The sequence below is a fragment of the Kumtagia sp. genome (assembly GCF_059502445.1).
On the sequence record NZ_JCACER010000053.1, the window covers coordinates 1 to 46,094 of the forward strand.

The 46,094-nt window shown below is 65.8% G+C and carries 46 protein-coding genes and 1 pseudogene; 20 read left to right on the plus strand and 27 right to left on the minus strand.

Features of this window, described 5'->3' with window-relative positions:
- Nucleotides 1–151 precede the first annotated feature (151 nt).
- Complete coding sequence (locus tag AC5JDC_RS16695; RefSeq protein ID WP_495842880.1) at nt 152–1,753, minus strand: trimethylamine methyltransferase family protein; 1,602 nt, start codon at nt 1,751–1,753, stop codon at nt 152–154.
- A gap of 352 nt (nt 1,754–2,105) precedes the next feature.
- Between AC5JDC_RS16695 and AC5JDC_RS16700 the strand changes: the two genes are divergently transcribed.
- Complete coding sequence (locus AC5JDC_RS16700; RefSeq protein WP_495842882.1) at nt 2,106–3,017, plus strand: acetamidase/formamidase family protein; 912 nt, start codon at nt 2,106–2,108, stop codon at nt 3,015–3,017.
- Between the two features lie 56 nt (nt 3,018–3,073).
- Here AC5JDC_RS16700 and pdxR read toward each other — a convergent pair whose 3' ends face one another.
- On the minus strand, nt 3,074–4,567 hold the full coding sequence (gene pdxR, locus AC5JDC_RS16705; protein ID WP_495842884.1) for a MocR-like pyridoxine biosynthesis transcription factor PdxR: 1,494 nt from the start codon (nt 4,565–4,567) through the stop codon (nt 3,074–3,076).
- A gap of 252 nt (nt 4,568–4,819) precedes the next feature.
- On the opposite strand from pdxR, the gene pgi reads away from it, so the two are divergent.
- The 3 genes from pgi to AC5JDC_RS16720 all read left to right on the plus strand — a co-directional run bounded on the left by pgi (nt 4,820) and on the right by AC5JDC_RS16720 (nt 7,942).
- Nucleotides 4,820–6,460 (plus strand): glucose-6-phosphate isomerase, encoded by a 1,641-nt coding sequence (gene pgi / locus AC5JDC_RS16710; protein ID WP_495842886.1) that lies wholly within the window; start codon nt 4,820–4,822, stop codon nt 6,458–6,460.
- Nucleotides 6,461–6,679: 219 nt separating this feature from the next.
- Entirely contained in the window at nt 6,680–7,399 is a 720-nt protein-coding gene (locus AC5JDC_RS16715) for an HAD family hydrolase (protein ID WP_106774379.1), read from the plus strand.
- Nucleotides 7,400–7,489: 90 nt separating this feature from the next.
- The gene (locus AC5JDC_RS16720) at nt 7,490–7,942 is read left to right on the plus strand and encodes an SRPBCC family protein (protein ID WP_106774380.1); all 453 of its coding nucleotides are present in this window, start codon (nt 7,490–7,492) and stop codon (nt 7,940–7,942) included.
- An 85-nt stretch (nt 7,943–8,027) separates the two neighbouring features.
- Here AC5JDC_RS16720 and AC5JDC_RS16725 read toward each other — a convergent pair whose 3' ends face one another.
- Nucleotides 8,028–9,038, minus strand: a complete 1,011-nt coding sequence (locus tag AC5JDC_RS16725) for a serine hydrolase domain-containing protein (protein WP_495842946.1) — start codon at nt 9,036–9,038, stop codon at nt 8,028–8,030.
- A 125-nt stretch (nt 9,039–9,163) separates the two neighbouring features.
- Nucleotides 9,164–10,045 (minus strand): phosphotransferase, encoded by an 882-nt coding sequence (locus tag AC5JDC_RS16730; RefSeq protein ID WP_495842889.1) that lies wholly within the window; start codon nt 10,043–10,045, stop codon nt 9,164–9,166.
- A 170-nt stretch (nt 10,046–10,215) separates the two neighbouring features.
- On the opposite strand from AC5JDC_RS16730, the gene AC5JDC_RS16735 reads away from it, so the two are divergent.
- Nucleotides 10,216–10,980 carry a DeoR/GlpR family DNA-binding transcription regulator gene (locus tag AC5JDC_RS16735; protein WP_106774382.1) on the plus strand — a complete coding sequence of 255 codons (765 nt, stop codon included), beginning with the start codon at nt 10,216–10,218 and terminating at the stop codon, nt 10,978–10,980.
- Between the two features lies 1 nt (nt 10,981).
- Here the strand turns inward: AC5JDC_RS16735 and AC5JDC_RS16740 are convergent, their stop codons facing one another.
- Together AC5JDC_RS16740 and AC5JDC_RS16745 are read right to left on the minus strand one after the other, a co-directional pair.
- A complete protein-coding gene (locus AC5JDC_RS16740; protein ID WP_495842892.1) occupies nt 10,982–11,869 on the minus strand; it encodes an NAD(P)/FAD-dependent oxidoreductase in 888 nt (295 codons plus the stop codon).
- Nucleotides 11,859–12,308 carry an RrF2 family transcriptional regulator gene (locus AC5JDC_RS16745; protein ID WP_495842894.1) on the minus strand — a complete coding sequence of 150 codons (450 nt, stop codon included), beginning with the start codon at nt 12,306–12,308 and terminating at the stop codon, nt 11,859–11,861. Before AC5JDC_RS16745 ends, AC5JDC_RS16740 begins: the two co-directional genes overlap by 11 nt.
- Before the next feature lie 85 nt (nt 12,309–12,393).
- Between AC5JDC_RS16745 and AC5JDC_RS16750 the strand changes: the two genes are divergently transcribed.
- From AC5JDC_RS16750 to zwf, 3 genes are read left to right on the plus strand one after another with little or no spacing between them, the layout of a single operon-like run.
- Nucleotides 12,394–13,305: a LysR family transcriptional regulator gene (locus AC5JDC_RS16750; protein ID WP_495842948.1), complete on the plus strand. Its 912-nt coding sequence runs from the start codon at nt 12,394–12,396 to the stop codon at nt 13,303–13,305.
- Between the two features lie 40 nt (nt 13,306–13,345).
- The gene (gene gnd, locus AC5JDC_RS16755) at nt 13,346–14,353 is read left to right on the plus strand and encodes a phosphogluconate dehydrogenase (NAD(+)-dependent, decarboxylating) (protein ID WP_106774386.1); all 1,008 of its coding nucleotides are present in this window, start codon (nt 13,346–13,348) and stop codon (nt 14,351–14,353) included.
- A 16-nt stretch (nt 14,354–14,369) separates the two neighbouring features.
- A complete protein-coding gene (gene zwf / locus AC5JDC_RS16760; RefSeq protein ID WP_495842896.1) occupies nt 14,370–15,746 on the plus strand; it encodes a glucose-6-phosphate dehydrogenase in 1,377 nt (458 codons plus the stop codon).
- A gap of 130 nt (nt 15,747–15,876) precedes the next feature.
- Here the strand turns inward: zwf and AC5JDC_RS16765 are convergent, their stop codons facing one another.
- Nucleotides 15,877–16,365: a helix-turn-helix domain-containing protein gene (locus AC5JDC_RS16765; protein ID WP_495842899.1), complete on the minus strand. Its 489-nt coding sequence runs from the start codon at nt 16,363–16,365 to the stop codon at nt 15,877–15,879.
- 75 nt (nt 16,366–16,440) lie between these two features.
- Between AC5JDC_RS16765 and AC5JDC_RS16770 the strand changes: the two genes are divergently transcribed.
- From AC5JDC_RS16770 to AC5JDC_RS16785, 4 genes are all read left to right on the plus strand, one after another.
- Complete coding sequence (locus tag AC5JDC_RS16770) at nt 16,441–17,283, plus strand: class I SAM-dependent methyltransferase (RefSeq protein ID WP_495842901.1); 843 nt, start codon at nt 16,441–16,443, stop codon at nt 17,281–17,283.
- A 127-nt stretch (nt 17,284–17,410) separates the two neighbouring features.
- On the plus strand, nt 17,411–18,010 hold the full coding sequence (locus AC5JDC_RS16775; RefSeq protein ID WP_495842903.1) for a Uma2 family endonuclease: 600 nt from the start codon (nt 17,411–17,413) through the stop codon (nt 18,008–18,010).
- Nucleotides 18,011–18,153: 143 nt separating this feature from the next.
- Nucleotides 18,154–19,311 (plus strand): ABC transporter substrate-binding protein, encoded by a 1,158-nt coding sequence (locus AC5JDC_RS16780; protein ID WP_106774389.1) that lies wholly within the window; start codon nt 18,154–18,156, stop codon nt 19,309–19,311.
- Between the two features lie 209 nt (nt 19,312–19,520).
- Nucleotides 19,521–20,516, plus strand: a complete 996-nt coding sequence (locus AC5JDC_RS16785) for an ABC transporter ATP-binding protein (RefSeq protein ID WP_495842905.1) — start codon at nt 19,521–19,523, stop codon at nt 20,514–20,516.
- Nucleotides 20,517–20,548: 32 nt separating this feature from the next.
- On the opposite strand, the gene AC5JDC_RS16790 is transcribed toward AC5JDC_RS16785, so the two are convergent.
- On the minus strand, nt 20,549–20,953 hold the full coding sequence (locus AC5JDC_RS16790) for a type II toxin-antitoxin system HicB family antitoxin (protein ID WP_106773764.1): 405 nt from the start codon (nt 20,951–20,953) through the stop codon (nt 20,549–20,551).
- Nucleotides 20,954–20,974: 21 nt separating this feature from the next.
- Nucleotides 20,975–21,181: a type II toxin-antitoxin system HicA family toxin gene (locus tag AC5JDC_RS16795; RefSeq protein ID WP_495842908.1), complete on the minus strand. Its 207-nt coding sequence runs from the start codon at nt 21,179–21,181 to the stop codon at nt 20,975–20,977.
- A gap of 107 nt (nt 21,182–21,288) precedes the next feature.
- Here AC5JDC_RS16795 and AC5JDC_RS16800 point away from each other — a divergent pair, with 107 nt between their 5' ends.
- The 5 genes from AC5JDC_RS16800 (at nt 21,289) to AC5JDC_RS16820 (ending at nt 28,351) form a co-directional block, all read left to right on the plus strand.
- On the plus strand, nt 21,289–22,260 hold the full coding sequence (locus AC5JDC_RS16800) for an ABC transporter permease (RefSeq protein ID WP_495842910.1): 972 nt from the start codon (nt 21,289–21,291) through the stop codon (nt 22,258–22,260).
- 191 nt (nt 22,261–22,451) lie between these two features.
- Nucleotides 22,452–23,267: an ABC transporter permease gene (locus AC5JDC_RS16805; protein WP_106773767.1), complete on the plus strand. Its 816-nt coding sequence runs from the start codon at nt 22,452–22,454 to the stop codon at nt 23,265–23,267.
- A gap of 128 nt (nt 23,268–23,395) precedes the next feature.
- Nucleotides 23,396–24,823: a gamma-aminobutyraldehyde dehydrogenase gene (locus AC5JDC_RS16810; protein WP_495842912.1), complete on the plus strand. Its 1,428-nt coding sequence runs from the start codon at nt 23,396–23,398 to the stop codon at nt 24,821–24,823.
- A 591-nt stretch (nt 24,824–25,414) separates the two neighbouring features.
- A complete protein-coding gene (locus AC5JDC_RS16815) occupies nt 25,415–27,373 on the plus strand; it encodes a calcium-binding protein (protein ID WP_495842914.1) in 1,959 nt (652 codons plus the stop codon).
- A gap of 126 nt (nt 27,374–27,499) precedes the next feature.
- Nucleotides 27,500–28,351 (plus strand): sugar phosphate isomerase/epimerase family protein, encoded by an 852-nt coding sequence (locus AC5JDC_RS16820; protein ID WP_495842916.1) that lies wholly within the window; start codon nt 27,500–27,502, stop codon nt 28,349–28,351.
- A gap of 276 nt (nt 28,352–28,627) precedes the next feature.
- Here AC5JDC_RS16820 and AC5JDC_RS16825 read toward each other — a convergent pair whose 3' ends face one another.
- From AC5JDC_RS16825 to AC5JDC_RS16855, 7 genes and pseudogenes are all read right to left on the minus strand, one after another.
- Nucleotides 28,628–28,924 (minus strand): formate dehydrogenase subunit delta, encoded by a 297-nt coding sequence (locus tag AC5JDC_RS16825; protein WP_106773771.1) that lies wholly within the window; start codon nt 28,922–28,924, stop codon nt 28,628–28,630.
- Nucleotides 28,914–29,666, minus strand: coding sequence for a formate dehydrogenase accessory sulfurtransferase FdhD (fdhD, locus tag AC5JDC_RS16830; RefSeq protein ID WP_495842950.1), 753 nt, complete (start codon nt 29,664–29,666; stop codon nt 28,914–28,916). The genes AC5JDC_RS16825 and fdhD overlap by 11 nt, the downstream gene beginning before the upstream one ends.
- Nucleotides 29,667–29,987: 321 nt before the next feature.
- Nucleotides 29,988–30,476, minus strand: a pseudogene (locus tag AC5JDC_RS16835) (endonuclease domain-containing protein); the annotation flags it as partial.
- Nucleotides 30,418–33,297 (minus strand): formate dehydrogenase subunit alpha, encoded by a 2,880-nt coding sequence (gene fdhF, locus AC5JDC_RS16840; RefSeq protein ID WP_495842918.1) that lies wholly within the window; start codon nt 33,295–33,297, stop codon nt 30,418–30,420. The pseudogene AC5JDC_RS16835 and the gene fdhF, both read right to left, overlap by 59 nt.
- Before the next feature lie 213 nt (nt 33,298–33,510).
- Nucleotides 33,511–35,067: a formate dehydrogenase beta subunit gene (locus tag AC5JDC_RS16845; RefSeq protein WP_495842920.1), complete on the minus strand. Its 1,557-nt coding sequence runs from the start codon at nt 35,065–35,067 to the stop codon at nt 33,511–33,513.
- Nucleotides 35,068–35,197: 130 nt separating this feature from the next.
- Nucleotides 35,198–35,689, minus strand: coding sequence for a formate dehydrogenase subunit gamma (locus AC5JDC_RS16850; protein WP_495842952.1), 492 nt, complete (start codon nt 35,687–35,689; stop codon nt 35,198–35,200).
- A gap of 257 nt (nt 35,690–35,946) precedes the next feature.
- On the minus strand, nt 35,947–36,189 hold the full coding sequence (locus tag AC5JDC_RS16855) for a hypothetical protein (protein WP_106773776.1): 243 nt from the start codon (nt 36,187–36,189) through the stop codon (nt 35,947–35,949).
- Nucleotides 36,190–36,478: 289 nt separating this feature from the next.
- On the opposite strand from AC5JDC_RS16855, the gene AC5JDC_RS16860 reads away from it, so the two are divergent.
- Nucleotides 36,479–36,748 (plus strand): hypothetical protein, encoded by a 270-nt coding sequence (locus tag AC5JDC_RS16860; RefSeq protein ID WP_106773777.1) that lies wholly within the window; start codon nt 36,479–36,481, stop codon nt 36,746–36,748.
- A gap of 23 nt (nt 36,749–36,771) precedes the next feature.
- On the opposite strand, the gene AC5JDC_RS16865 is transcribed toward AC5JDC_RS16860, so the two are convergent.
- The 5 genes from AC5JDC_RS16865 to AC5JDC_RS16885 all read right to left on the minus strand — a co-directional run bounded on the left by AC5JDC_RS16865 (nt 36,772) and on the right by AC5JDC_RS16885 (nt 39,579).
- Complete coding sequence (locus tag AC5JDC_RS16865) at nt 36,772–37,671, minus strand: LysR family transcriptional regulator (RefSeq protein ID WP_495842923.1); 900 nt, start codon at nt 37,669–37,671, stop codon at nt 36,772–36,774.
- Nucleotides 37,672–37,908: 237 nt separating this feature from the next.
- On the minus strand, nt 37,909–38,217 hold the full coding sequence (locus AC5JDC_RS16870; protein ID WP_495842925.1) for a hypothetical protein: 309 nt from the start codon (nt 38,215–38,217) through the stop codon (nt 37,909–37,911).
- Nucleotides 38,218–38,336: 119 nt separating this feature from the next.
- On the minus strand, nt 38,337–38,564 hold the full coding sequence (locus AC5JDC_RS16875; protein WP_133170120.1) for a hypothetical protein: 228 nt from the start codon (nt 38,562–38,564) through the stop codon (nt 38,337–38,339).
- A gap of 94 nt (nt 38,565–38,658) precedes the next feature.
- Complete coding sequence (locus AC5JDC_RS16880; protein ID WP_495842927.1) at nt 38,659–39,144, minus strand: VOC family protein; 486 nt, start codon at nt 39,142–39,144, stop codon at nt 38,659–38,661.
- 18 nt (nt 39,145–39,162) lie between these two features.
- Nucleotides 39,163–39,579 (minus strand): VOC family protein, encoded by a 417-nt coding sequence (locus AC5JDC_RS16885; protein WP_495842929.1) that lies wholly within the window; start codon nt 39,577–39,579, stop codon nt 39,163–39,165.
- A 204-nt stretch (nt 39,580–39,783) separates the two neighbouring features.
- Here AC5JDC_RS16885 and AC5JDC_RS16890 point away from each other — a divergent pair, with 204 nt between their 5' ends.
- Nucleotides 39,784–40,953: an Mrp/NBP35 family ATP-binding protein gene (locus AC5JDC_RS16890; protein WP_495842931.1), complete on the plus strand. Its 1,170-nt coding sequence runs from the start codon at nt 39,784–39,786 to the stop codon at nt 40,951–40,953.
- A 55-nt stretch (nt 40,954–41,008) separates the two neighbouring features.
- Here AC5JDC_RS16890 and AC5JDC_RS16895 read toward each other — a convergent pair whose 3' ends face one another.
- The 4 genes from AC5JDC_RS16895 to AC5JDC_RS16910 form a co-directional block, all read right to left on the minus strand.
- Entirely contained in the window at nt 41,009–41,347 is a 339-nt protein-coding gene (locus AC5JDC_RS16895; protein WP_495842933.1) for a hypothetical protein, read from the minus strand.
- 283 nt (nt 41,348–41,630) lie between these two features.
- The gene (locus AC5JDC_RS16900; RefSeq protein WP_495842935.1) at nt 41,631–41,876 is read right to left on the minus strand and encodes a hypothetical protein; all 246 of its coding nucleotides are present in this window, start codon (nt 41,874–41,876) and stop codon (nt 41,631–41,633) included.
- Nucleotides 41,877–41,908: 32 nt separating this feature from the next.
- The gene (locus tag AC5JDC_RS16905) at nt 41,909–42,256 is read right to left on the minus strand and encodes a DUF2442 domain-containing protein (protein WP_495842937.1); all 348 of its coding nucleotides are present in this window, start codon (nt 42,254–42,256) and stop codon (nt 41,909–41,911) included.
- A gap of 21 nt (nt 42,257–42,277) precedes the next feature.
- Nucleotides 42,278–43,564 (minus strand): amidohydrolase family protein, encoded by a 1,287-nt coding sequence (locus AC5JDC_RS16910; RefSeq protein ID WP_495842938.1) that lies wholly within the window; start codon nt 43,562–43,564, stop codon nt 42,278–42,280.
- A 66-nt stretch (nt 43,565–43,630) separates the two neighbouring features.
- On the opposite strand from AC5JDC_RS16910, the gene AC5JDC_RS16915 reads away from it, so the two are divergent.
- Entirely contained in the window at nt 43,631–43,828 is a 198-nt protein-coding gene (locus AC5JDC_RS16915) for a hypothetical protein (RefSeq protein WP_495842940.1), read from the plus strand.
- A gap of 100 nt (nt 43,829–43,928) precedes the next feature.
- Here the strand turns inward: AC5JDC_RS16915 and AC5JDC_RS16920 are convergent, their stop codons facing one another.
- The gene (locus tag AC5JDC_RS16920; protein ID WP_495842942.1) at nt 43,929–44,330 is read right to left on the minus strand and encodes a hypothetical protein; all 402 of its coding nucleotides are present in this window, start codon (nt 44,328–44,330) and stop codon (nt 43,929–43,931) included.
- A gap of 715 nt (nt 44,331–45,045) precedes the next feature.
- Nucleotides 45,046–45,987 (minus strand): ABC transporter permease, encoded by a 942-nt coding sequence (locus AC5JDC_RS16925; RefSeq protein WP_495842944.1) that lies wholly within the window; start codon nt 45,985–45,987, stop codon nt 45,046–45,048.
- Nucleotides 45,988–46,094 lie beyond the last annotated feature (107 nt).

Here is a 46,094-nt window from a genome sequence, read left to right on the forward strand (position 1 = left end):
ATACTTCCGAGCCATCGCCAAAGGTTGGGTTCTCAGAGATGTGTGCATGCCGTAGTGCGAAGCGGGGGAGAGGTGGCGAGCCCGAAGGGCGAGACGGAGAGGGGGTTCTCTGTCCGGCGTCAGGAAGGCTCAGAAGAGGCAGAGGGCTTTCTCACAACCCCATGCCGCTGCGCGGCAGCTTGATCAGGTCGCCGAAGGTGGCGCGCAGGCGGTCGTCCAGAAGCTTCGGCACATGGCGGGGGAAGCGCTCGGCGAGCACGCGCTTCTTCTCGGCGATGGCGCGCGCAAGAATGTCGGGCTTGCCCTTCTCGTTCCACTCCTTGGGCGAAAAACGGTCGCCGACGGCGGGATAGAAATATTCGGTCTGCATGAGGCGCAGCGTCTGCTCGTTGCCGAGATAATGGCCGGGGCCGTTGAGGCAGACTTCCGTGATGGTATCGATCGACAGCGCGGCGTCGGTGACCTCGATGCCGCGCACGCAGCGCTGGCAGTAGCCCAGCATGTCGTTGTCGATGATCAGGCTTTCCAGGCAGAAGCCGAGCAGCGAGGCATGCATGCCGGCCGATTCATAGACGAGGTTGAGGCCCGACAGGCCGGCCATCACGTCGGTGATGCCCTTTTCGAAGCCGGACTGGATGTCGGGCAGCTTCGAATCGGCCATGCCGGCGGCGGAACCGCCCGGCAGGTCGTAGAACTGCGCCATCTGCGCACAGGCGGCCGTCAGCAGCGCCTGCTCGGCCGAGCCGCCGGACATGGCGCCGGTCCGCAGATCCGACACGAACGGCCAGGTGCCGAAGATGGCGGGATGACCGGGCTTGAGCGCGTTGACGTAGACCAGCCCGATCAGCACCTCGGCCACTGCCTGCACCACCGCGCCCGCGATCGCCGCGGGGGCGGTGGCGCCGGCCTGGCCGGCCGACAGCAGCAGGATCGGGATGCCGCCCTCGACGCAGGCCTCCAGCACGCCGCAGGCATCCTCGGCGAACTTCATCGGCGGCACGACGAAGCAGTTGGAGTTCGACACGAAGGGTCTTGCGCGGAAATTCTCCTCGCCGCCGGCGATGGCGTAGAGCATCTCCAGCGCCGGCGCGACGTTCTCGCGCACGGTGAAGGACGTGCCGACATGCTTCGAGGTGCCCATCACGCAGGCGTAGAGCGTGTTGAAATCCATGGCGAGCGGGTCGGGCACGTCGCGCGGCACCATCGGGCGCTGGAAGAAATGGATGTTGTCGAGCCCGTCGACGAGGCGGGCGGCGTCGTAGATGTCCTGGAGTTGCGATTCGCGGTATTCGCGCTTCTCCACGTCGACCAGATGCACCGCCGCACCGGCCGTGCCGTAGTGGACGCGCGTGCCCTGGATCAGCATGTCGTGGCGGGGGTCCTGGCCGTGCAGCGTGAAGTTGCGAGCGGCCTTGCGGATGGTCGCCTCGATCAGGCCGCGCGGGAAGCGCAGGCGGCCGTCGGCGCCGAGGATCGCACCGGCCTTCACGCAGACATCGGCGCAACTCGGGATGGCATTGGCGAAGCCGACCGTCTCGAGCAGAGTCAGCACGGCCTCGTGGATGCGCTCCAGGTCGTTCTGGACCAAAGGCTTGTACCTGCCGCCTTCCAGCCCGGGGCGGACCGGGCGGACGTCGTCGGCAAGCGGCGCGGCCCTCAGCGCCCGGCGCGCCTCGCGCCCGCCGGAGCGGCGCGAGCGCGCTTCCGCCGCGGAATCCTGCACCACGGTCGCAATCTCCGCCGGAGCCGACATGCTCTTTCTCCCTTCGCGGAACGATCCGACCACTGTGAAACCGCGGGCCGGTGGCTCGTCCGAACAGTCCCCTTGACGCGGACTATGCTCCGCCGCCGTGACGGACGGATGGACCAGAGAATACGGCAAGATGGTCCAGAAAAAGCGCTGGTTAGCGGCCGTGCGGGAGCGTCGGGTGACGCCCGCGGCTTGCCGGGCACGATGAGCTCGCCGCGCAATAGGCCAGCCCTGCGCCGCCTCCGCGGTCGGGGCGGCGCGCAGCGGAGCACACTCCGCCGGGTCGCGAGCGGGCACGAACGCCGAGTGAAGCGATGGCTTGCCGTGCCCGCGGGGCTCGGCTACGGCTTCATCCATGACGACACATCGCTTCACCGCCACCCAATGGCACAACGTGCTCGGCACCTTGCCCGCAGCCCTCACTATCGCTTCGGGCGACACGGTGATCACCGAGACGCTCGACGCGCATGGCATCGACAGGGACGGCGTGCAGCGGGCCGCCGAGCCGAACCCGATGAACGGCCCGATCTTCGTGACCGGCGCGGAGCCGGGGGACGCACTGCGGGTCGAGATCGTGCGCATGACGCCGATCCGCGCCACCGGCTGGACCCGCGCGTCGCTGGCGGGCAACGTCGTCGATCCGGAATTCGTGCGCGGCCTGCCGCCGCGCGACAAGGTCAACTGGCGGGTCGACCGGCAGGGCTTGACGGTGACGCTCGACCCGCCGGTGCCGGGCCTCGAGCATCTCACGCTGCCGCTCGAGCCGATGATCGGCTGCTTCGGCGTTGCGCCGGCGCTGGGCCAGGCATTCTCGACCGCCACCAGCGCCGAAAACGGCGGCAACATGGACTATCGAGGATTTGGTCCCGGCGCGACCGTGTGGTTCCCCGTGGCCGTGCCCGGCGCGCTGTTCTTCCTCGGCGATTGCCACGCAACGCAGGGCGACGGCGAGATCGTCGGCACCGGCATCGAAACCTGCTTCGAGGTCGAGTTGCGGCTGACCGTCGAAAAGCGCCGCGCTCTGGTGTGGCCGCGTGGCGAGAACGCCACGGACATCTTTTCGGTCGGCAACGCCCGGCCGCTCGACCAGGCGCTGCAGCATGCGACGACCGACATGTTCAACTGGTTGACCAGCGAGCATGGCCTGAGCCCGGCGGCCGCCAGCCATCTCATGGGCCAGGTCGTACGCTACGACGTCGGCAACGTCTTCGATCCGGCCTATACGATGGTCTGCCGCATCGACAAGAAGTGGCTGCCGAAGCGCTAGAGTGGCCGTCATGCTCGGGACAAGCCCGAGGATGACGGAAGATCGTCGACCGGCGTTTATGCCGCCGCCGGCCGCCTTCCCGCCGCGGTCGCGAGTTCGCGGATGCCAGGCTCGATGTGCTGCAGCGCGATCGAGGAGATGCCGAGGCGCATGAAGCGTACCGGCTTCTGTGCGCCGTCGAAGAAGCGGTCGCCCGGCTCGATGATGACGCTGCGCGCCGCCGCCGCTTCCGCCAGGCCACGTGCATCGATGCCGCGCGGGCCTTCCAGCCAGAGCGAGGTGCCGCCGGCCGAGTCGGTCGAGCGCCATTCCGGCAGGAAGGCTGAGATCGCCTGGGAGAGCCGCTTGCGCCGCTCCTCGAAGGCGCTGGACAAGCGGCGCACCAGCGCCTCGTGGTGGCCGAGCGACAGGAACAGCGCGACCGCGCGCTGGTTGTTGGCCGGCGGATGGCGGAACATGAAGCGCCGCAGCGCCCGCAGCTCGGCGACCAGCGGCGCCGGCGCGACGATGTAGCCCATGCGCAGGCCGGGCGCGAGCGTCTTCGACATCGAGCCGACATAGATGACGCGCCCCGAACGGTCGAGGCTCTTCAGCGCCTGCTGTGGCGCCTCGTCGATCAGCTGGCTGTCATAGCCGTCCTCGATGACGATCTGGTCGTTGCGGCTGGCGCGCTCGAGCAGATCCTGCCGGCGCTCGGCAGACAGCGGCACCATGGTCGGGCAATGATGGCTCGGCGTGACGAAGACGAAATTGGCTGCGTCGGGGATCGCCGAGGTGACAATGCCGGAGCCGTCAACCGGCGTCGGCACAATTTCGGCGCCGGCCAGCCGGAAGATCGAGCGGGCGTCGGGATAGCCCGGATCCTCCATCGCCACCCTGGTGCCCTTGGCCATCAGCAGCGTCGCCAGCATGTAGAGCGCGTTCTGCGCGCCGAGCGTGACGATGATCTCGTCGGGATTGGCGAAGATGCCGCGCCGCGGCAAGAGCCGCGCCTGGATCTGCTCGATCAGCAGCGGATCGTCGCGGTCGACCATGTCGGCCGCCCAGTTGCGGATCTCGAGCACGGCCAGCGCCATGCGGTTGCACTCGCGCCATTCGGCGGTCGGGAACAGTGCCGGGTCGAACTGGCCGTATACGAACGGATAGGACGACTTGATCCAGTTCTCGTGCTTGGCCGGACGCGGCATCTCGCTCGGCGCGAACTGGCGCAGCGCCTTCCAGTCGACGTCGCTCGCCGTCTCCTGCTGCCTGTGGTGCGGCTTGGCGGGGGTGGCCAGCACCTCGGGGTTGACGAAGTGGCCGCGACGCTCGCGCGCCACGAGAAAACCCTGGTCCACCAGCTGCTGGAAGGCGAGCACCACCGTGCCGCGCGCCACGCCGAGTTTTTCCGCCAGGATGCGGCAGGACGGCAGCGGCATGGAGGCTGCGATCTGGCGGTCGAGAATGGCGGCGACGATCGCCTGACGGATCTGGGCCTGCAAGGTCTGGCCGGATTCGGCCGAGATGCGGAAGAGGCCGGACCATATGGCCGTGTCGTTTCTCTGGGGCATCGGCGTTTCCTCGAACAAGATTATTCTTCATACTTTTTGGACCAGTGAATGGTATTCTTGGTCCAACGGCTTGCGCCAATGAAAATTTCTGATCGCAAGGATTTGTACCAGTGATGCATCAAGGCCGGGCCAGCACGGCGCCAGCCGATGAGCGCGATGCGAAACGATTGAATTTCCCGCGCCGCTGTCCCCAGCGACGCAAAGCCGTGCTATTGGCCAGCCGGTTGGCCATCCAGCTTGCGGAGAAGAGCCGTGACGACAGCTTCCACCAAAGCGGCGCTCGACGCCCTGCGCGCGCATCGCGCCAAAACGCCTTCCGACATGCGCGCGGCGTTCGCCGCCGATCCCGGCCGATTCGCCGCCTTCTCGCTCGGCGACGGCGACCTCTTGCTCGACTGGTCGAAATGCGCCGTCGACGCCGAGACCATGCGGCTGCTGGGCGAGTTCGCCACGGCGACCGGGGTCGCGGCGCGGCGCGACGCGATGTTTTCCGGGCAGAAGATCAACATCACCGAAAACCGCGCCGTGCTGCACACCGCGTTGCGCAACCCGGCCGGCACCTCGGTCCTGCTCGACGGCATCGACGTGGTTCCCGAGGTGCATGCCGTGCTCGACGCCATGCGGCGCTTTTCCGACGCGGTGCGCGACGGCTCGGCGACGGGCGCGACCGGCAAGAAGATCACCGACGTCGTCAATATCGGCATCGGCGGCTCGGATCTCGGCCCGGTGATGGCGACGCTGGCGCTCGCGCCCTACCATGACGGGCCGCGCGCGCACTACGTCTCCAATATCGACGGCGCGCATATGCACGACACGCTGAAAGGCCTGTCACCGGAGACGACGCTGTTCATCGTCGCGTCCAAAACCTTCACCACGGTGGAGACGATGACCAATGCCGAGACGGCGCGGAACTGGATCGTGGCGGCGCTGAGCGCGGCGGCGACCGAAAAGCATTTCGCCGCGGTGTCGACCGCGCTCGACAAGGTCGCGGCGTTCGGCATCGCGCCGGAGCGCGTGTTCGGCTTCTGGGACTGGGTCGGCGGCCGCTATTCGCTGTGGTCGGCGATCGGCCTGCCGATCATGATCGCCATCGGCGCCGACAATTTCCGCGCCTTCCTGGCCGGCGCGCATGAGATGGACCGGCATTTCGCCACCAGGCCGCTGCTCGAAAACATTCCGGCGGTGATGGGTCTCGTCGGCTTCTGGCACCGCGTCGTCTGCGGCTACCCGGCCCGCGCCATCATTCCCTACGACCAGCGGCTGGCACGCCTGCCCGCCTATCTGCAGCAGCTCGACATGGAATCGAATGGCAAGGGCGTGACGCTCGACGGCAGGGCGGTGGCGACGCCCACCGGCCCGCTGGTGTGGGGCGAGCCGGGCACCAACGGCCAGCACGCCTTCTTCCAGCTGCTGCACCAGGGGACCGACATCATCCCGGTCGAGTTCCTGGCGGCGGCCCAGGGCCACGAGCCGGAGCTGAAGCACCATCACGACCTGCTGCTCGCCAACTGCCTGGCGCAATCGGAGGCGCTGATGAAGGGCCGCACGCTCGACGAGGCGAAGAGCCAGATGCTGGCCAAGGGCATGAAGGCGGACGAGGTCGACAGGATCGCGCCGCACCGCGTGTTCTCCGGCAACCGGCCGTCGGTGACGATCCTCTACGAAAAGCTCGACCCGCGCACGCTCGGCCGGCTGATCGCGCTCTACGAGCACCGCGTCTTCGTCGAGGGCACGCTGTTCGACATCAATTCCTTCGACCAGTGGGGCGTCGAGCTCGGCAAGGAGCTGGCGACGGCGCTGCTGCCGGTCGTGGAAGGCAAAAAGGATGCCGCAGGCAGCGACGCCTCGACGGCCGGCCTGGTGGCGCATATCCATCGGCTGAGGGAGAGCTGAGGACTATCGCGGGCTTGGCGCCCGTCCTACCCCCCTCTGTCCTGCCGGACATCTCCCCCGCAAGGGGGGAGATTGGCCTTCCGCTTGAGTTTCGCCAGTCGCCAGCGGCGCAGGTGAGGCGCGAAGGGCGAAGCCGCCAATCTCCCCCTTACGGGGAGATGTCCGGCAGGACAGAGGGGGGTGCGACGCGCGCAGAAAACGGAACCTGAGGGCAAAATCTTGCAAGACATCAAAGGCATCCTGTTCGACAAGGACGGGACACTGGTCGACTTCCAGGCGACGTGGTTCGCGATCGGCGACCTGCTCGCGCTGCAGGCGGCGGGCGGCGATCGCGACAAGGCGAACGCGCTGCTGGCGATCGCCGGCTACGATTTTTCCGCGCACCGCTTCAAGGCCGACTCGGTGTTCGCCGCCGGCACCAATGCCGACATCGTGGCCCTGTGGTATCCGCAGGTGCCGGCCGCCGAGCGGGCCGAAATGACGGTCGGTTTCGACCGCTTCACCGCGGAAGCGGGCGCGGCGCAGTCCGTGCCGCTGCCCGGCAGCCGCGACGCCATCGCCGCGCTGCATGCCGCCGGCTTCCGGCTGGGGGTGGCCACCAACGATTCCACCGGCGGTGCGGAGAAGACGCTGGCGGCGCTCGGCGTGGCGCAGATGTTCGACGCGGCCTACGGCTATGACGGCGTCGCCAAGCCAAAACCGGCGCCCGACACCATCTACGCCTTCTGCGACCTGACCGGCCTCAAGCCGTCGCAGATCGCCATGGTGGGCGACAACCGCCACGACCTCGAAATGGCGCGGGCGGGCGGCGCCGGCCTGGCGGTCGGCGTGCTGTCCGGCACCGGCACGCGCGACAGCCTTGCGCCGCTGGCCGACGTGGTGCTGGATTCGATCGCGGAGCTGCCGGCGTTTCTGCTTGGCGCGCGGTTGGACCAGTAGCCGCCGCGGACCAGCCAGCACTTTGGTGCGATGGACAGCGCCTTCCCCGTCGGCTAGGCCTTGCGCACCATCATCCGCGGAGGACGTTCCATGGCGCTCACCATCGAAGGCGAGGAAACGATCGCCGCCCCGATCGCAAAGGTCTGGGCCGGGCTGAACGATCCCGAGGTGCTGAAGGCCTGCATTCCCGGCTGCCAGAGCCTGGAAAAGACCTCCGACACGGAACTCGCCGCCACGGTGGTGCTGAAGATCGGCCCGATCAAGGCGACGTTCAACGGCGAGGTGACGCTCACCAAGCTCAACCCGCCGCATTCCTACACGATCTCCGGCGAGGGCAAGGGCGGCATCGCCGGCTTCGCCAAGGGCGGCGCCGACGTGACGCTGAGCGAGGCCGGCCCCAACGAGACGCTGCTGAAATACGCCGCCAAGGCCGATGTCGGCGGCAAGATCGCCCAGCTCGGCAGCCGGCTGGTCAGCTCGACCTCGAAAAAGCTCGCCGGCGAGTTCTTTTCGACGTTCGGGGAGAAGGTGAGCGCGTCGTAGGCTTCGCTCGTCAGGCGGTTCCTTTGCGGCCGAGCCTCGAAGGACGCAGCTGGGCAGCCCGATGACCCCGGCCAGGGATTTGGCTTTATGCCGCCTCGACCGCCGCAATGACGCCGGTCGCCAGCGCGTGCAGCTCGTCGCGGTAGCCGTTGCGTGCCGACGGATTGTCTTCCGCCGAGGTCATGACGATCGTCAGTTTGAGGCCGGGCACGATGTAGAGCATCTGCCCGCCATAGCCCCAGGCGTAGACGGCCTCGCGCCCGCCGAGCGGGCGCAGGAACCAGCCAAAGCCGTAGCCGTCGCCGTTGAAGCGCGAAATGGTGCGCGGCTGCCAGGATTGTGCGATCCAGTCGGCGGGCACGAGCTGCTCGCCATCCGGCGCGCGGCCCTGATTGCGGTAGAGTTCGCCGAAGGCGGCGAGCGAGCGGGCGCTCATCGCCATCTGGTTGCCGCCGACATAGATGCCCTGCGGGTCGCGGTCCCAGGAGGCGATGCGGAAACCGTCGAGCGGCCCGAGCCAGTCGCGGGCGAGCGCCAGCGTGGATTTTTTGCCCACCCGCGTCAGGATGGCCGAAAGCAGATGCGTCGAGCCGGTGGAATAGAGCATCGGCCCGCCCGGCTCTTCCTCAAACGGCATGGCGAGGGCGGCGCGCACCCAGTTAGAGCTGGAGACCCAGCGGCCGTAGTTCGGGCCGGAGGTGCGGCCCAGCCCCGACTGCATGGACAGCAGGTGGCCGATGGTGATCTCGCCCATGCGCGGATCGGGGTCGGCCGGCAGGTCGGCGCGCAGCAGCGGCGCGATCTTCTGGTCCGGCCCGTCCAGCAGTCCCTTGTCGATGGCGATGCCCACCAGTGCCGAGACGATCGATTTCGACGCCGACTTGATGTTGGTCGGGCCGGCAAGCCTATTGCCGCGATAGCCGCGCTCGGCGACGGTCTCGCCGTTGCGCAGCACCAGCACGGTCTTGAGCGCGGTGAGGCTTTCCGCCTCGTCGAGCAGGTCAGGGACCGTCGCGGGCGGGGTCTGGGCCCGGGCGACAGCGGGCCGCGCGAGCGCGGCGGAGGCGGCGAGGCAAAGGAGCACGCGTCTGTTCATGCCGGCGAGATAGGTGTCGCGCGCGGCGAAAGCTGGGCCGTCGGCCCAGCGCCGGCCGGCTTCACGCAGATGTGACGGCAAGGGCTCTGATCAGCGCCCGATGGTTTTGAAGGCGGTGCCGGCTCCTATCGCCCGAACGTTGCCCGATACCGATCCAGCGCGGTTTCCAGCCGCTCCAGGTTCTCGGCGGTGTAGGCGACGTAGTCGGCGCCGGGCGCGTCGAGGTGGAGTTCCGACACCAGGCTCCACATCGCCTCGCGCAGCAGCGAGGCGCATTGCATTGCCGCGAAGGCGCGGCGCAGCGAAGGGTCCGGCGTCTCGCCGAAATAGGCGGCGAGCAGGGCGTCCGCCTCGGGCTCGTCCATCCCGGCATTGGAGGCGATGCCGGCGACGTCGAACATGGCCGTGTTGAACCCTGCATATTCGAAATCGATCAGCCACAGCCGCTCGCCGTCGTCGAGGAAGTTGGCGGGCAGCAGGTCGTTGTGGCCGAACACGATCGGCAGCGGCTTCTGCGCCTGCTCCAGTTCCTCGGCGAGCGCCAGGAAGCGCGGCAGCTCCGCCCGCAGGCGGCTTCCGCCGGCGGCGAGCGTGCGCGCATAGTCGCGGACGACGTGGAACACCCAGAACATGAAGCCGGCGCCCGAGACATGGCGCGGCATCTCCTCGTGAAAACGCCGCACCAGCGCGGCGACGCGGCCGGCATTGGCGCGCACGTCGCCGCCCCCATAGGTGCGGGCGCCGAGGAAAGCGGTGACCATGACGCCCGGCTCGGCGAAATGCACGGCGGGGCCGAAGCCGGCCGCCTCGGCGGCGCGCGCCGCCATGATCTCGCGCTCGCGGTAGACGTGGTGGAAGGGAAAGTCGCGGCCGAGCCGCACGACGTGCCGTCCTCCGGGATCGGTGACCAGAAAGCTCTCATTGCTGAGGCCGCCCTTCAGCGGCTCGATCGTCACCGGTCCCTTCCACAGCGGCAGCGCGCGAATGCGGTCTTCCGTGGCCGTCATGCCGGTACCCTGCTCCTCACGGCCGGCACTGTCTTGCGGTCCTTTTGCCGTGTCAACAAAAGCTGTGGCTATTTCTGCGTTGTTGACCGGCGAAGCCGTGGATTCGTTGTGTTCTCTCGGCATTTCCCGTATCAACCGGGCAGAGAGAGGCGCCGGGACGGGACACCCTGATGAACCATTCCAAGCGGCATGGCGAGATCCTGCGCCTGGTGCAGGAGGCCGGCACCATCACCATCGCCGATCTTGCCACCAGGCTCAACGTCTCGCTGGAGACGGTGCGGCGCGACGTGAAGCCGCTCACCAGCGACGGCTCGGTGCTGAAGATGCACGGCGCCATCGGCCTGCCGGCGCTGGCCGGCGAAGCGCCGTTCGAGCGGCGCATGCGCGAGAACGCCGACGCCAAGCGTCTCATCGCCAGGACGGTGGCGGCGACCATCCGCGACGGCGACTCCGTCATGCTGGACACCGGCACGACGACGAGCTTCCTTGCCCGCGAGCTGCTCAGCCACCGGCGGCTGACCGTGATTACCAACTCCTCAGACATCGCCCGCACGCTCGCCACCGTCAACGGCAACAAGGTCTACATGGCCGGCGGCGAGCTGCGCAGCGATTCGGGCGCTGCCTTCGGCGGCTCGGCGGTGGAGTTCGTCAGCCGCTTCAGCGTCAACCACGCGGTGATCAGCACCGGAGCCGTCGATGCGGTCATGGGCGTGATGGACTATGATCTCGAGGAGGCGGAGTTCGCCCGCATGGTGCTGTCGCGCGGCGCCCGCCGACTGGTGGTGACCGACCACTCGAAATTCGGCCGGCAGGGCCTTGTCCAGGTCTGCGGCTTCGACGGCTTCGGCGAGCTGGTCACCGACCGCGCGCCGCCGCGCGACATCGCGCAGGCTTTGGACAAGGCCGCCGCGAAACTGACGATCGCAGCGGCGTAGCTCACGCTTCGAACACCAGCGAGCGGTGTGCGGCGGCGCCGGCCATGGCGCCGTCGGCGACGACGATGGCGACATTGGCGGCCTTGCGGTTGATGTCGCCGGCGGCAAACACGCCCGCGACGCTGGTCTGCTGAGTCCCGTCGACGCGCACATGCGGACCGAGCGGCCCGTCCTCCAGCGCGCAACCCAAAGCCTCGGCGATGCCGCCCGCGGGATGCGTCCTTGGCGCGGTGAAGAGCGCGGACAGCGCGACACGCCGCCCGTCGGCGAGGCGGACGGCAAGGCCGGCCGCGTCGTCTTCGATCGCCTCGACACGCTCCCGCTCCACCGTGATCGCGTGGCGCGGATGCGCGTGGGCGTCTTCCGGCTGGACGCCGTTGTGGAAGAAGACAACCGGAGCCCAGTCGGCGACCAGCTGTGCCTGATGCGAAGACATCGGCCCCGTCGCCAGCACGCCGATAGGCCCGGCGGGAATTTCGTAGCCGTGGCAATAGGGACAGTGGGCGACGGTCCTGCCCCATCGTTCGCGCAGGCCGGGAATGTCCGGCAGCGTGTCGGTCACGCCGCAAGCGAGGATGAGCCGCGCGGCCATGAGCGAGGAGCCGTTCGGCAGGTCGACGGCGAAGGCGCCTTTCGTGCCGCCGCATCGTTCGGCCCGGCCCTGCACGACCGACGCGGTGGGATAGGCGAGCAGCTGGCGCCGCGCCTCGTCGAGGATCTCCGCCGGCGCGCGCCCGTCCTGGCCGAGGAAGCCGTGCGAATGGGCGGCGAAGCGGTTGCGCGGCTGGCCGTCGTCGACGACGACGACCTTGCGCCGGGCACGGGCGAGCTGCATCGCCGCCGACAGGCCGGCAAAGCTTCCGCCGATGATGGCGACGTCATGATCCATGGTGTCTTGCTCCTTCGTTGGCGAAGCGGTGCCGGAAATCCGCCGCCAGGTCGGCGAGCGTGAATTTGGCCAGGCAGCCGCGCAAAAAATTCTCGGCCTGCCGGCGGCAGTCCTCCAGCAGTTCGTCGACGGCCGCCTCGACCAGGCAGCCGGGGCTTTCCGGCTCGCTGCGCACCGGCAGCAGCGATTCGCCCAGCGCCTCGCCGATCTCGGCGAGCGAGATGGCCGCGGGAGGACGCGTCAGGACCATGCCGCCGCCGCGGCCGCGCTCCGTCGACAGGATGCCGGCCTCGCGCAGCCCCGCGAAGACGCGGCGCACCACCACCGGATTGGTGTCGAGCCAGCGCGCCACCTCCTCGGAGGTGCGCGGCCGGTCGGGCTCCTGCGCCATGTGGACCAAGGCGTGCAGGGCTGCGGAAAGGCGGCTGTTGCGCTTCATGTAACTTACGTAGTTACAATATTACGGGAGGTCAACAGCCTTGCCCGCCCTTCCCATCGCGGCTGTCGCGGTGTCTATTCCGTGCATGGCCTTCACGCTGAGACAGCTTCAGTATTTCGTCGCCGTCGCCGAGCAGGGCTCGGTGTCGCGCGCCGCCCAGAACCTGTCGATCTCGCAGTCCTCGGTCACCGAGGCGGTGAAGGAACTCGAGGGCGACCTCGGCGTGGCGCTGTTCGAGCGCCATCCGCGCGGGCTGACCATCACCCACAAGGGCCACCAGTTCCTGCGCCACGCGACGAAGATTCTGACCGACGTCTCGGACGCGCGCCGCACCTTCTCCGCCGAGCAGGAGCGCGGCGGCGGCAGCCTGCAGCTGGGCGTCACCTCGCTGGTTGCCGGCTACGTGCTGTCCGATCTCCTGGCGCGTTATCGCCGCGCCTTTCCCGGCGTCGAGGTCGGCGCCATCGAGGACAATGGCGACTATCTCGAGCACCTGCTGGTCGGCGGCGAGCTCGACGTCGCGGTGATGGTCATCTCCAACCTGCGCGACCGCATGGCGCTGCAGGCGGAAATCCTCGAGGTCTCGCCCTACCGGTTGTGGCTGCCGCTCGGCCATCCGCTGTCGGCCGCCGAGATCATCGGCATCAACGACATCGTCGCCGAGCCGCTGATCATGCTGACCGTCGACGAGATCGAGGAGAACACCGGCAAGCTGCTGGCGGCGCTCGGCGCGCGGCCGCATGTCGCCTTCCGCACCCGCTCCGTCGAGGCGGTGCGCAGCCTGGTGGCCACCGGCGCCGGCATCGCGCTCCTGCCCGACCTCGTCTACCGCCCCTGGTCGCTGGAAGGCGACCGCATCGAGTCGCGCGACGTGTCAGGCGCGCTGCCGGTCGTCCAGGTCGGCATGGTGTGGCGGCGCGGCTCCAGCCTGCCGCAGTCGGCGCGCGACTTCATCGGAATTGCACAGGGCCAGCGTACGATCCGGCATCGGCTGTAGACCGCAGATCATCGAGTTGCACAGGACAAGAGGCGCAAAGATGCAGATCGGCATGATGGGACTGGGCAGGATGGGCGCCAACATGGTGCGCCGCCTGATGCGCGGCGGCCACGAATGCGTGGTGTACGACATCAATCCGGCGAGCGTGGCGGATCTGGTGAAGGACGGCGCGGTCGGCGCGGCCGCGCTGGAGGAATTCATAGGCAAGCTGGCCAGGCCGCGCACGGTCTGGCTGATGCTGCCCGCCGCCATCACCAACAGGGTCGTCGAGCAGGTCGCGGCGCTGCTGGAACCGGGCGACATCATCGTCGACGGCGGCAATTCGCACTATCACGACGCCGTCGACCAGGCGGTGCGGTTGCAGGCAAGGGGCCTGAGCTTCGTCGACGTCGGCACCAGCGGCGGCGTGTGGGGGCTGGAGCGCGGCTACTGCCTGATGATCGGCGGCCCCGACGCCGCGGTGAAACATCTCGAGCCGATCTTCGCCACGCTTGCACCCGGCGCCGGCGCGGGCTCGGCCGAAGGCGGCGACCTCGGCACCGCGCCTCTCGGCTACCTGCATTGCGGGCCGAGCGGCGCCGGCCATTTCGTCAAGATGGTGCACAACGGCATCGAATACGGCGTCATGGCGGCCTATGCGGAAGGCATGAACATCCTCAAGCAGGCGAACGCCGGCAGCGAGCACCGCGACGCCGATGCCGAGACCAGCCCGCTGGCGCAGCCGCAATATTATCGCTTCGACATCGACCTGCCCGCCGTCGCCGAGGTCTGGCGGCACGGCAGCGTCATCGGCTCGTGGCTGCTCGACCTGACGGCAGGGGCGCTGAAGGCCGATCCGGCGCTGGCGCAGTTCGGCGGCAGGGTTTCCGACTCCGGCGAGGGCCGCTGGACGCTCAAGGCGGCGATCGACACCGGCGTGCCCGCGCCGGTGCTGTCGTCGGCGCTGTTCAGCCGGCTCACCTCGCAGGGCGAATCGGAGTTCGCGGACAAGCTGCTGTCGGCCATGCGCTACGCCTTCGGCGGGCATGTCGAGAAGCCGAAGGCGTGAGCGGGGAGGCATGATCATGGCGACCGAGCGATCCGATGCGCTGGTGCTCTTCGGGGCGACCGGCGACCTCGCACACAAGAAGATTTTCCCGGCCCTCTATGACATGGTGGCGCGCGGGACGCTGGCCGAACCGGTGATCGGCGTGGCACTGGAGGACTGGGATGTCGGCAAGCTGCTGGAGCGCGCCCGCGACGGCATCGTCAAAGCCGCGGGCGGCATCGACGACGCGGTTTTCGCGAAGTTCGCGTCGCTCATCCGCTATGTCAGCGGCGACTATCGCGACCAGGCGACCTTCGACAAGCTCAGGGCGGCCATGGAGCCGGCCCGGCACCCGCTCTACTATCTTGCGGTACCGCCCAGCATGTTCGAGCCCGTGGTGCAGGGCCTGGAACAATCCGGCGGCGCGGCCGGCGCGCGCCTCATGGTCGAAAAGCCGTTCGGACGCGACCTGCAGTCGGCGCGCTGGCTGAACCGGGTGCTGCACATCGTCTTCGCGGAGGAGGCGATCTTCCGGATCGACCACTATCTCGGCAAGGAAGCGATCCAGAACCTGCTCTATTTCCGCTTCGCCAATTCCTTCCTCGAGCCGATCTGGAACCGCAACTTCGTCGACAGCGTGCAGATCACCATGGCCGAGGATTTCGGCGTCCAGGGCCGCGGCCGCTTCTACGACGAGGTGGGGGCGATCCGCGACGTGATCGAGAACCATCTGCTCAACGTCCTGCTGCTACTGGCGATGGAACCGCCGGTCACACGCTCGATCGAGGACCTCATCGACGAGAAGGTACAGGTGCTGAAGGCGGTGCGCACGCTGACCAGGGACGACGTGGTGCGCGGCCAGTTCAAGGGCTATCTCGACGAGCCGGGCGTCAGGCCGGAATCGCCGGTCGAGACCTTCGCGGCGGTGCGCTTCTTCGTCGACACATGGCGCTGGAAGGACGTGCCGTTCTTCATCCGCGCGGGAAAAATGCTGCCGGTCCGGGCGACCGAGGTTGTGGTGCGCCTGAAACCGCCGCCGCTCGGCGTGTTCGACGACATCGATGCCGCGCAGGCCAACTTCTTCCGCTTCCGCATCTCGCCGGAGATCGCGATCGGCCTCGGCGCGCGCCGCAAATCCCCCGGCGATGCCATGGTCGGCGAGCAGGTGGAACTGAGCGCGATGGACGACGCCGCCGGCGACATGGAGCCTTATGAGCGCCTGATCGGCGACGCCATGAACGGCAATGCCCAACTCTTCACCCGCCAGGACGCCAGCGAGATCGCATGGCGGATCGTCGGGCCGGTGCTGAACGACACCAAGCCGCCGCATCTCTACGAGCCGGGCACCTGGGGCCCGGCCGAGGCCATGGCCGGCTTCGGGCCGCCGAACGGCTGGGTGAACCCAGCGGCTTGAACGCGGTTCTCGAGAGGCAGGCGGAGAAAGGGCCTCGACGAATGGCTGCTCGAAGCCTCGCCTGCTTATGGATTGCGCTGGGAGGGGGTCATTCCGCCGGAACTCACGACGCGGAGGCTCCGAAAAGACGTCACCGGCGTCGTGCGGCGCCGGCGCGCTGTGAGGTTGCGGCGCGACCTGACGGGGCGACCTCCTCCGCCTTGAACACCAGCTTCGGCGGCTCGAAGGCGCCAGCGCCGGCGAGGCGCACCGCACGCCGGAAGGTGGGGCAATCCATCGGGTGCGGCGCCGGGCACGCCGCGGCATGGCGCAGCCCTTCGCGCATGGCGGTCAACCTCTGGATGGTGCGGTCGAGTTCTTCGGCCTTGGCCCGCAGCCGGTCCCGGTCGATGTGCGGCCGGCCGCTGGGCGGCAGCATCTCGGCGATCTCGTCCAGCGCGAATCCGGCGGCGCGGCCGAGCGCAATCAGCGCCAGGCGCTCGAATATCTCGGGGTCGAACAGCCGCCGAAGGCCGCGCCGGCCGACCGACGCGATCAGCCCCTTCTCCTCGTAGAAGCGCAGCGTGGATGCCGGAACGCCGGAGCCGCGCGCAACGGCGGCAATATCCAGATTTTTCACCCTTGACCTCAAGTTCACTTGAACTGGCATAGTGGCGCATGCCGTCGATGCAATCAATGCCAAGGGAGAAGCCAGATGTCGGACATGTCGCCCAATCGTGATCAGGCAGCGCTGTGGAACACCGCCAGCGGCACGGCCTGGGTCGAGATGCAGGCCGTGCTTGATCGTATGCTGGAGCCGTTCGGACGGCTCGTGGTCGATGCCGGGGATCCCGGCGAGGGCGGCCGGGTCCTCGACATCGGCTGCGGCGGCGGGGCGACCACCTTGGCGATGGCGCGGCGCGTCGGTGCCGGCGGCCGCTGCCTGGGGCTCGACATCTCCCGCCCGCTGGTCGCGGCGGCGAAGGCGCGTGCCGTCGCCGAAGGCGTGACCAATGCAAGCTTCGTCGAAGGCGACGCACAGACCCATCCGTTCGAACGGGACCGGTATGATGCCGTCATCTCGCGCTTCGGCGTCATGTTCTTCGACGATCCGGTGGCGGCGTTCGCCAATATACGTGGCAGCGCGCGGGCTGGTGCGAAGCTGGCCTTCGTCGCCTGGCGCAGCAGGGCCGAGAACGAGTTCATGACGACAGCGGCCCGCGCAGCGGCTCCGTTGCTGCCGCCGATGCCCGTTCCCGATCCGGACGCGCCCGGACAATTCGCCTTCGCCGACAAGGCCCGGGTGACGTCGATCCTGGAGGCGAGCGGCTGGTCCGAGGTCGATCTCCAGCGGGCGGACGTCGCATGCCGGGTGGATGAGGACGATTTGATGGCCTATGTCACCAAGCTCGGTCCGGTGGGCCTCGCCTTGCGGGAGGCGGACGACGCTACGGTGGAAAGGGTGACCGCGGCGCTGCGCCTGGCGTTTGCTCCGTTCGTGGAGGCCGGTTCCGCGCGGTTCGCCGCCGCCTGCTGGCTGGCGACGGCGCGGGCGTGATGCGCCTGACGCGCCAAGCACAACAGAAATCCGATGTCGCCTCAGCAACTACAACGCCGGGAACTCTGGGGCGGCCGACGCTCGCATGCTTGTTTGCACCTTGGTTTGTCGATGCTAGCCTGACCTTATGAACCAGCAGTTCCGATCTCCAGGGCTCTCACCCACGACGCAGGCCGCCGAGGGCCTGATGCGGCGGCGCTGGACCGTGGCCGAGATCGAGGCGGCAACGCGAGCCGGGATCATCGATGAGAACGAACGTTTCGAACTGATCGGTGGCGAACTCGTGCCGATAGATGTGAAAGGCATCCACCACGAGCTCCTGAAGAATGCGCTCAGCTATTATCTTGTAAGGAACACTCCGGAAGAGTTCCGTTTGGCTGTCGCGACGACCTTCCGTCTCGACGAGGGCAGCTTTATCGAACCGGACTTCATTTTTTTCCGCAAAGCCGACGGCTTGGCCAACCTCAATCCGCGCACCGCGCTGCTCGCCGTCGAGGTCGCGGATTCCAGCCTGAAATGGGACCTCGGCCGCAAGGCCAGGATTTACGCCAATTTCGGCGTTCCGGAACTCTGGGTCGTCGAAGCGGTGTCACGTGTCGTGCACGTCCACAGGCGCCCGGGTCTGGAAGGCTATGATGAGGTCGCCAAGGTTTCGGAAGATCAGCCGCTGGTTTCCACAGCCGTACCCGGTCTTTCGGTGACGCTCTCCACTCTGGAAGCCATATAGTCAGGCCAGTCCCAATCTATCGGAAAATCCGATATCGGCGTTCTGACAAATGAATTTGCGAAAGCGCAGCATTCGCGTCACCTTCATCCTTGAGGGATGACGTCGCCGCCGGAGAGCGACGCCCCGTAATGGGAGACGTTGCCATGAAAGCATTCCTGAAATCCTGTACGGCGCTTGCCGCCGCACTTGCCATGAGCGGCCAGGCCATGGCGCAGCTGAAGGAAGTCGGTGCCGGCGAAGGGCAGGTGACGATCATCGCCTGGCCGGGCTACATCGAGCGCGGCGAGACCGACAAGAAGTTCGACTGGGTCACCAAATTCGAGGAGGCGTCGGGCTGCAAGGTCAACGTCAAGACCGCCAACACCTCGGACGAGATGGTGGCGCTGATGAACGAGGGCGGCTTCGACCTCGTCACCGCCTCGGGCGACGCCTCGCTGCGCCTCGTCGCCGGCAAGCGGGTGCAACCGATCAATGTCGACCTGGTGAAGAGCTGGTCGACCGTCGACGACCGCCTCAAGAGCGCGCCGTGGCACACGGTCGACGGCGTCCACTACGGCGTCCCCTACATGTGGGGCCCGAACGTGCTGATGTACAACACCAACGTCTTCAAGGAAGCGCCGAAGAGCTGGAGCGTCGTCTTCGAGGAGACGACGCTGCCCGACGGCAAGACCAACGCCGGGCGAGTGCAGGCCTATGACGGCCCGATCCATGTGGCCGACGCCGCGCAGTACCTGATGGCCCACAAGCCGGAACTCGGCATCAAGAGCCCCTACGAACTCAACGAGGACCAGTACAAGGCGGCGCTGGATCTGCTCAGGACGCAGCGCAAGCTGGTCGGCCGCTACTGGCACGACGCCTTCATCCAGATCGACGACTTTAAGAACGAGGGCGTGGTCGCCTCCGGCTCATGGCCGTTCCAGGTCAACCTTCTGAAGGGCGAGAAGCAGCCCGTCGCCTCGGTCATTCCCGAGGAAGGGGCGACCGGCTGGGCCGACACCACCATGATGCATGTCGACGCGCCCAACCCCAACTGCGCCTATATGTGGATGGAGCACACGCTGTCCTCCAACCTGCAGAGCGACCTGTCTGTGTGGTTCGGCGCCAACCCCTCGGTGCCGGCCGCCTGCACCGACGGCCGCGGCATGCAGACCAAGGAAGGCTGCACCGCCAACGGCATGGACGATTTCGAGAAGATCCGCTTCTGGACGACGCCGACCTCGAAATGCGCCAGCCAGAACGACCAGTGCGTGCCTTACTACCGCTGGGTGTCGGACTATATCGGCGTGATCGGCGGGCGGTGAGTGATAGCGTCGGCGCGGGAAATCCAGCGCCGCGGCACCCCCTCACCGGCCCTTCGGGCCACCTCTCCCTCTGCCCGGGGGAGAGGTGCCGCAGCCGCCATGCCGGCGCTTCTCCAGCCTGGGTTCCTCTCCCCCGAGCAGGGGGGGAGAAGTGGCCCGAAGGGCCGGTGAAGGGGTGCTTTTTATCTGATCGAGCCCATAGCGGTCCCATGACCCCAGCCGTCTCCTTTGAAAAAGTCTCCCGCCATTTCGGCAGCGTGCGCGCCGTCGACGCGGTCGACCTCGACATCGCGCCGGGCGAATTTTTCGCCATGCTCGGCCCCTCCGGCTCGGGCAAGACCACCTGCCTCCGGCTGATCGCCGGCTTCGAGCAGCCGACGAGCGGGGCGATAAAGATCTTCGGCGAGCGCGCGGACGGCGTGCCGCCCTACCGGCGCAACGTCAATACCGTCTTCCAGGATTATGCGCTGTTCCCGCACCTCAACGTGATCGACAACGTCGCCTACGGGCTGATGGTGAAAGGCATCGGCAAGGCGGAACGCCACAAGGCGGCGGAGGAAGCGCTGTCGCTGGTGCGCCTGCCCGGCTACGGCGCACGAAAACCCAGCCAGCTCTCCGGCGGCCAGCGCCAGCGCGTGGCGCTGGCACGCGCTTTGGTGAACCGCCCGAAGGTGCTGCTGCTCGACGAGCCGCTCGGCGCGCTTGACCTGAAGCTGCGCGAGAACATGCAGGAAGAATTGAAGACGCTGCAGCAGGCGCTCGGCATCACTTTCGTGTTCGTCACCCATGACCAGGGCGAGGCGCTGTCGATGGCCGACCGCGTCGCCGTCTTCAACGACGGCCGCATCATGCAGATAGGCACGCCGCAGGACATCTACCAAAAGCCCCGCTCGCGTTTCGTCGCCGACTTCGTCGGCTCCTCCAACGTGCTGCCGCCGGATTTCGTCCAGCGCTGGTCGGGCCAGCATCGCTGGGGCAGCCTGCGGCCGGAGGCGATCCGCGTCCTGCGCGGCACCGGTGACGGCGTGCCGGCGCGGGTCGTCGCCATGAACTATCTGGGGTCGGCAACACGGCTGGCGCTGGATGCGGACGGGCTGCGCCTGCACGCGACGGTTCCGGCCGGCACGGCGCTGCCGGAGGCCGGTGACGCGGTGATGCTCACCTTCAACCGCGAGCAGCTGCATCTGATGGAGGAGGGCGCATGATGGACCGGCTCCTGCCCGGCGCGCCGGCTCACTCAGGCGGCGTCCTTCAAACGCCTCCGTACCGCCTCGGCGAGAAAAGCCGAGCGCGATTGTCCGGCCGCGGAGGCTGCGCGATCGACCGCCTCAAGCAGGGTCTCGTCCATCGAAATGTTGAGCCGGACCGCGCGTCCGGGCGGATCGAATGGCACAAGCGCCAGGATCGCTCCGGCAGAATCGTCGCTGAAACTGTTATCGGCGCGCAGTTCGGACAGATTTCTTGCGATCGGGAGCGGATCGCCGTCTTCGATCATTCCCGCGACATGGAAGGCGAGTGCTTCCGCACCCTTGCGAAGTACCTCTTCTTCCGTCCTGCCGGTAGAGACGCAGCCGGGGAAATCGGGGAAGGAGATACCGAACACTCCATCTTCCTCATGGATCAGCGCATAGGCGAGAGGCATCGCCAAATCTCCTCTTCGTTCTCACCATTGCCAGCCGGCCTGCCTGTAGATCGAGCGCAGCGTGCCCGTCGGAATCGGATCGGCCCCCATGTCGAGCGTGACTTTGCCGGGTCTCGCTGGATGAACGTACTGGACGTGGTCGCCCGGGCCGTGCCGCTTGATCGTCCATCCCTCCTTGCGGAGCCGCGCTGCGATTTCTCGCGGGGTCCGATTGCGCCTGCCCGCCATGGGAATCCGCCATTTTTCTATACACAAAGATACACAAGTGCGGATATCGGTTCAAGGGCGGGGGCAGTTGCTTGCAATTTTGCCGCTTCTTGTGGCGAGGCAGCCAGATGAGCCTGGACGCCGCGCTTCCCGCCGCCCAGCCCGCCTCCGCAATCCTGCCGCGCCGCGGCGGCACGGCTGGCGCGCTGTCGGACGTGCTGTGGCGTAATCCGCGCTTCCTGCTCATGCTGATGCTCGCCCCGCCGCTGCTGTGGCTCGGCATCGTCTATCTCGGCTCGCTGTTCGCGCTGCTCCTGCAGAGCTTCTTCTCGATCGACGAGTTCTCCGGGATGATCGACCGGCAGTTCACGCTGAAGACCTATGGCGAGTTGCTGCTGCCGGCCAACCTCGACATCATCCTGCGCACCGTGACCATGGCGGCGCTGGTGACGCTGGCTTCTGCCGTTATCGCCTTCCCGATCGCCTATTATGCGGCCCGCTACGCCCGCGGCACATGGAAGGCGCTGTTCTATCTCGGCATCATGCTGCCGCTGTGGTCGAGCTATCTGGTCAAGGTCTACGCCTGGAAACTGATCCTGGCCAAGGAAGGCATTTTGGGCTGGCTGTTCGCCAAGCTGCATCTGACCTGGCTGCTCGACGCCTGGCTGGCGCTGCCGACCGTCGGCGGCAACTCGCTGTCGGTCAGCGCCACCGGCACCTTCATCGTCTTCGTCTATGTCTGGCTGCCCTTCATGATCCTGCCGGTGCAGGCGGCGCTGGAGCGGGTGCCCGTCAGCCTCACCGAGGCGTCCTCCGACCTCGGCGCCTCGCCCGGCCAGACCTTCCGCAACGTTATCTTCCCGCTGGCGCTGCCGGGCATCGTCGCCGGCTCGATCTTCACCTTCTCGCTCACGCTGGGCGACTACATCATCCCACAGATCATCGGCACATCGCGGCTGTTCATCGGCCAGGCCGTCTACGCGCACCAAGGCACCGCCGGCAACATCCCGCTCGCCGCCGCCTTCACCGTGGTGCCCGTGGTCATCATGGGGTTCTATCTCTGGGGCGCCAAGCGTTTGGGGGCCTTCGATGCGCTGTGAGACGCTTTGCGCGCTGCCAACCCCCACCCCTAACCCCTCCCCTCAAGGGGGAGGGGGACAAGATTGCATTTCCGCCAGACGCCGCTCTTCGACAGTTTTGCATTGCATAGCGGCCGCAAAGTCCCCCTCCCCCTTGAGGGGAGGGGTTAGGGGTGGGGGTAATCTTGGTCGAATAGCGCAAGGAAACCCCCATGCGCTCTGACCGCTCGTCCCCCGCCCCTCTTGCCCTGAAGATCGCCGCGGCGGCGGGGCTCTTGTTCCTGCACCTGCCGATCCTGCTGATCTTCGTCTATGCCTTCACCACCGAGGAGAAGAGCTACCAGTGGCCGCCGCCGGGCTTCACCACGCAGTGGTTCGCCGTCACCTGGAGCCGGCCGGACGTCTGGCAGGCGCTGTGGCTGTCGGTGAAGGTCGCCGCCATCTCCACCGCCATCGCCATCATCCTCGGCACGCTCTGCGCCGCCGCCGTCAGCCGCACCAAATTCTTCGGCCGCGAGGCGATCTCGCTGCTGGTCATCCTGCCGATCGCGCTGCCCGGCATCATCACCGGCATTTCGCTGCGCTCGGCCTTCAGCCTGATGGAGATACCGTTCTCCACCTGGACCATCGTGCTCGGTCACGCCACCTTCTGCGTGGTGGTGGTCTACAACAACGCCGTGGCCCGCTTCCGCCGCACCTCCGGATCGATGATCGAGGCGTCGATGGATCTCGGCGCCGACGGCTTCCAGACTTTTCGGTACGTGGTGCTGCCCAACATCGGCACGGCGCTGCTGGCCGGCGGCATGCTCGCCTTCGCGCTCAGCTTCGACGAGGTGATCGTGACGACCTTCACCGCCGGCCAGCAGCAGACGCTGCCGATCTGGATGCTGGAGGAATTGGTGCGTCCGCGCCAGCGGCCGGTCACCAATGTGGTAGCCATGGTCGTAGTGCTGGTGACGGCGCTGCCCATCCTGCTTGCCTACTACCTCACCCGTGACGGCGATCAGGTCGCGGGGGCGGGGAAATGAAAGAGAGCGAATAGCGAATAGGGAGTAGCGAATAGGAAGATCGCGGGTCGGCAGCGGGCGCCTTAGCTGGGGAGACCGCTATTCGCTATTCCCTAATCGCTATTCGCTCAGCAAAGGGAGAAAAAACCATGCTGACCGACATGCTGATCGGAGCACGCTTCGAAAAGGGCACCGAGACCGAGGAAGCCATCCTCAACCCGCGCACCGGCGAGACGGTGCTCAACCTGCCGGAAGCCAGTCAGGCGCAGATCGACGCGGCGGTGGCCGCCGCGGAGAAAGCCTTTGCGACCTGGTCGCGGACCACGCCCGGGCAGCGTTCTGGTTACCTCCTGAAGATCGCGGAACGCATCGAGGCCGAGGCGCAAGAATTCGCAAAACTCGAGGCGCTGAACTGCGGCAAGCCTATCAATGCGGTGCTCAACGACGAGATCCCGGCGATCGTCGACTGCTACCGCTTCTTCGCCGGCGCGGTGCGCACCATGCCGGGCGTGGTGGCCGGCGAATATCTGCCGGGCTTCACCTCGATGGTGCGGCGCGACCCGATCGGCATCGTCGCCTCGATCGCGCCGTGGAACTACCCGCTGATGATGATGGCCTGGAAGCTGGCGCCAGCCATCGGCGGCGGCAACACGGTGGTGTTCAAGCCTTCCGAGCAGACACCGCTGACGGCGCTGAAGCTGGCTACAATTCTTGCCGACGTGCTGCCGGAAGGCGTTGTCAACGTCGTGCTCGGCCGCGGCGAGAGCGTCGGCAATGCGCTGATCAATCATCCGAAAATCAACATGATCTCGATCACCGGCGACGTCGCCACCGGCAAGAAAGTGCTTCAGGCTGCGGCGAAATCGGTCAAGCGCACGCATCTGGAGCTCGGCGGCAAGGCCCCGGTCATCGTCTTCGACGATGCCGACCTCGAGGCGGTGGTTTCGGGCCTGCGCGCCTTCGGCTACTACAATGCCGGCCAGGACTGCACCGCCGCCTGCCGCATCTATGCAGGTGGAAAAATCTACGAAAAACTGGTCGCCGACCTTTCCTCCGCCGTTTCGACCATCCGCTATGACAAGCCTGACGATACCGACAACGAGATCGGCCCGCTGATCTCCAGGCGCCAGCGCGACCGCGTCGCCTCCTTCGTCGAACGCGCCTCCGAACTCAAGCACATCGACATCACGACCGGCGGCAAGCCGGGCGAGGGCGGCGGCTTCTACTATCAGCCGACCGTGGTCGCCGGCGCGCTGCAGGAGGACGAGATCGTGCGCCGCGAGGTGTTCGGCCCTGTCGTCTCGGTCACCCGTTTCTCGGATGTCGACGAGGCGGTCGCCTGGGCCAACGACAGCGACTACGGCCTCGCCTCCTCGGTGTGGACGAAGGACGTGTCGCGCGCCATGGCGACGGCGGCCAGGCTGCAATATGGCTGCACCTGGATCAACACCCACTTCATGCTGACCAACGAGATGCCGCATGGCGGCGTAAAGCAGTCCGGCTACGGCAAGGACATGTCGCTCTACGCGCTCGAGGACTACACCGCCGTGCGCCACGTCATGGTCGCGCACGGATGAGAACCTGAACGGCAAGGCAGCCGCCCGCATCCGCACTCGCGCGGCGGCTGCCCGCCGGATTTCCGGTGCAGTCCACCACGTTGCCGGCGCCCCTGCGGCCGCCCCTTTGTATCCTCCCTTGTTGCCGTCCGTCCTGCCTGCCGACATCGTGCCGTCGCAACGCCGCGCGAGGATGCCGTCCTGCTGCGTCGAAGCGGCCCTTTCCGGTGCCGCGGTGACGCCAAGGAGGTGAGGACGTATGGCGGTGCAACGGGCTGACATCTTTGCAGTGAAGTGCAGGTGGCTTGCTCGTTGTAGGTTTTTAAGCAATAAGTAGATCGCTTAGAAGTACGTGGGCCTCATTGAGGCAGTTCATCCGGCCTAAGCTCTAACGCCGCGACCGTGGTCTGCGGAAGAGAGCTTTGCTATTTTCTGGATGACGACCATGATCGCAAAATATCATTGCCTGTATTCTTCTTTCTGCATATCGCGGATCCGTGAGGGATTCCTACACTGATCTTGGCGGCGGCCGCCCTCCCGCGGCTGTCATTGGGCGGAGCACGATTGCTTCGCGTCGGGGGGAATGCAGCGCGCAAAGGTGAGGACTGAGAGATGCCCGTTTATACTGGAAATGAAAGTGCCAACACGATCACCGGTTCAGGTATCGGCGACTACATCTATGGTCATGGCGCCGCGGACAATCTGAGCGGCGGCGACGGCGACGACGTCATCTATGGCGGCTATGGAAACAGCACCACCGAGAACAGCGACGACACGCTGAGCGGCGGCGACGGCAACGACTATCTCTATGGCGAGGCGGGAAACGATACCATCGCCGGCGGCGACGGCGATGACAATCTGCAGGGCGGGGACGGAAACGATACGCTGAACGGCGGTGTCGGGGCGGACTACATCTACACCGGCATAGGAACGGACAGTGTGGTAGGCGGCAGCGGCGATGACCGCATCTATGCTCTTGTCGGCAAGAAGACCATCAACGGCGGCACCGGCTTCGACTATCTCGATGTCGATCTGACGACGAACATTACCGATCGGGTCTTCGTGCTGAACGGCACCAGCAGCGACGGCACCAAGACGAGCAGCATCGAGCAGCTCTACTACCGGGGCGGCAGCGGCGATGACGATGTCACGGCCGGCTCCGGAGACGACACCTTGCTCGGAAACGAAGGCAACGACTTCCTCAAGGGCAATGACGGCAACGACAACCTTCAGGGTCACCTCGGCGACGACAAGCTCTACGGCGGGGGAAGCAACGATTATCTCTACGGCGGAGCGGGTGCCGACACGGCGCTCGGCGGCGATGGGAACGATGTGATCCACGGCGGGTTCGGCAACTCGACCGTCGAGACCAGCAACGACAGCCTCTATGGCGGCGAAGGCAACGACTATGTCTATGGCGAGGAGGGCAACGACCGGGTCGACGGCGGAGGCGGCGACGACGTGCTTTATGGCGAATCCGGCAACGACAACATGACCGGCGGCACCGGCAATGACTACGTCTACGGCGACATCGGGACCGACATACTCGACGGCGGCGTCGGCGATGACCGCATCTATGGGACTCTTGGCAAGAAGACCATCCTCGGTGGCGATGGGTACGACTATCTCGACCTCGATCGCAGCGGTACCTCGACGGCCCAGAAGTTCTATCTGAACGGTGCGACCGGCAGCGACGGCTCGACGTCGACCGGCATCGAGCAGATGATCTATCGCGCCGGCGCCGGCGCCGATACGATCGCCGGAAGCTTTGGCCCAGACACGATCTATGGCAATGCCGGCGACGATTATCTGCTGGGCGGCGAAGGCGCCGACTCTCTCTACGGAGAGGTCGGTGTCGACAAGCTGAACGGCGGCGAAGGCAACGACTATCTCTATGGCGGCGTCGAAGCCGACACGATCTATGGCGGCGAAGGCCACGACTCGCTCCACGGCGGCCTCGGCAATTCGACCGTCGAGTTCAGCAACGACACGCTTCACGGCGGTGCCGGCAACGATTATCTCTATGGCGAGGAAGGTGACGACACTCTCAATGGCGACAGCGGCAATGACGTCGTCTACGGCGAATCCGGCAAGGACCTGATGACCGGCGGCGGCGGCAGCGATTATCTCGACGGCGGCACGGAGAACGACAATTTGGCCGGCAACGCCGGCAACGACACGCTGCTGGGAGGGGATGGCGACGATATCCTGAGCGGCGGCGCCGGCAACGACGCGCTGACCGGCGGGAGCGGCGCCGACCGGTATTACTTCAACTCGGTTCTGCACAACGAGGCCAATGTCGACACCGTCAACGGCTTCGTAGTGAACGAGGACGAGATACGCCTCAGCGACGCCATCTTCACGGCGCTGGCGCCCGGCGCCCTGTCGGCGGCGGCATTCCGCGCCAACACTACCGGCGCGGCCGAAGATGCCAGCGACCGCATCATTTACGAGACGGACACCGGCAGGCTGCTCTACGACGCCGACGGAACCGGCGGAACGGCAGCCATCCAGTTCGCGACGCTGGCAACCGGGCTGGCTCTGACCAACAACGACTTCCTGGTCTACTAGACCGGACGCGGCCGGCGCATCGCGCCGGCCGCGCCTTGCCGGCACTCGCCCCCTCGGCTTGGCAACTCCATCTGGTCCTACCAGATTTTTCGCGCTAGGGTCCCACCGAGACCGGAGGGGGAGCGCATGAAGATCGGGTTCTGCATGTTCCTGTGGACGACCAACGTCACGGGAAAGCACGAGAAATTGCTGAGGGACATCAAGGCGACCGGCTATGACGGGGTGGAGATCCCGATCTTCGAGGGGACGCCGGACGACTACAGACGGTTGGGCGATCTGCTCGACCGCATCGGGCTGGAGCGCACCGCCGTTTCCGCCATGGGCGACCCGGCGATGAACCTGATCGGCAACGCCGGCGAGCGCAAGGCCGGCGTCGCCTACATGAAATGGGCGATCGATTGCGCCGCCGCCCTCGGCGCCGACAGGCTTTCCGGGCCGCTGCATTCCACCCTCGGCCGCTTTTCCGGCACCGGCCCGACCGCGACCGAAAAGAAGCGCTCCGTCTCCTCGCAGCGCGCCATCGGCGACCATGCCGCCGGGAAAGGCGTCATCATCGGGCTGGAGGCGCTCAACCGCTTCGAGTGCTATCTGGTGAACACGATGGACGATCTTTGCGCCCATCTCGACGAGATCGATCATCCCAACGTCAAGGCGATGTACGACACGTTCCACTGCAACATCGAGGAGCAGGACCCGATCGGCGCCTTCACCAGAAGTTTTCGCCACATCGTCCACGTCCATATCTCCGAGAACGACCGCGGCGTGCCGGGGCGCGGCAACATCCCGTGGAAGAAGACCTTTTCGGCGATCCGGGAGAGCGGCTACGACGGCTGGCTCACCATCGAATCCTTCGGTCGCGGCCTGAAGGATCTGGCCGCCGCGACAAAAGTCTGGCGCGACTTCGCCGAGAGCCCGGAAGCCGTCTACCGGGAGGGTTTCAAGCACATCAAGGATCATTGGAAGAGGGCGGGGCGGTAACGCCTACCGGACGGTTCCAAATCGGAACTGTAGACGTTGCCGCGCCCGCTCGCACTTTCAAGCAGGGCAATCGCGAGCAAATTGGCCGCCTTGTACCCCCACTCCTAACCCCTCCTCACAAGGGGAGGGGGGCTTTGCGGCCGCCATGCCGCGCGAAACCGTTGACGATTGGCGACTGGCGGAGATGCCAGCTTGTTCCCCTCCCCCTTGTGGGAGGGGCTAGGGGGTGGGGGTATTTTTGCGATTGCCCGGCGCCTGCAACGGCGTGAAGAGGGCTCAACCGCTCACGTCGGCATTGGCCTCGGCCTCGTGCTCCGCCGTCAGCGGCGCGCTGGGCCGGCGGATTTGCTGGGCGGCCTCCAGCACGATCGGCTTCAGACCTTCGCCGCCGGCGTCGACCACCTCGAAGAAATGCCGCCGCATGCGCGGCTCCCAGAACTTGTTGATGTGCTCGGCGACGCCATGCACGCCCTCGTCGTGCTTCTTCGATTCGAAGAAGGTGCCTATCTGGTTGGCCATGCGCACGATCTTGGCGATGCCGGAGGCGGCCGGGTTTTCTTCGTCATGCGACATTCTTGGCGGCTCCGTCAGTCACGCGGTCGGGGTGGGTGAAGATGTCGAACTCGTCGCCGCGCACCAACGCGACCAGCGTCATCCCGGCCCCTTCCGCCGTGCGGATGGCGAGCGCGGTGGGCGCGGAAACGGCGATGATGAATGAGGCGCCGATGGCCGCCGTCTTCTGCACCATCTCGACCGAGACGCGGGAGGTGACGACCACCGCGCCGGACGCGCCGTCGACGCCCGCCCTGGCGAGCGCCCCGGCCAGCTTGTCCAGCGCATTGTGGCGGCCGACATCCTCGCGCGCGGCGACGACACCTTTTCCCGGCACGTAGAAGCCGGCGGCATGCACCGCGCCGGTCTCGGCATGCAGCGGCTGGTGCTTTGACAGCAGTTTTACCGAGCGGACGATGTCGGAAGGTGAGAGCGTAAGCGTCGACTGACTGACGTCATCGACCAAGCGCATCGCCTCCTCGATCGATTCGATGCCGCACAGCCCGCAGCCGACCGGCCCGGCAAGCCGACGTCGGCGCGCCTGGAAGCGGGTGTTGGCGGTGTCCTTCAGCTTGATCTGGATGTCGATACCGGCGCCGAGGTCTTCCACCTCGATGGATTCGATCTCCTCCGGCGAGGATATGATGCCTTCCGTCAGCGAGAAGCCCAGCGCGAAATCCTCGAAATCCGCGGGCGAGCCCATCATCACGGCGTGCGTGGTGCCGGCGTAACTCAGCGCGATCGGCGTTTCCTCGGGCACCATGCGCGCAGCCGCCGATGTGCCGGCGGCACGGCGGGCGATGCGGGTTGTGGAGGTGATGGGAGGGCGCCGGCCTTCCCCTCCCCCTTGCGGGGAGGGTGGCTCGCGAAGCGAGCCGGGTGGGGTAGTTGCGGCAGTGCTCGGCCTGTCGGCGGTGCCTTCTGAGATTACCCCCTCTGTCGGCTTCGCCGACATCTCCCCCGCAAGGGGGGAGAGGAGTTTGCGCGAACTTCCCCCTCCCCCTTGCGGGGAGGGGCCGGCCGAAGGCCGGGGGTGGGGTAGTCTCGGCAGTGCGCCAGCCTTGCTCTTCACGTCCTGTGCGACATGCCACGCCCGGTCGAGCGCATCGGAGGCGTCGTAGCGCAGCACGAGAAACCCTGATTCTTTCAAATACGCGTCGCGATTGGCATCGTGACGCCTGCCCTTGCCGGTTTCATGATGGTCACCGTCCACCTCCACGACGACCTTTGGGTCGAAGCAGACAAAGTCGGCGACATAAGGCCCGATTGGCGATTGCCGACGGAACTTGAGGCCTTCGGGCCTGAGATCGCGCAGTTCGTACCAGAGCAAAGTCTCCCCCTTGGTCGCGAACCTGCGCTGCGTCGTTGCCTTCGCGCGCATTTCCGGGGTCACGAGTGTACGGGGCACGACCAAACTCCTAGCAAAATGACGCCGGCGCACTGCCGAGGCTACCCCACCCGGCTCGCTTCGCGAGCCACCCTCCCCGCAAGGGGGAGGGAAAAGCCGGCGTCCCCTACTCCGCCGCCTCGAGCCTTCCCTCGATGCGGCGCGAGCGGCGGGAAAGCTCGTCATAGTCCTGCTGCCAGGTGCTCGGGCCGTTCGAAGGCGAGACCTGCACCGCCGTCACCTTGTATTCCGGGCAGTTGGTGGCCCAGTCGGAGAAGTCGGTGGTGATGACGTTGGCCTGCGTGTCCGGGTGATGGAAGGTCGTGTAGACCACGCCCGGCGCGACGCGCTCGGTGATGAGCGCCCGCAGCGTCGTCTCGCCGGCGCGGCTTGCCAGCCGCACCCAGTCGCCGTCGCGGATGCCCCGCTGCTCGGCGTCGTGCGGGTGGATCTCCAGCCGGTCCTCCGAATGCCACAGGACATTGTCGGTGCGCCGCGTCTGCGCGCCGACATTGTACTGCGACAGGATGCGGCCGGTCGTCAGCAGCAGCGGGAACCGTGGCCCGGTCTTCTCGTCGGTCGCCACATATTCGGTGCGGATGAATTTTCCCTTGCCGCGCACGAAGCCGCCGATATGCATGATCGGCGTGCCGTCCGGCGCCTTCTCGTTGCAGGGCCACTGCACCGAGCCCTTTTCGTCGAGCAGGCCGTAGGAGACATAGGCGAAGGACGGCGTCGTCCGGGCGATCTCGTCCATGATCTCCGAGGGATGCGTATAGTTCCAGCTCAGGCCCATCGCCTGGGCGAGGATCTGCGTGACCTCCCAGTCGGCATAGCCGTTCTTCGGCGCCATCACTTTTCGCACACGATTGATCCGGCGCTCGGCGTTGGTGAAGGTGCCGTCCTTCTCCAGGAAGGTGGAGCCGGGCAGGAAGACGTGGGCGTAGTTGGCCGTCTCGTTGAGGAATAGGTCCTGCACGACGACGCATTCCATGGCGGCCAGGCCAGCCGACACATGTTTTGTGTCGGGGTCGGACTGCAGAATATCCTCGCCCTGGATGTAGATGCCCTTGAACGTGCCCTCGACGGCGGCGTCGAGCATGTTGGGGATGCGCAGGCCCGGCTCGTTGTCGATCTTTACGCCCCACAGGCTCTCGTAGATGTCGCGGACAGCGTCGCCCGACACGTGCCGGTAGCCCGGCAGCTCGTGCGGGAACGAGCCCATGTCGCAGGAACCCTGCACGTTGTTCTGGCCGCGCAGCGGGTTCACGCCGACGCCGCGCCGGCCGATATTGCCGGTGGCCATGGCGAGGTTGGCGATGGCGATGACGGTCGTCGAGCCCTGGCTGTGCTCGGTGACGCCGAGGCCGTAATAGATCGCGCCGTTGCCGCCGGTGGCGTAGAGGCGCGCCGCACCCCGGATGAGCTCGGCCGGCACGCCGGAGAGCTTTTCGACCTCTTCCGGGCTGTTGCGGTCTTCGGCGACGAAGGCGGCCCAGTCCTCGAATTCCGACCAGTCGCAGCGCTCGCGAATGAATTTTTCGTCGAACAGGCCCTCGGTGACGATGACATGCGCCAGCGCGGTGATCACCGCGACGTTGGTGCCGGGCTTCAGCGGCAGGTGATAGTCGGCCTTGGCATGCACCGAATCCACGGTCTCGGTGATGCGCGGATCGAGCACGATCAGCTTCGCGCCCTGGCGGATGCGCTTCTTCATGCGCGACGCGAAGACCGGGTGCGCGGCCGACGGATTGGCGCCGATCACCACGATCACGTCCGACTCCTCGACGGAGTCGAAGTCCTGGGTGCCGGCAGAGGTGCCGTAGGTCTGGCCGAGGCCGTAGCCGGTCGGCGAATGGCAGACCCGGGCGCAGGTGTCGACATTGTTGTTGCCAAAACCCTGGCGGATCAGCTTCTGGACGAGATAGGTCTCCTCGTTGGTGCAGCGCGACGAGGTGATGCCGCCGATGGCGCCGCGCCCGTACTGATACTGGATGCGCCGGAACTCCTTCGCCGTATGGGCCAGCGCCTCTTCCCAGCTCACCTCGCGCCACGGATCCGAGATTTTTTCGCGGATCATCGGGTTGAGGATGCGCTCCTTGTGGGTGGCGTAGCCATAGGCGAAGCGGCCCTTGACGCAGGAATGGCCGCGATTGGCCTTGCCGTCCTTCCACGGCACCATGCGCACCAGCTCGTCGCCGCGCATTTCCGCCTTGAACGAGCAGCCGACGCCGCAATAGGCGCAGGTGGTGACCACCGAATGCTCCGGCTGACCGATCTTGATGACGGACTTCTCCGTCAGCGTCGCAGTCGGGCAGGCCTGCACGCAGGCGCCGCAGGACACACATTCCGACTCCAGGAAGGGCTGGTGCATACCCGGCGAGACGCGGCTTTCGAAGCCACGGCCCTCGATGGTCAGCGCGAAGGTGCCCTGCACTTCCTCGCAGGCGCGCACGCAGCGCGAGCAGACGATGCATTTCGACGGGTCGTAGGTGAAATACGGGTTCGACTCGTCCTTCGGCATCCAGCGGAAATTTTCCGCGCCGTCTTGTCTCTTGAAGACGTGGTTGTCGCCCTCATAACCGTAGCGCACGTCGCGCAGGCCGACGACGCCGGCCTGGGTCTGCAATTCGCAATCGCCATTGGCCGCGCAGGTCAGGCAGTCGAGCGGATGGTCGGAGATGTAGAGCTCCATCACGCCCTTGCGGATGGTCTTGAGCCGCTCGGTCTGCGTCTTCACCACCATGCCCGGCATCACCGGCGTGGTGCAGGAGGACGGCGTGCCGGCGCGGCCCTCGATCTCCACCAGGCAGAGCCGGCAGGAGCCGAAGGCGTCGACCATGTCGGTGGCGCACAGTTTCGGGATGGCGATGCCCGCCTCCATCGAGGCGCGCATGATCGAGGTGCCTTCGGGGACCGTGACGGTGAAGCCGTCGACGGTCAGCGTCACCTGCTTCTCGGACTTCGAGGCGGGCGTGCCGTAGTCGATTTCCTGGATGAGACCCATGGTGAGGCTCCTAATGCGAAAACATAGGGCGCGAAGGCGGTGCGGCCAAGCGCTGCGTCCCCCTCCCCATCGAGGGGAGGGTGGCCGCGAAGCGGCCGGGTGGGGTACGTGCGGCAGTGCTCGACGTTCCGGCGGTGCCTTCTGAGGTTACCCCCTCTGTCGCCTTTGGCGACATCTCCCCCGCGAGGGGGGAGAGGGCGTCGGCGCGCGTCATCACTCCGCCGCCTCCCTGACCGGATGCGGCTTGAAGTCCTCCGGGAAATGGTTGATCGCGCTCATCACCGGATAGGGCGTGAAGCCGCCGAGCGCGCAGAGCGAGCCGAACTTCATCGTGTTGCAGAGGTCGGTGACCAGAGCGAGGTTCTTCTCCGGCTCGATATTCGCAGCGATCCTGTCGATGGTCTCCACCCCGCGCGTCGAGCCGATGCGGCAGGGCGTGCATTTTCCACAGCTCTCGATGGCGCAGAATTCCATGGCGAAGCGCGCCATCTTCAGCATGTCGGCCGTGTCGTCGAATACGGTGATGCCGGCATGGCCGATCAGGCCGTCCTTGGCGGCGAACGCCTCGTAGTCGAACGGCGTGTCGAAAAGCGCCCGCGGGAAATAGGCGCCGAGCGGGCCGCCGACTTGGCACGCCTTGACCGGCCGGCCGGTGGCCGTCCCGCCGCCGACGTCGTCGACGATCTCACCGAGCGTCATGCCGAACGCCGCCTCGAACAGCCCGCCATGCTTGACGTTGCCGGCGATCTGGATCGGGATCGTGCCGCGCGAGCGGCCCATGCCGAAGTTCTTGTAGTGCTCTGCCCCCTTGTCGAGGATGACCGGCACGGACGCCAGCGAGATGACGTTGTTGATGACCGTCGGCTTGCCGAACAGGCCCTGGATGGCCGGCAGCGGCGGCTTTGCCCGCACCACGCCGCGCTTGCCTTCGAGGCTGTTGAGTAGCGAGGTCTCCTCGCCGCAGACATAGGCGCCGGCGCCGACGCGGATTTCGATGTCGAAAGCATTGGGCGAGCCCAGCACTGTGGCGCCGAGTACGCCGCCCTGCCGGGCGATGTCGACGGCGCGCCGCATCTTGTCCACGGCATGCGGATATTCGGAGCGGATATAGACGAAGCCTTTCGTGGCGCCGGTGGCGATGCCGGCGATCGCCATGCCTTCGATGAGCACGAAGGGATCGCCCTCCATGATCATGCGGTCAGCGAAGGTGGCGCTGTCGCCCTCGTCGGCATTGCAGACGATGTATTTGCGCTCAGATACCGCGTTCAGCACCGTGTTCCACTTGATGCCGGTCGGAAACCCGGCGCCGCCGCGGCCGCGCAGGCCGGAGTCGGTGACGGTCTTGACGATGTCGGCCGGCGCCATCGCCACCGCCTTCTCCAAGCCGGCAAGGCCGCCATGCTTGCGGTAGTCGTCGAGCGACAGCGGGTCGGTGATGCCGCAGCGCGCGAAGGTGAGGCGAGTCTGTTTGGCGAGGAACGGGATCTTGTGGGTCGGCCCCAGCGCCAACTTGTGTTCGCCACCGGCGAGGAAATTTGCGTCGAACAGAGCCGGCACGTCCTTGGCCGAGACCGGACCGTAGGCGACACGGCTCTCCGCCGTCTCCACCTCGACCATCGGCTCGAGGAAATAGGCGCCCCGCGAGCCGTTGCGCACGATCTTCGCCTCGATGCCGCGCGCGGAAAGTTCGGCGTGAACCGCCTTCGCGACCTTCTCGGCGCCAAGCGCCAGCGCGCCGGAATCGTCGGGGATGTAGATGACGGGGGTCATGGGCGGAGGTCCCATGCTTGGGCACCCCCACCCCTTACCCCTCCCCTCAAGGGGGAGGGGGATTCTGCAGCGCTTACGTACCCCTCCCCCTTGAGGGGAGGGGTAAGGGGTGGGGGTACGATCAAAAACCTCACGACCGCACCTCCGCGACGATCTCGTCGAGCTTGTCGGGGTCGAGCCGGCCGATCACCTCGCCGTCGAGCATGGCCGACGGGGCGCAGGCGCAGAGCCCGAGGCAGTAGACCGGCTCCAGCGTCACCGAGCCGTCGGCCGCCGTCTCGTGAAAGCCGATGCCGAGAAGCTGCTGAATTTTTGCCGCGATCGCGTCCGAGCCCATAGACTGGCAGGCCTCGGCGCGGCAGATCTTCAGCACGTGCCGGCCGGCCGGCGCGCGCCGGTAGTCGTGGTAGAAGGTGACGACACCGTGGACTTCCGCCCTGGAAATGTTGAGCGCCTCGGCGATCACCGGCAGGGATTCATTGGGCACGAAGCCGAATTCTTCCTGGATGCCGTGCAGGATCGGCAGCAGCGGACCTTCCAGTCCGTCCGAGTCCGCAATGACCGCCGCCGTCCTGGCGACGACGTCCTCCGGAGCCTGGGTACTTGCTGGCTGCATCATGATGCAGCGCCCTCCCTGATCGGCATTTCACGTCAAGGCGACGTTAAGCCCTTAAGAAATCAGACGAAACACGCGGAATCAATAAAGCGGTCTCGTTGTTCGATAGGGATTTTCTATCAACGCCGTCTTGAACGTCTCTACGCCGGAACACCGCGGCAAGGGTGCCTGCAAGCGTCATTGCCTTGTTCATCCGCGAATGGAAGCCGCCGGCTTGCGCTTCGGAGTGAAGGGGGAGTGTCGCGGTCCAGGGGCTGTTCAACTCAGCCGGTCTCGTCGGCCTTGCCGTCGCCGTTCCCCTTGCGCGCGACCACACCGAAATCCCGGGACTTTGTCCGCGGTTGCGCCGTGACGAAGCCCTCGGCGGCGAGCCCCCGCCGCAGCAGTTCACGGACCGCCGCGGCGCGGCTGGGCATGCGCTTTTCGAAGCGCCAGTTTTCGACGGCCTCGAGCTCTTCGGCGCTCAGCATGATTTGCAGCCGTTCGCCCCGCTCAAGATCGTTCACCGTCGCACCTCCGGTCATGCAGAATGAGTAAGTGCCTATAATGAGTAACCGGCTGTTTGGTTGCATATGCAGCAAGTGCCTGAAATGCGGCAGTGGCTGCAAATAGGCCGGTGAGGGAGAAATGCCCAGCGGATGTCTCTGGGGCCTTGTACTATTTGACTAACTCATTGATTTAAAGAATGAATTTTGACTCTTCTCTTGCGCGCGATGACTGCAGGCTATAGGATTTCCGAACTGGGTGGCCGACACTGGACATGGTGGCGCTATGAAACCCGTTCTATCAGCAGAATTGAGATCGATCGTCCGCCACGCGGCGCATTCGGCCATCACAAGGTCCGGCATCATCAACATCCCGGTTCTTGCCGAAGAGATCAGGCGCCGCAATACGCGGGAAAACGCCGCGCTCGAGGACATCGAATATGAGTTGCTGCGGCTGGCGCAGCGGCTCAATGCGGCGATCGAGTTCGACCGCCGGGCAGCGGGCGTCGTGATGCCCACCGGGATCGGCGACGGCATGTCGACCTTGCCGATGGTTCCTGCCGCGCCGGCGCGGGACTGAGCACGACCGGATCCAGGCCGTTGTCAGCGCGCGGCGGCGAAATCGCCCGCCAGCGTCATCACCTCGCTTAGCAGCGCCGCCACCAGCGGCGTGTGCGGCTCACGCCTGGTCGCCACCAGGCCGACCAGATGGCTGGCGTCGGGCTCGACGATCGGGATCGCCCGGATCGGCTCGGAAAAACCGAAGGTCTCGGCGAGGTTGAGCGGCATGATCGACGACCACTTTCCGGTGCGGATGTGGGAGAACAGCACGATCATCGAATTGGATTCGAGCGTCGGCCGCGCCACGCCGCCGGCCTCGCCGACATGGTGGTCGATGATGCGGCGGTTCTGCATGTCGGGCGTGAGCAGGCAAAGCGGCAGGTTGGCGACCTCCGCCCACGTCACCTTCTGCCGGTCCGAATGTGGGTTTCCGGCGGCGGTGATCAGATGGTAGCGCTCGGAATAGAGCGGCACGCTGACGACGTTTCCGAGCGGCTCGTTGTCGAGATAGGTGATGCCGGCGTCGATGTCGAAATTGCCGAGCAGCGACAGCACCTCGATCGAGGTGCGCGACAGCACCGAGAAGCTGACGCCCGGATGCTTTTCCCGGAACGGCGTGGTCAGCCGCGGCACCATGGCGAGCGCGGTCGGGATTGCGGCGATGCGGATGCGGCCTGACAGGCCGTGGCGGGCGGCGCGCATCTCCTCGCGCATGGCGCGGGCGTCGCCGGCGATGCGGCGCGCCCACACCAGCACCTGCTCGCCCTCCGGCGTCAGCCCCTGGAAGCGCGAGCCGCGCTTGACCAGCATGACGCCGAGCTGGTCCTCCAGCTGCTTGATCGCAGCCGAAAGCGTCGGCTGGGTGATGCCGAGATCCTCGGCGGCCCTGCCGAAATGCTGCGCCTTGGCGAGCGCGATGAAGAATTCGAGCTTGTCGATCATGAAGGCATCATTTCAACATTGAGCCATACCCGCTTGCTTGTGGGCGACAGCGGGCCTATAGCTCGGCGGTCCAGGCCGTAACAATCGCCACAAAGTCTCCAAAGCTCATCTCGTCAACATGCAGATGTCGCGCAGCCAGGATTTCGGGTAGTTTCTCGCGGAATTGCTCGAACTCTCCGGCGATCCGCCGTCCTCCCGGAACAGTGGTGGAGTGGGACTGAATTCTCAGCAACGTCGCTACAGCCTCGATCGCACGCGCGGGTTCGCCGCCATGCGCCCTGATGTCCTGCCCGGCGATGTCTGAGATGAACGCTGATATCGATACTGTTCGACATCGAGAATCAGGACGCTTTTTCGCTTTTGCTCCTCGTTCCCATAGCGCCGCGCGCCGATGAAGAGACCAAGTTCCAGCGGCATGTTGAAGCGCGGCAAGGGAGGATTGCCGTCCGACTCAGTCCGCGAAAGATCGTGTATTCCGTAGCGGCACTGCTCGACTATGGCCTGAATTTTCGCGAAGCGATTCTCCGCGCCGTCGTCGGTCTCCATTGCGCATCTGGCCCGGAAGCCTGATCGGATGATCGCAAAGACCATCGCCTGGAAAACTGGTCGGAACTGCGCGTCGAAGGCACAGTTTATAAACACGTTTCGCGCGAACGATCGCGGCACTATTGTTGTGCGCTACGCTTCGGGCGGACGCCGCCATCCTGTTGAGCGGGCTCTTGCTCCGCAAGGCGTGCTCTGTCCTTCACGAAATCGATCGTCTTCTTGATTTCTCGATAGGTGAAGCTGCGGGGAGGAACCGCCGGCATCAAAATGACGACGCCGTCCGACGTCTTGCCTGCGGCCGCGTTCCTGACCCGCTTTGTTGTCTTTGGTGCTGCCGCCTTCGCCATGTACAAAATATGGATGAATGCGCCTTCGAGCGCAAGCAGTGCGGCGATATTCGTCCTGCGCCGGACCCCCGGTCACAGGACGAAATGAGACTCCTCAGCCCCTCGCCGCTTCCTCGAGCGCCGCCACGTCGAGCTTGACCATTTTCATCATCGCCGCGGTGACGCGCTTCGCGGCCTCACGGTCCGGACCGAACGTCAGGCGCGGCAGCACCTCGGGCACGATCTGCCAGGCGAAGCCATATCTGTCCTTCACCCAGCCGCACTGGACTTCCTTGCCGCCATCGGCGGCGAGCTTATCCCAATATTCGTCGACCTCCGCCTGGTCCTTGCACAGGATCTGGAAAGAGACAGCGTCGTTCGGCTTGCCTTCCGGGTGCACCCCGCCGTTGAGGCAGACGAAGGTCTGGCCCTCGATGGTGACCTCCGCGGTCAGCACCTGCCCCTCGGTGGTGTAGGGCTCGGCGCCGCCGGGCGCCTTGACGACCTCGCCGAGCTGGGTATTGCGGAACACCGACGCGTAATATCTGGCGGCTTCCTCGGCCTGGGTCTCGAACCACAGCCATGTCGTGATCTTGTTCATCGTCCTGCCTTCGCCTCGCTATTTCTGCCCGTCGGCGCAGTTGATCATCCAGGACGTGCCGTAGCGGTCCTTCACCATGCCGAATTTTTTGGCCCAGAACGTCTGCTCCAGCGGCATGGTCACGGTGCCGCCGTCGGCGAAGGCGTTGAAGATGCGCTCGGCGCGCGCCTCGTCGTCGATCTGGATGGAGATCGACACGCCCTGCATCGCGGCATCGCCGAATTCCGGCGGCGAGTCGGCGCCCATCAGCTCGGCCTCGCCGACCTTGAGATAGGCGTTGATGATCTTGTCCTGCCAGTCCTTCGACACATGCTCGCCGGCCGGCGTGTCGCCATGGGCGATCATGTCGACGATCTTGCCGTCGAGGACCTTTGCATAGAACTCGAACGCCTCGCGGCAGCGGCCGTCGAACGAGAGATAGGCTATGAAACGCATTGCGGTTCCTCCATGCGGGTTTCGGGCGCTCCTGCCGGGCGGGCAGCTTGCACTCGTTGTGAAGACGGATGAGCAGCGTCCGTTCCGACAGGGACGCGCGAATTATTTACGCCGCTGCCCGAAACCGGCCCTCGGCTTGGTGTTCGGCCGAAACTGCATTATCTGGTGCCCAACAAGCAGCCGGAACAAGCAGAAGAACGAGCCATGTCCGTCACCCGCGAAATCGTCATCGACAAGCTGAAGACCATCAAGGGGCCGGACTTCGAGGGCGACATCGTCTCGCTCGGTCTGGTCTCGGAGATTTTCATCGCCGACGGAAAAGTGTTCTTCTCGATCACCGTGCCGGCCGCCCGCGCCCAGGAGTTGGAGCCGCTGCGCGCCGCCGCCGAGCGGGCGGTGAAGTCCATTCCAGGCGTCGTCGGGGCGGTCGTGGCGCTGACCGCGGAGAAGAAGGGCGGTGGCATGGAGCAGCCGGTCAAGCGGCCGCCGCCCGCCGCACCTGCGCCCCGCCCCGCCGCACCGCAAAGGCCGCCGCAGGCGCCGGCCTCGCACGCTTCGGGAAAGCGCGGCGTGCCGGGCATAGACGCCATCATCGCCGTCGCCTCGGGCAAGGGCGGCGTCGGCAAGTCGACCACCGCCGTCAACCTGTCGCTCGGGCTCGCCGCCAACGGCCTGAAGGTCGGCCTGCTCGACGCCGACATCTACGGCCCCTCCATCCCGCGCCTCATGAACGTCCACGGCCGGCCGCAGACGGTCGACGGCAAGGTGCTGAAGCCGATGGAGAATTTTGGCCTCAAGCTGATGTCCATGGGATTCCTGGTCGACGAGGAGACGCCGATGATCTGGCGCGGCCCGATGGTGATGTCGGCGCTGACGCAGATGTTGCGCGAGGTCGAATGGGGCAAGCTGGACGTGCTGGTGGTCGACATGCCCCCCGGCACCGGCGACGCGCAGCTCACCATGGCTCAGCAGGTGCCGCTGGCGGGCGCCGTCATCGTCTCGACGCCGCAGGATCTTGCTCTGATCGACGCCCGCAAGGGCCTGAACATGTTCAAGAAAGTCGACGTGCCGCTGCTCGGCATCGTCGAGAACATGAGCTATTTCCTCGCTCCCGACACCGGCAAGCGCTACGACATCTTCGGCCATGGCGGCGCCAGGAAGGAGGCGGAGCGCCTGGGCGTGGCCTTCCTCGGCGAGGTGCCGCTGGAGATGGTCATCCGCGAGACCTCCGACGCCGGCGCGCCGGTCGTCGCCTCCGATCCCGACGGCCCGCAGGCGAAGATCTATCGCGACATCGCCGCAAAAGTTCTGGAGCGTCTGAGGGAGGAGCAAGGTCGCTCCGCCGCTGCGACGCCGGCGATCGTGTTCGAGTGACAGAGGGTTGCGAAGCCGCGGCTTCAGCCCAATGACATGCCAGCAGTTCAAGCCGTCAGTCTGATTTCATCTGGCAGTTCGGACCGAACCAGTTTCCCGTCGTGGTGTCGAGATCGTTGTCCATATCCGCGGCGCCGCAGACGGGATAGCGGTCGTCTCCCCGGCGCTGAATGCTGAGCGCCTTGTTGCGCTCCCGTTGGTACTGGTCGTCGTCCGCCTTCTGGTCCCGCTGCTCGGACAGGTTCATCATGCAGCTCGCGAACGCGTCCGTGCCCTGCTGGAAGCCGAAGCCGCTGCATTTGTCGCGATCGGCGGTTTGCTGATCCTCCGCGCTGACGCAGCCGCTCGCTGCCAGCAAGACAAGCCCGAACGCATATGAGACAAGCTTCCGCACCTGTGGTCTCCTGAAAAAGCGAATGACATCAACAGCCGCATCGGCGTTTCGCTGTCAAGATCGCCCCGGCAATCCGGCTGAGCGAAGTCGGGACGGCTCGGCCGTTGGCCAGCGGTTGTCGGATCACGCTGTCACACGCTCGGCGGCTGGAAAGCGCGTCGAGGCTCGCCGCCGATGATTTCGCATGATCATCTTTGCGGAGTCGCATCTCGGAGCATCGGTGACGTGAACGAAAAATCGTCGGCGGCAAGCCTCGACGCACGGCGCCCGTCGGCGCAGTCGATCACGGCGTGGCCAGGATCGGCCGGTAAACGACGACCGGGCGGTCCCAGGTATCGAGGTCGCGCCGGTTCTCGGCACGGCGGAACAGGTCGAGCCGCTGCAGGCACTCGGCGAACGCGTCGGTGCGTCCCCGGAACCCGTAGGACCGGCATTGTGCCTCGTCGGCGGCGCGGCGTTCCTCCGCCGTCATGCATCCCGAAACCAGAAAAGCGAGACCGGCCACCGCCACAATGCCTGCCCAGCGCATGGTCCGCTCCTAAGTTGAAACTTTTTCTCTACTTATCGCAGTTCGCAGCGATCTCCAATATGGCAGCGCGGCATGGCCAGCGCTTGGTGCGAACAGGCCCAAGGCTCAACCCGCGCTCCTGGCTCCGTTGAGACGCGCGGCGACGGCTTTGCCTGCGACTTGGCCCGCCCGGCCTGGGCTGCCATGTATTTGGCCGTGCCGGAAATACCGGCGGCGAGGCCCGCTACGGTAAAATCGACGTCGAGCCTCTCCCAATGCAGGCCGATGCCGTCGCCGACGATCTCCACCTCTGCCAAATCCTCGTCCCGGGCATTCGCCAGATCCTGCACCTTGTCGACAGGGAACGAAACCGAGGCGCCGCTCCTGAGCTCAACCAGCATTTTCCGATCGCGATGGGTTATTCAATGACCGGCAGGATCGTGTCGCCGCTCCACCGCCGCCGGCCGCCCGGCGATCGACAGTCTCGTCGCCCGCTTCTCCCGCTCGGCGACCACCTTGCCGCGGGCGATCACACAGAGCCGCTCGGCGCGCAGGCGCAGCGCCTCGACCGGGCTTCCGGCGTCGAGCACTACCAGGCTGGCGCGCTTGCCCACTTCCAGGCCGAGATGATCGAGGCCCATGATCGCGGCGTTGACATTGGTCACCATGTCGAAGCAGCGGGTCATGTCGGCGGGGCTCGACATCTGCGCCACATGCAGCCCCATGAAGGCGACGTCGAGCATGTCGGCTGTGCCGAGCGAATACCAGGGGTCGAGCACGCAGTCCTGGCCCCAGCCGACGCGGATGCCATGCTTCAGCATCTCCGGCACGCGGGTCAGGCCGCGGCGCTTCGGATAGGTGTCGTGCCGGCCCTGCAGCATGATGTTGATCAGCGGGTTGGGGATCGCCGAAACCTGCGCCTCGGCGATCAGCGGCAGCAGTTTTGAGACGTAATAATTGTCCATGGAGTGCATCGAGGAGAGGTGCGAGCCGGTCACCCTGCCCTGCAGGCCGAGGCGCTGCGTCTCGCAGGCGAGCTGCTCGATGTGGCGCGACAGCGGGTCGTCGGTCTCGTCGCAATGCAGGTCGACCGGCAGGCCGCGCTCCGCCGCGATCTCGCAGAGCTCGGTCACCGAGCGGCGGCCGTCGTCCATGGTGCGCTCGAAATGCGGAATGCCGCCGACCACGTCAACGCCCATGTCGAGCGCCCGGATGGTGTTTTCGCGCGCCGCCGGGTCGCGGTAAAACCCGTCCTGCGGGAAGGCGACGAGTTGCAGGTCGATATAGGGAGACACCTCCTTCCTCACGTCCAGCAGCGCCTCGACCGCCAGCAGCCGGTCGTCGCAGGTGTCGACATGGGTGCGGATGGCGAGCAGGCCCATCGACACCGCCCAGTCGCAATAGCGCAGCGCCCGCTCCTTCACCGCCTCGTGCGTGAGCAGCGGCTTCAGCTCGCCCCACAGCGAAATCCCTTCCAGCAGCGTGCCCGAGGCGTTGATGCGCGGAATGCCGTAGGAGAGCGTCGCATCCATGTGGAAATGCGGGTCGACGAAGGGCGGCGAGACGAGGTTTCCGGTCGCGTCGACGACGTGGCCGGCGGCGACATCCAGCTTCGGCTCGATCGCGCGAATGATTTCGCCGGAAATGCCGATGTCGGCGACGCGGCCATCGGGAAGCGTGCCGCCCTTGACGATCAGGTCAAAACTCATCTTTCGCCTTTCGTGGCTTGCCAATCAACGATTTTGCCCGGCCCTTGAATGTGTTAGCGTGAAAGCATGAAAAGCTCCACGCCTCGCAAGCCGCGCCCCGCAGAGAGCAGCCGCTTCGTACTCGGCCGCGGCCGCGGCGAAAAGATCAGCGCGGTCGAAGGCTTGACGTTGAGTGAACGCATGGCGCGCCTGCTCGACCGGAGCGCCGGCCTGAGCGGCGACGAGCGTCGTGCGCTCATTAAGGAACAGGTCCGAAGGAAGTAGCGGCCGCTATCAACGGCACGAAGGTCTATTCCATTCTTGCTAACACGTTCGTTCGACCCGTTCTTGTTCTACGCGCCTGGTTCGCCCTGCAACGTTGAGCCTAAAGACGGGACACTAAATCGGCAAAAGCCTTTTTATAGCGATCCAGCGAATCTTTTGGAACTTGCGTGTCCTTGTTGTGAATCTTATACTTTCCGAGTTTTATTAGGTGAAGCGGCAAACCAAGATGAGATGTAACCACACTTACACTATGCGCATCCGGCAAATTTAAAAACACTTTTGAGGCGGAAAAGATGGAATTATCCTGTTTATAAAGTATCGCTGTACGACTTTTAATTTCATCGTACATTGCAGAAAAAGCCTTTGAAGCTTTCATCTCATATTGCGTGCTGCGGTTAAGCGGAACGATATGAATAGTAGGAAGAGGCAAACTGTTGTTTTTCGCCCTCTTGGAAAAACTGACCGACGCATAGGCTGCCGGGACGTTAATCCCGTAGATCAATTGTCCGATATTGGAAATAGCTCGAGCCGATGAGCCATCGGCAGTACACGGAACAATAAGGCGGTCAGAAGCAATAATCGCTAGTTCAGTGTAAGCTGAGAAGCTGGGATTGCAATCTATGAAGAATACGGCGTTTTCATGCTTTCGTAAGATGGCAGAAAGTAAATCCTTAAGCCATCTGTGAACGTTTGCCCACGAATCGCTTGGAAGCGTCTGGGCAGCAATCTGGTTGATGGCTTCCGCTTGGATTTCCAGAGACGGATCGCCGGCGACGAGATAAACGTTCTCAGGGAGGTTCGAATTGATCCCCGAGGCCTTAAGCAGATAGCTGGTTTCGTTGCCTGTTATCTTGTGAGGGCTAGAAATTCGCTCATCGAAGTAGCCGCCGACAGTGCGACGGGGCGCGCCAGATAGAAGCTTGTCCAGTTCCTTCGCCCCTTTGCCATTGCCGCCGAGGACAACCTCACTGACATTGGCCTAGGGACACATGTCAACTATGACTGCCAGCTTGTCGGGGTGCTCTCGAGCATATTCACAGGCCGTTATGAACGTGACGAAGGATTTGCCGACACCGCCCTTGTTATTCCAAACCGCATACTTCATTGGCCCGCCCTTCCAAAAACCGACTTTACCCTCTGGCTTAGCGGGCAAAGCGAGATGATACAAATAACTTCGTGAGCCCCTGCTACTGCTCTCAATGGCCCGAAGCGCAAGCTCACCTCTCCCCCTTCTGGTACGGGATCATCAGCGCCTTCGGATAAGTCGCGCGGCGGGCGACGAGCACCAGCGCCAGGATCGACAGGACATAAGGCATCATCAGGAAGATCTGGTAGGGCACCACCCCGCCGGTAATCTGCTGCAGGCGCACCTGGTAGGCGTCGAAGGCGGCGAACAGGATGGCGCCGATCAGCGCCTTGCCCGGCCGCCACGAGCCGAACACCACCAGCGCGATGCAGATCCAGCCGCGGCCGTTGATCATCTCGAAGAAGAAGGAGTTGAAGGCCGACATGGTCAGGAAGGCGCCGCCCACCGCCATCAGCGCGCTGCCCGCCATGACGGCGCCGATGCGCATGCCGCTGACGGAAATGCCCTGCGCCTCGACGGCCGACGGGTTCTCGCCGGCGGCGCGCAGGGCCAGGCCGAGCGGCGTGCGGTAGAGCACCCAGGCGACGACCGCGACGGTGAGGAAGGCGAGATAGGTCAGCGGCGTCTGCGAGAACAGCGCCTGGCCGAGGATCGGTATCTCAGACAGGACGGGGATCGGCAGCGGCTGGAACGGCTCGATCTTCGGCGGCGAGGTGACCTCCGGCAGGGCGAGGCGGTAGGTGAAGTAGGTCAGGCTGGTGGCGAGCAGCGTGATGCCGATGCCGACCACATGCTGCGACAGGCCGAGCGGCACGGTCAGCGTCGCATGCAGCAGGCCGAAGGCCGCCCCCGCAAGCGCTGCGACGGCGACGCCGGTCCACAAATCGCCGCCTGAATAGACGGTGAACCAGCCGGCGAAGGCGCCGACCGTCATGATGCCCTCGATGCCGAGGTTGAGCACGCCGGCGCGCTCGCAGATCAGCTCGCCCATGGTGGCGAAGATCAGCGGCGAGGCGATGCGGATGGCAGCGACCCAGAAGGAGGCTGTGAGGAGGATGTCGAGGGCTTCCATCACATGCCTCGCGATGTCGACGGGGAGGCCTGATGGTGGCGCCGGTGTTCCTTCGCACCCCCCTCTGTCCTGCCGGACATCTCCCCCGCAAGGGGGGAGATCGGCCG

Coding starts and splice junctions, on each gene's coding strand:
- AC5JDC_RS16745 (WP_495842894.1), bottom strand. CDS start 12,308: ATGAAGCGCAACAGCCGCCTTTCCGCAGCCCTGCACGCCTTGGTCCAC.
- AC5JDC_RS16845 (WP_495842920.1), bottom strand. CDS start 35,067: ATGACCCCCGTCATCTACATCCCCGACGATTCCGGCGCGCTGGCGCTT.
- AC5JDC_RS16875 (WP_133170120.1), bottom strand. CDS start 38,564: ATGGCGAAGGCGGCAGCACCAAAGACAACAAAGCGGGTCAGGAACGCG.
- AC5JDC_RS16770 (WP_495842901.1), top strand. CDS start 16,441: ATGTCGGACATGTCGCCCAATCGTGATCAGGCAGCGCTGTGGAACACC.
- fdhF (WP_495842918.1), bottom strand. CDS start 33,297: ATGGGTCTCATCCAGGAAATCGACTACGGCACGCCCGCCTCGAAGTCC.
- AC5JDC_RS16820 (WP_495842916.1), top strand. CDS start 27,500: ATGAAGATCGGGTTCTGCATGTTCCTGTGGACGACCAACGTCACGGGA.
- fdhD (WP_495842950.1), bottom strand. CDS start 29,666: ATGGTGCCCGAGGAAACGCCGATCGCGCTGAGTTACGCCGGCACCACG.
- AC5JDC_RS16890 (WP_495842931.1), top strand. CDS start 39,784: ATGTCCGTCACCCGCGAAATCGTCATCGACAAGCTGAAGACCATCAAG.
- AC5JDC_RS16730 (WP_495842889.1), bottom strand. CDS start 10,045: ATGACGGCCACGGAAGACCGCATTCGCGCGCTGCCGCTGTGGAAGGGA.
- zwf (WP_495842896.1), top strand. CDS start 14,370: ATGGCGACCGAGCGATCCGATGCGCTGGTGCTCTTCGGGGCGACCGGC.
- AC5JDC_RS16825 (WP_106773771.1), bottom strand. CDS start 28,924: ATGTCGCATGACGAAGAAAACCCGGCCGCCTCCGGCATCGCCAAGATC.
- AC5JDC_RS16900 (WP_495842935.1), bottom strand. CDS start 41,876: ATGCGCTGGGCAGGCATTGTGGCGGTGGCCGGTCTCGCTTTTCTGGTT.
- AC5JDC_RS16815 (WP_495842914.1), top strand. CDS start 25,415: ATGCCCGTTTATACTGGAAATGAAAGTGCCAACACGATCACCGGTTCA.
- AC5JDC_RS16780 (WP_106774389.1), top strand. CDS start 18,154: ATGAAAGCATTCCTGAAATCCTGTACGGCGCTTGCCGCCGCACTTGCC.
- AC5JDC_RS16800 (WP_495842910.1), top strand. CDS start 21,289: ATGAGCCTGGACGCCGCGCTTCCCGCCGCCCAGCCCGCCTCCGCAATC.
- pdxR (WP_495842884.1), bottom strand. CDS start 4,567: ATGCCCCAGAGAAACGACACGGCCATATGGTCCGGCCTCTTCCGCATC.
- AC5JDC_RS16725 (WP_495842946.1), bottom strand. CDS start 9,038: ATGAACAGACGCGTGCTCCTTTGCCTCGCCGCCTCCGCCGCGCTCGCG.
- AC5JDC_RS16810 (WP_495842912.1), top strand. CDS start 23,396: ATGCTGACCGACATGCTGATCGGAGCACGCTTCGAAAAGGGCACCGAG.
- AC5JDC_RS16865 (WP_495842923.1), bottom strand. CDS start 37,671: ATGATCGACAAGCTCGAATTCTTCATCGCGCTCGCCAAGGCGCAGCAT.
- AC5JDC_RS16905 (WP_495842937.1), bottom strand. CDS start 42,256: ATGCTGGTTGAGCTCAGGAGCGGCGCCTCGGTTTCGTTCCCTGTCGAC.
- AC5JDC_RS16695 (WP_495842880.1), bottom strand. CDS start 1,753: ATGTCGGCTCCGGCGGAGATTGCGACCGTGGTGCAGGATTCCGCGGCG.
- AC5JDC_RS16775 (WP_495842903.1), top strand. CDS start 17,411: ATGAACCAGCAGTTCCGATCTCCAGGGCTCTCACCCACGACGCAGGCC.
- AC5JDC_RS16805 (WP_106773767.1), top strand. CDS start 22,452: ATGCGCTCTGACCGCTCGTCCCCCGCCCCTCTTGCCCTGAAGATCGCC.
- AC5JDC_RS16720 (WP_106774380.1), top strand. CDS start 7,490: ATGGCGCTCACCATCGAAGGCGAGGAAACGATCGCCGCCCCGATCGCA.
- AC5JDC_RS16870 (WP_495842925.1), bottom strand. CDS start 38,217: ATGGAGACCGACGACGGCGCGGAGAATCGCTTCGCGAAAATTCAGGCC.
- AC5JDC_RS16880 (WP_495842927.1), bottom strand. CDS start 39,144: ATGAACAAGATCACGACATGGCTGTGGTTCGAGACCCAGGCCGAGGAA.
- AC5JDC_RS16785 (WP_495842905.1), top strand. CDS start 19,521: ATGACCCCAGCCGTCTCCTTTGAAAAAGTCTCCCGCCATTTCGGCAGC.
- gnd (WP_106774386.1), top strand. CDS start 13,346: ATGCAGATCGGCATGATGGGACTGGGCAGGATGGGCGCCAACATGGTG.
- AC5JDC_RS16790 (WP_106773764.1), bottom strand. CDS start 20,953: ATGCCTCTCGCCTATGCGCTGATCCATGAGGAAGATGGAGTGTTCGGT.
- AC5JDC_RS16915 (WP_495842940.1), top strand. CDS start 43,631: ATGAAAAGCTCCACGCCTCGCAAGCCGCGCCCCGCAGAGAGCAGCCGC.
- AC5JDC_RS16885 (WP_495842929.1), bottom strand. CDS start 39,579: ATGCGTTTCATAGCCTATCTCTCGTTCGACGGCCGCTGCCGCGAGGCG.
- AC5JDC_RS16735 (WP_106774382.1), top strand. CDS start 10,216: ATGAACCATTCCAAGCGGCATGGCGAGATCCTGCGCCTGGTGCAGGAG.
- AC5JDC_RS16700 (WP_495842882.1), top strand. CDS start 2,106: ATGACGACACATCGCTTCACCGCCACCCAATGGCACAACGTGCTCGGC.
- AC5JDC_RS16795 (WP_495842908.1), bottom strand. CDS start 21,181: ATGGCGGGCAGGCGCAATCGGACCCCGCGAGAAATCGCAGCGCGGCTC.
- AC5JDC_RS16750 (WP_495842948.1), top strand. CDS start 12,394: ATGGCCTTCACGCTGAGACAGCTTCAGTATTTCGTCGCCGTCGCCGAG.
- AC5JDC_RS16925 (WP_495842944.1), bottom strand. CDS start 45,987: ATGGAAGCCCTCGACATCCTCCTCACAGCCTCCTTCTGGGTCGCTGCC.
- AC5JDC_RS16910 (WP_495842938.1), bottom strand. CDS start 43,564: ATGAGTTTTGACCTGATCGTCAAGGGCGGCACGCTTCCCGATGGCCGC.
- AC5JDC_RS16740 (WP_495842892.1), bottom strand. CDS start 11,869: ATGGATCATGACGTCGCCATCATCGGCGGAAGCTTTGCCGGCCTGTCG.